This is a genomic window from Streptomyces sp. NPDC059785 (genome assembly GCF_042732375.1).
In the GTDB taxonomy this organism is placed as follows: Bacteria; Actinomycetota; Actinomycetes; order Streptomycetales; family Streptomycetaceae; genus Streptomyces.
On sequence record NZ_JBHWHV010000058.1, the window covers coordinates 1 to 57,181 of the forward strand.

Genomic DNA, 57,181 nt, shown 5'->3' on the forward strand with positions numbered 1-57,181 from the left:
GTTCCGGCCACCCCGGCGGCACGTTTCTGCTGAGTACTGGTGGGGCTCAGCCCTCGTCGTGCGAGACCGCGCGACGCGCGTCGGCGTCCAGGACGCCCCAGCTGATCAGCTGCTCGGTCAAAACCGAGGGGGACTGGTCGTAGATGACGGCGAGTGTGCGCAGGTCGTCCTGGCGGATCGACAGCACCTTGCCGTTGTAGTCGCCGCGCTGGGACTGGATCGTCGCCGCGTAACGCTGCAAGGGACCCGCCTTCTCGGCCGGCACGTGGGCCAGGCGCTCAAGGTCGAGGACCAGCTTCGGCGGCGGCTCGGCGGCCCCGCCCGGCGTGGTGCCCGGCAGCAGCTCCTGCACGGGGACCCCGTAGAAATCCGCCAGCTCGGCGAGGCGCTGCACGGTCACGGCACGGTCGCCGCGCTCGTACGAACCGACCACGACCGCCTTCCAGCGTCCCTGGGACTTCTCCTCGACGCCGTGGAGGGAAAGGCCCTGCTGGGTACGGATGGCACGGAGCTTGGCCCCGAGCTGTTTGGCGTATTCGCTGGACATATAGCTCCCCGGACGCTGTATCAACGTGCGGCTCCGCCGCGCGGCTGGTGACTCACTGTGAGGTTACGCAGCGTTACTCTTCCCCGTCAAGCCGAATGGTCCGTACCGGCCCCTTTACAGGGTCCGCCGAACGGGTGGTGCAGGGGTGGCGATCAGGCGTGTTGGCTTGCTGATAACGTGGGTGGCGCAATTACGACGTCCTTTAATGATCCGTCCCGTGAGGCGGAGAAGGAGGTCCGTTTCGTATGGACACTCAAGCGTACGAGTCCGATGCCAGGCCCGTCCTCGAAGGCCCCGACATCGCGCGGGTGCTGACCCGTATCGCCCACGAGATCGTCGAGCGCGCCAAGGGCGCCGATGACGTGGTGCTTCTCGGCATCCCCACCCGAGGCGTCTTCCTCGGCCGCCGGCTGGCGGAGAAGCTCGAAGAGATCACCGGCCGCACGATTCCCGTCGGCTCCCTCGACATCACCATGTACCGCGACGACCTGCGCATGCACCCACCGCGCGCGCTGGCCCGCACCGAGATCCCCGGTGACGGCATCGACGGCCGTCTGGTCGTCCTCGTCGACGACGTGCTCTTCTCCGGCCGTACCATCCGGGCGGCGCTCGACGCGCTGAACGACATCGGCCGCCCGCGCGCGGTGCAGCTCGCCGTCCTCGTCGACCGCGGCCACCGCGAGCTGCCCATCCGCGCCGACTACGTCGGCAAGAACCTCCCCACGTCGCTGCGGGAGACGGTCAAGGTCCAGCTCGCCGAGGAGGACGGTCGCGACACCGTGCTGCTCGGCGCCAAGCGGACCTCCCCGGCGGGCGAGCAGTAGCCACCCCGAAGGCGTACGTCCCTGCCGTACGTCCCGCAGGTGCGCCTCCGCATGCCCGCGCGCCCGAAATCTCCCGACCTGAACTGCCTTACGGAGCCTGACAGATGCAGCGTCATCTCATCTCGGCCGCCGACCTCACCCGCGACGACGCCGTCCTGATCCTCGACACCGCCGAGGAGATGGCCCGGGTCGCCGACCGGCCGATCAAGAAACTGCCGACCCTGCGCGGCCGTACCGTGGTCAACCTCTTCTTCGAGGACTCGACCCGCACCCGGATCTCCTTCGAGGCGGCCGAGAAGCGCCTGTCCGCGGACGTCATCAACTTCACCGCCAAGGGCTCCAGCGTCTCCAAGGGCGAGTCCCTGAAGGACACCGCGCAGACCCTGGAGGCGATGGGCGTCGATGCCGTCGTCATCCGGCACGGCGCCTCGGGGGCCCCGTACCGGCTCGCCACCTCCGGGTGGATCGACGCCGCCGTGATCAACGCCGGGGACGGCACCCACCAGCACCCGACCCAGGCGCTGCTCGACGCCTTCACCGTGCGGCGGCGGCTCGTCGGGCGGGACGCGGGCCTCGGCCGGGACCTGGCCGGCAAGCGGATCACCCTGGTCGGCGACATCCTGCACAGCCGGGTCGCCCGCTCCAACGTCGACCTGCTGCACACCCTGGGCGCCGAGGTCACCCTCGTCGCGCCGCCCACCCTGCTGCCCGTCGGCGTCGAGTCCTGGCCCTGCGAGGTCGCCTACGACCTCGACGGCACGCTGGCCAAGTCGGACGCCGTGATGATGCTGCGCGTCCAGCGCGAGCGGATGAACGCCGCGTTCTTCCCGACCGAGCGCGAGTACTCGCGCCGCTACGGCCTCAACGGCGAGCGCATGGCGAAGATGCCGGAGCACGCCGTCGTGATGCACCCGGGGCCGATGGTCCGCGGTATGGAGATCACCGCCGAGGTCGCCGACTCCCCGCGCTGCACCGCGATCGAACAGGTCACCAACGGCGTCTCGATCCGGATGGCCGTCCTCTACCTGCTGCTGGGCGGCAACGAGCCCGCCGTCACCCGCCCACCCGTCGCCCACCACCACCCTTCCGACGAGCGCTCCGCGCACACCTCTTCGACCGAGGAGAAGTAAGCAAGATGAGCAAGATTCTGATCCGTGGTGCGAAGGTGCTCGGCGGCGAGGCGCAGGACGTGCTGGTCGAGGGCGGCACGATCGCCCAGATCGGTACCGGGCTGAGTGCCGAGGGCGCCGAGGTCGTCGAGGCCGAGGGCAAGGTCCTCCTGCCTGGCCTCGTCGATCTGCACACCCATCTGCGCGAACCCGGCCGCGAGGACTCCGAGACCGTCCTGACCGGCACCCGTGCCGCCGCGAGCGGCGGGTACACCGCCGTCTTCGCCATGGCCAACACCTTCCCCGTCGCCGACACCGCCGGCGTGGTCGAGCAGGTCTACCGGCTCGGCCAGGAGAGCGGCTACTGCGACGTGCAGCCCATCGGCGCCGTCACCGTCGGCCTGGAGGGCAAGAAGCTCGCCGAGCTGGGCGCCATGCACGAGTCCGCGGCCGGAGTCACGGTTTTCTCGGACGACGGCAAGTGCGTGGACGACGCGGTGATCATGCGCCGGGCCCTGGAGTACGTGAAGGCGTTCGGCGGGGTCGTCGCGCAGCACGCGCAGGAGCCGCGGCTGACCGAGGGCGCCCAGATGAACGAGGGCGTCATCTCCGCCGAGCTGGGCCTCGGCGGCTGGCCCGCGGTGGCCGAGGAGTCGGTCATCGCCCGGGACGTGCTGCTCGCCGAGCACGTCGGCTCCCGCGTGCACATCTGCCACCTGTCGACCGCCGGGTCCGTGGAGATCGTGCGCTGGGCCAAGTCCCGCGGCATCGACGTCACCGCCGAGGTCACCCCGCACCACCTGCTCCTCACCGACGAGCTGGTGCGCACCTACAACCCGGTCTACAAGGTGAACCCGCCGCTGCGCACCGAGCGCGACGTCATGGCGCTGCGCGAGGCGCTGGCCGACGGCACGATCGACATCGTCGCCACCGACCACGCCCCGCACCCGCACGAGGACAAGGACTGCGAGTGGGCCGCCGCCGCCATGGGCATGGTCGGCCTGGAGACGGCGCTGTCCGTCGTCCAGCAGACGATGGTCGAGACCGGGCTCCTCGACTGGGCCGGGGTGGCGGACCGGATGTCCTTCACGCCCGCCCGGATCGGCCGCGCCACCGGCCACGGCCGGCCCGTCTCGGCAGGTGAGCCCGCCAACCTCGTGCTGGTCGATCCGGCATACCGTGGAGCGGTGGACCCCGCGGGCTTCGCGTCGCGCAGCCGCAACACTCCGTACGAAGGTCGTGAGCTGCCGGGCCGTGTCACGTACACCTGGCTGCGGGGCAAGGCCACGCTCGTCGACGGGAAGCTCGCGTGACATCACAACTCATCCACCTCGCCGCCGAACAGAAGTCGGCGGAAGTGACCGACTGGGCCGCCCGGATCGGCTGGCTCGTCGGGCTCGCCCTGTTCGTCGCCCTCGTCTACTGGCTGATGCGCGAGGGCTGGAAATGGCGCGCGACGCTCCAGGGCGACCTGCCCGAGCTGCCCGCCCTCCCGTCTCCCACCACCACCCTCAACGGAGACGGCGAGCCGTCCCGGCCCGGAATGCCCGAGGGGCCGGGCCCGGCGAGACTGGAGCTGACCGGCCGCTACCACGGCTCCACCACCGCCGGGCAGTGGCTCGACCGCATCGTCGCGCGCGGCCTGGGCACCCGCAGCCGGGCCGAGCTGACGCTGACGGACGCGGGCCTCGAGGTCGTACGCCCCGGCGCGGCCGACTTCTTCGTCCCGGTCGCGCAGCTGCGCGAGGCCCGGCTCGACAAGGGCATCGCGGGCAAGGTCCTCACCGAGGGCGGCCTGCTCGTGATCACCTGGGAGCACGGGGGCAAGCTGCTCGACTCCGGCTTCCGCTCCGACCACGCGGCCGAACACAACGAATGGGTCGCCACCCTGAACGACCTGATCGCGAAGAACAACCCGAGCGACAACAAGAACGACCTGATCGACCAGACGGAAGGCGCACGATGACGACCTCCAGCAGGGGAAGCTCCTCGCAGCGCAAGGACGCGCTTCCCGCCGTACTCGTCCTGGAGGACGGCCGGATCTTCCGGGGCCGCGCCTACGGGGCCGTGGGGGAGACCTTCGGCGAAGCCGTGTTCTCCACCGGCATGACCGGCTACCAGGAGACCCTCACCGACCCGTCGTACCACCGGCAGGTGGTCGTCATGACCGCCCCGCACGTGGGCAACACGGGCGTCAACGACGAGGACCCCGAGTCCAAGAAGATCTGGGTCGCGGGCTACGTCGTACGCGACCCCGCGCGCGTGCCGTCCAACTGGCGCTCCCGCCGTTCCCTGGACGACGAGCTGCGCGAGCAGGGCGTCGTCGGGATCTCCGGCATCGACACCCGGGCGCTGACCCGGCACCTGCGCGAGCGCGGCGCCATGCGCGTCGGCATCTTCTCCGGCAACGCGCTGCCCGACGAGGGCGCGATGATCGACCAGGTGCGCCAGGCACCCGAGATGAAGGGCGCCAGCCTCTACGAGGAGGTGGCCACGACCGAGGCGTACGTGGTCCCGGCCGTCGGCGAGAAGCGCTTCACGGTCGCCGCCATAGACCTCGGCATCAAGGGCATGACCCCGCACCGCATGGCCGAGCGCGGCATCGAGGTGCACGTACTGCCCGCCACCGCGACCGTCGAGGAGATCTACGCCACCGGGCCCGACGGCGTCTTCTTCTCCAACGGCCCCGGCGACCCGGAGCAGGCCGAACACCCGGTCGCCCTGATGCGGGCCGTCCTGGAGCGCAGGACCCCGCTGTTCGGCATCTGCTTCGGCAACCAGATCCTCGGCCGCGCGCTCGGCTTCGGCACCTACAAGCTGAAGTACGGCCACCGCGGCATCAACCAGCCGGTGCAGGACCGTACGACCGGCAAGGTCGAGGTCACCGCGCACAACCACGGCTTCGCCGTCGACGCGCCCACCGACCAGGTCTCCGAGACCCCCTACGGCCGCGCCGAGGTCTCCCACGTCTGCCTCAACGACAACGTGGTGGAGGGCCTCCAACTGCTCGACCGGCCGGCCTTCAGCGTCCAGTACCACCCCGAAGCCGCCGCGGGTCCGCACGACGCCGCCTACCTGTTCGACCGCTTCACGTCTTTGATGAACACAGTCCTGATGGAGGGCCAGCGTGCCTAAGCGCACCGATATCCAGTCCGTCCTGGTCATCGGCTCCGGCCCGATCGTCATCGGCCAGGCCGCGGAGTTCGACTACTCGGGCACCCAGGCGTGCCGCGTGCTCAAGGCCGAGGGCCTGCGCGTCATCCTGGTCAACTCCAACCCGGCGACGATCATGACCGACCCGGAGATCGCCGACGCCACCTACGTCGAGCCGATCACCCCCGAGTTCGTCGAGAAGATCATCGCCAAGGAGCGCCCGGACGCGCTGCTGCCCACCCTGGGCGGCCAGACGGCCCTGAACACCGCGATCTCGCTGCACGGCGCGGGCACCCTCGACAAGTACGGCGTCGAACTGATCGGCGCCAACGTCGAGGCCATCAACAAGGGCGAGGACCGCGACCTCTTCAAGGATGTCGTGGAGGAGGTCCGCAAGAAGACCGGCCACGGCGAGTCCGCCCGGTCCGTGATCTGCCACTCCATGGACGACGTGCTGAAGGGCGTGGACACGCTCGGCGGCTACCCGGTCGTCGTCCGCCCCTCCTTCACCATGGGCGGCGCCGGCTCCGGCTTCGCCCACGACGAGGAGGAACTGCGCCGCATCGCGGGCCAGGGCCTCACGCTCTCCCCGACCACCGAGGTGCTCCTGGAGGAGTCCATCCTCGGTTGGAAGGAGTACGAGCTGGAGCTGATGCGCGACAAGAACGACAACGTCGTGGTCGTCTGCTCCATCGAGAACTTCGACCCGATGGGCGTGCACACCGGCGACTCGATCACCGTCGCCCCGGCGATGACGCTGACCGACCGCGAGTACCAGGTACTGCGCGACGTCGGCATCGCGATCATCCGCGAGGTCGGCGTCGACACCGGCGGCTGCAACATCCAGTTCGCGGTGGACCCCGAGGACGGCCGGGTCATCGTCATCGAGATGAACCCGCGCGTCTCGCGGTCCTCGGCGCTCGCCTCCAAGGCGACCGGCTTCCCGATCGCCAAGATCGCCGCGAAGCTGGCCGTCGGCTACACGCTCGACGAGATCCCGAACGACATCACCGAGCAGACCCCGGCGTCCTTCGAGCCGACCCTCGACTACGTGGTGGTCAAGGCCCCGCGCTTCGCCTTCGAGAAGTTCCCGTCCGCCGACTCCACCCTCACCACCACCATGAAGTCGGTGGGCGAGGCCATGGCGATCGGCCGGAACTTCACCGAGGCGCTCCAGAAGGCGCTGCGCTCGCTGGAGAAGAAGGGCAGCCAGTTCACCTTCGTGGGCGAGCCCGGCGACAAGGCCGAGCTGCTGCGCGAGGCCGTCCGCCCGACCGACGGCCGGATCAACGCCGTCATGCAGGCGATCCGCGCGGGCGCCACGCCCGAGGAGGTCTTCGACGCGACAAAGATCGACCCGTGGTTCGTCGACCAGCTCTTCCTGATCAAGGAGATCGCCGACGAGCTGGCGGCGGCCGACAAGCTCGGCCCCGAGCTGCTGGCCGACGCCAAGCGGCACGGCTTCTCCGACGTCCAGATCGCCGAGATCCGGGGCCTGCGCGAGGACGTCGTCCGCGAGGTCCGGCACGCGCTCGGCGTCCGCCCGGTCTACAAGACGGTCGACACCTGCGCCGCCGAGTTCGCGGCCAGGACGCCGTACTTCTACTCCTCCTACGACGAGGAGACGGAAGTCGCGCCCCGCGAGAAGCCGGCCGTCATCATCCTGGGCTCCGGCCCCAACCGCATCGGCCAGGGCATCGAGTTCGACTACTCCTGCGTCCACGCCTCCTTCGCACTGAGCAACGCGGGCTACGAGACCGTGATGGTCAACTGCAACCCCGAGACCGTCTCCACCGACTACGACACCTCCGACCGGCTGTACTTCGAGCCGCTGACGCTGGAGGACGTGCTGGAGATCGTCCACGCGGAGACGCTGGCCGGGCCGGTCGCGGGCGTCGTCGTCCAGCTCGGCGGCCAGACCCCGCTGGGCCTGTCGCAGGCGCTCAAGGACAACGGCGTCCCGGTCGTCGGCACGCCGCCCGAGGCCATCCACGCGGCCGAGGACCGCGGCGCCTTCGGGCAGGTCCTCGCCGAGGCCGGTCTCCCGGCCCCGAAGCACGGCACCGCCACCACCTTCGCCGGCGCCAAGGCCATCGCCGACGAGATCGGCTACCCGGTCCTGGTCCGCCCGTCGTACGTCCTCGGCGGCCGCGGCATGGAGATCGTCTACGACGAGACCCGCCTGGAGTCGTACATCGCCGAGTCCACCGAGATCAGCCCCTCCCGGCCGGTGCTCGTGGACCGCTTCCTCGACGACGCCATCGAGATCGACGTCGACGCGCTGTACGACGGCGAGGAGCTGTACCTCGGCGGCGTCATGGAGCACATCGAGGAGGCCGGCATCCATTCCGGCGACTCGGCGTGCGCCCTGCCGCCGATCACCCTCGGCGGGTTCGACATCAAGCGGCTGCGCTCCTCGACGGAGGCGATCGCCAAGGGCGTCGGCGTCCGCGGCCTGATCAACATCCAGTTCGCGATGGCCGGCGACATCCTCTACGTCCTGGAGGCCAACCCGCGCGCGTCCCGCACCGTCCCCTTCACCTCGAAGGCGACCGCGGTGCCGCTGGCCAAGGCCGCCGCGCGGATCTCGCTCGGCGCGACCGTCGCCGAGCTGCGGGCGGAGGGCCTGCTCCCGGCGAACGGCGACGGCGGCACCCTGCCGCTCGACGCGCCGATCTCCGTCAAGGAGGCCGTCATGCCGTGGTCGCGCTTCCGCGACGTGCACGGCCGGGGCGTCGACACGGTGCTCGGCCCGGAGATGCGCTCCACCGGCGAGGTCATGGGCATCGACGCCGTCTTCGGCACCGCCTACGCCAAGTCCCAGGCGGGCGCCTACGGGCCGCTGCCCACCAAGGGCCGCGCCTTCATCTCGGTCGCCAACCGCGACAAGCGCTCGATGATCTTCCCGGCGCGGGAGCTCGTCGGCCACGGCTTCGAGCTCCTCGCCACCTCCGGCACCGCCGAGGTCCTCAAGCGCAACGGCATCAACGCCACCGTCGTGCGCAAGCAGAGCGAGGGCGAGGGCCCGAACGGCGAGAAGACGATCGTCCAGCTCATCCACGACGGCGAGGTCGACCTCATCGTCAACACCCCGTACGGCACCGGCGGCCGCCTCGACGGCTACGAGATCCGTACGGCGGCCGTGGCGCGGTCCGTGCCGTGCCTGACCACGGTCCAGGCGCTCGCCGCCGCCGTCCAGGGCATCGACGCGCTCAACCGCGGAGACGTGAGCGTGCGCTCGCTCCAGGAACACGCCGGGCAGCTCACAGCGGCCCGCGACTAGCAGCCCCGAGGGGGACACCGGAGATCCGGTGTCCCCCTCCTCATGAGACCGCCGCCTCGCGGGACCTTCCCCGAGGCCGTCAGGCGCTTCGAGGACACGACACGACCATGTACAAGCTGTTCTTCCACCTCGTCTTCAAGCGGATGGACCCCGAGCAGGCCCACCACCTGGCCTTCCGCTGGATCCGGCTCGCCGCCCGCGTGCCCGTGCTGCGCACCTTCCTGGCCGCCGCCCTCGCCCCGCGCTTCGAGGAACTGCGCACCGAGGCCTTCGGGCTGCGGATGCACGGTCCGTTCGGGCTCGCGGCGGGCTTCGACAAGAACGCCGTCGCGGTCGACGGGATGTCGATGCTCGGCTTCGACCACGTCGAGATCGGCACGGTCACCGGCGAGCCGCAGCCCGGCAACCCCAAAAAGCGGCTGTTCCGGCTGCTGAAGGACCGGGCGCTGATCAACCGCATGGGCTTCAACAACGACGGCTCGGCGGCCGTGGCGGAACGCCTCGCGGGGCGCGAGGCCGTCTTCCGCACGGTCGTCGGCGTCAACATCGGCAAGACCAAGGCCGTACCCGAGGAGGAGGCCGCCGGCGACTACGTGAAGTCGGCCGAACGGCTCGCCCGGCACGCCGACTACCTCGTGGTCAACGTCTCCTCGCCGAACACGCCGGGACTGCGCAACCTCCAGGCCACCGAGGCGCTGCGCCCGCTGCTGAGCGCCGTCCGCGAGGCCGCCGACCGCACGGTCACGGGCCGCCGCGTCCCGCTCCTGGTCAAGATCGCGCCCGACCTCGCCGACGAGGACGTGGACGCCGTCGCCGACCTCGCCGTGGAACTCGGCCTGGACGGCATCATCGCCACCAACACCACCATCGCGCGCGAAGGCCTCGGCCTGCGCTCCGACGCGGCCCTGGTCGCGGAGACCGGCGGCCTGTCCGGCGCCCCGCTCAAGGCCCGCTCCCTTCAGGTGCTGCGCCGCCTCTACGCGCGCGTGGGCGACCGCATCACCCTGGTGGGCGTCGGCGGCATCGAGAACGCCGAGGACGCCTGGCAGCGCATCCTGGCCGGCGCCACCCTGGTCCAGGGCTACAGCGCCTTCATCTACGAGGGCCCCTTCTGGGGGCGCGCCATCCACAAGGGACTCGCCGCACGGCTGCGCACGAGCCCGTACGCCACCCTCGCCGACGCGGTCGGCGCCGATGTGAGGAACGCCGCATGACCGACTCCCCGGAGACCCCGGACGCACCGGAGCCGTTCGGCGCGCGGCTGCGCCGTGCCATGGACGACCGGGGCCCGCTGTGCGTCGGCATCGACCCGCACGCCTCGCTGCTCACCGACTGGGGCCTGAACGACGACGTCGCCGGTCTGGAGCGGTTCAGCCGCACGGTCGTCGAGGCGCTGGCCGGCCGGGTCGCCGTCCTGAAGCCGCAGAGCGCGTTCTTCGAGCGCTTCGGCTCGCGCGGCATCGCCGTCCTGGAGAAGTCGGTCCAGGAGGCGCGCGAGGCGGGCGCCCTGGTCGTCATGGACGCCAAGCGCGGCGACATCGGCTCGACCATGGCCGCGTACGCGGAGACCTTCCTGCGCCCCGGTTCCCCGCTCTTCTCCGACGCGCTGACCGTGTCGCCGTACCTCGGCTACGGCTCGCTGAGGCCCGCGGTGGATCTGGCCCGGGAGAGCGGCACGGGCCTGTTCGTGCTCGCGCTCACCTCCAACCCGGAGGGCGGCGAGGTGCAGCACGCGGTCCGCGGGGACGGCCAGGACGTCGCCTCGACCGTCCTCGCGCACCTCGCCGCCGAGAACGGCCGGGAGACGCCCCTGGGGTCCTTCGGCGCCGTCGTCGGTGCGACACTCGGCGATCTCTCGGCGTACGACCTGGAGATCAACGGGCCGCTCCTGGCGCCCGGGATCGGTGCTCAGGGAGCGACTCCCGCCGGTCTCCGGGGCGTTTTCGGCGCGGCGGTGCGCCAGGTCGTGCCCAACGTCAGCCGCGGGGTGCTGCGGCACGGGCCCGACACGACCGCGCTGCGGGCGTCCGCCGACCGCTTCGCGGAGGAGATCCGGGCCGCCGTGGCGGTCGCGTGAGTGTTCGAGGGAGGGTCTCTCGGACAGGTTCCGTCTGAATACTTCCTCAAATCCGGGGTTTAATGTCCCAAATGCCGGGCTCGACGGAGGCTGACCAGGACTTTTCCGCTGTTCTCGCTGACTCTGGCGGACTTGCCCGCTAGTCTCCGACGAGTGGGGGCCCCTCCCGCGCTCTTGAGGCAGTGGGGGACAACGGGCGAGCGTGTTGCTCGTGGCCCCCCAGGTGTGGGGCGACTAGGTTCCTCACCGGTCCGTATCCGACAGTTCGACATCCGAGGTGACGTAGGCGTGGCTCTTCCGCCCCTTACCCCTGAACAGCGCGCAGCCGCGCTCGAAAAGGCCGCCGCGGCTCGCCGGGAGCGGGCCGAGGTCAAGAATCGACTCAAGCACTCCGGCGCCTCCCTGCACGAGGTCATCAAGCAGGGCCAGGAGAACGACGTCATCGGCAAGATGAAGGTCTCCGCTCTCCTCGAGTCCCTGCCGGGCGTGGGCAAGGTCCGCGCCAAGCAGATCATGGAGCGACTCGGCATCTCCGAGAGCCGCCGGGTGAGGGGTCTCGGTTCCAACCAGATCGCCTCCCTGGAGCGCGAGTTCGGCAGCACCGCCGGCTGACGTTCTCGGGCACCCCCGAGAACCTGGATAATCGCTGCATGGCTGTAGCACCCCGGGGGGCGACCCCCGTACCCCCGGACGTACGTTCGCGGCTGACCGTGCTCTCCGGCCCCTCGGGGGTCGGCAAGAGCACGGTCGTCGCTCATATGCGCAAGGAACACCCCGATGTCTGGCTCTCGGTGTCGGCGACGACCCGCAAGCCGCGCCCCGGGGAGAAGCACGGTGTCCACTACTTCTTCGTCTCCGACGACGAGATGGACAAACTGATCGCCAACGGTGAACTGCTGGAGTGGGCCGAATTCGCCGGCAACCGCTACGGCACGCCGCGCGACGCCGTCATGGAGAAGCTGGAATCCGGCGAGCCCGTCCTGCTCGAGATCGACCTCCAGGGCGCCCGTCAGGTCCGCGAGTCCATGCGGGAAGCCCAGCTGGTGTTCCTGGCCCCGCCCTCCTGGGAGGAGCTGGTACGCAGGCTCACCGGACGCGGCACCGAGCCGCCCGAGGTCATCGAACGGCGCCTCGAAGCGGCCAAGGTCGAGCTCGCCGCCGAGGCCGAGTTCGACACCACCCTGGTCAACACCTCCGTCGAGGACGTGGCGAGCGAGCTGCTAGCCTTGATGAAGGTTGTGTGATCTGCGCTGATTCAACTGGGATTCGTCCGCGTGACCCGCATGGGGCGCGGGACGAGTCGTGAATGAGTCGCACGATCCGCACTGAAGACATAGATACATTCATCCATCGGAAGGCAGAGCGTGTCCTCTTCCATCACCGCGCCCGAGGGCATCATCAACCCTCCGATCGACGAGCTCCTCGAGGCCACCGACTCGAAGTACAGCCTGGTGATCTACGCGGCCAAGCGCGCCCGTCAGATCAACGCGTACTACTCGCAGCTCGGCGAGGGCCTCCTCGAGTACGTCGGTCCGCTCGTCGACACCCACGTGCACGAGAAGCCGCTGTCGATCGCGCTGCGCGAGATCAACGCGGGCCTGCTGACGTCCGAGGCCGTCGAGGGCCCGGCGCAGTAATCGTTCGTTGTTCACTTCGGGCCCGGCAGCGCGGCTGCCGGGCCCGTGGTGTGTCATGGAGCCGTAGTCGTCGTAGTCGTCGTAGTCACCGAACAGGTTCGAGCGGGGAGATCCGGTGGACAAGCCGAGGGTCGTGCTGGGGGTCAGCGGCGGCATCGCCGCGTACAAGGCCTGTGAGCTGCTGCGCAGGCTGACGGAGTCCGGCCACGACGTACGGGTGGTGCCGACCGCGTCCGCGCTGCACTTCGTCGGCGCCGCCACCTGGTCCGCGCTCTCCGGGCACCCCGTCTCCACCGAGGTCTGGTCCGACGTCCACGAGGTCCCGCACGTGCGCATCGGGCAGCACGCGGACCTGGTGGTGGTGGCCCCCGCCACGGCCGACACGCTCGCGAAGGCGGCCCACGGCCTGGCCGACGACCTCCTGACGAACACCCTGCTCACCGCGCGCTGCCCGGTCGTCTTCGCCCCCGCCATGCACACCGAGATGTGGGAGCACCCGGCCACCCAGGAGAACGTCGCCACGCTGCGCCGCCGCGGCGCCGTCGTGATCGAGCCCGCGGTCGGCCGGCTGACCGGCGTCGACACCGGCAAGGGCCGGCTGCCCGACCCCGGGGAGATCTTCGAGGTCTGCCGCCGGGTGCTCGCCCGCGGCGTGACCGAGCCGGACCTCGCGGGCCGGCACGTCGTGGTCAGCGCGGGCGGCACCCGCGAACCGCTCGACCCGGTGCGCTTCCTCGGCAACCGCTCCTCCGGCAAGCAGGGCTACGCCCTGGCCCGTACGGCCGCGGCGCGCGGGGCCCGGGTCACGCTGCTCGCCGCGAACACCTCGCTGCCCGACCCGGCGGGCGTGGACGTGGTGCGGGTGGGGACCGCGGTGCAGTTGCGCGACGCCGTGCTGAAGGCCGCCGCGGACGCCGACGCCGTGGTGATGGCGGCCGCCGTGGCCGACTTCCGTCCGGCGGAGTACGCCGCCGGAAAGATCAAGAAGAAGGACGGCCAGGACCCGGAACCGGTCGTTCTGGTCCGTAATCCGGACATCCTCGCCGGGATCTCGGCCGAGCGGGCCCGCCCGGGCCAGGTGGTCGTCGGCTTCGCCGCCGAGACCGACGACGTACTGGCCAACGGCCGTACGAAGCTGGAGCGCAAGGGCTGTGACCTGCTCGTGGTGAACGAGGTCGGGGAGGCGAGGACCTTCGGCGCCGAGGAGAACGAGGCCGTGGTGCTCGGCGCCGACGGCAGCGAGACGCCCGTGCCGTACGGGCCGAAGGAAGCGCTGGCCGACACCGTATGGGACCTGGTCGCGGCCAGGCTGACCTGACTCCTCCTGCGCCGCAGTGACCTCGCGGACCCCGTGCGTCGGCCCTCCGGAGCCCGTGCGGCGGCCTCGGGAAGCCCCGTGATTTCGGGCGTGGCGACCCTGGCGGAGAGGGATAAGGACCGTGCAGAATGCCCGTGCCGCAGGTCACAGCGGATCCGAGGCGCGAGACAGGATGACCGGTGGCCGAGTGCGACCGATAAACTGTTCTCGGACGACGCCGGGCGCAGCCCCCGTCCCGTCCGCCAATGATCAGCCAGCAGCCGCTGCAACCACAGGGAGCGTTGTGTCCCGTCGCCTGTTCACCTCGGAGTCCGTGACCGAGGGTCATCCCGACAAGATCGCTGACCAGATCAGCGACACCATTCTCGATGCGCTCCTGCGCGAGGACCCGACGTCCCGGGTCGCCGTGGAGACGCTGATCACGACCGGCCTGGTGCACGTGGCCGGCGAGGTCACGACCAAGGCCTACGCGCCGATCGCGCAGCTCGTGCGCGAGAAGATCCTCGAGATCGGTTACGACTCCTCCAAGAAGGGCTTCGACGGCGCCTCCTGCGGCGTCTCGGTGTCCATCGGCTCGCAGTCCCCGGACATCGCGCAGGGCGTCGACACGGCGTACGAGAGCCGGGTCGAGGGTGCCGCCGCAGGTGGAGAAGGCGACGAGCTGGACCGGCAGGGCGCGGGCGACCAGGGCCTGATGTTCGGGTACGCGACCGACGAGACGCCGAACCTGATGCCGCTGCCCATCCACCTGGCGCACCGCCTCTCGCGGCGCCTGTCCGAGGTGCGCAAGAACGGGACGATCCCCTACCTGCGTCCCGACGGCAAGACCCAGGTCACCATCGAGTACGACGGTGACAAGGCGGTCCGTCTGGACACGGTCGTGGTCTCCTCGCAGCACGCGTCCGACATCGACCTGGACTCGCTGCTCGCCCCCGACATCCGCGAGTTCGTCGTGGAGCCGGAGCTGAAGGCCCTGCTGGACGACGGCATCAAGCTCGACACCGACGGCTACCGGCTGCTGGTCAACCCCACGGGCCGGTTCGAGATCGGCGGCCCGATGGGCGACGCGGGCCTCACCGGCCGCAAGATCATCATCGACACGTACGGCGGCATGGCCCGCCACGGCGGCGGCGCCTTCTCCGGCAAGGACCCCTCCAAGGTCGACCGCTCCGCCGCCTACGCGATGCGCTGGGTCGCCAAGAACGTCGTCGCCGCGGGCCTCGCCTCCCGCTGCGAGGTCCAGGTCGCGTACGCCATCGGCAAGGCCGAGCCGGTCGGCCTGTTCGTCGAGACCTTCGGCACCGCCAAGGTCGACGCCGAGAAGATCGAGGCCGCCATCACCGAGGTCTTCGACCTCCGCCCGGCGGCCATCATCCGCGACCTCGACCTCCTCCGACCGATCTACGCCCAGACCGCGGCGTACGGCCACTTCGGCCGCGAACTCCCCGACTTCACGTGGGAGCGCACGGACCGGGTGGAGGCGCTTCGGGGGGCTGTGGGGCTTTAAGGTTCCGTTCGGTCGCTGGGCCCGGTGCTCCTTCGGGAGCGCCGGGCCTTCGCCGTGCCGGGATCCGTCCGGCCGCTCGCGGGCGGCAGCCGGACGGATCCCGGCCCCGGTCTCCTGTCAGTGCCGTCTGGGAGAATGCAAGCGTGAGCAGCGAGGACAGGCCGGAGGGGGCGGGGGGCGGTGGGGCGCCGCCGGAGCAGCTTGCGCTGGTTCGGGAGGCGGTTCGGCGGGCCAAGGTGCCGAAGGCGAAGCCGCGGACGTGGCGGGGGGCCGCGCTCGCCAAGGAGCTGCCCGTGGCGCGCGTGGTGGTCGACAAGGGTGTGCTGCACCTCGACCGGTACTTCGACTACGCCGTGCCCGAGGAGCTGGACGAGGCGGCGCAGCCCGGGGTGCGGGTGCGGGTGCGGTTCGGGGCCGGCGGGCGCACCGTGCGGGACGGGCGGCGCGAGGGCGGCGGCCTGATCGACGGGTTCGTCGTGGAGCGGGTCGCCGAGTCGGACTACTCGGGGCCGCTGGCCGCGCTCGCCCAGGTCGTCTCGCCCGAACCGGTGCTCGGGCCCGAGCTGCTGGGCCTCGCCCGCGCCGTCGCCGACCGCTACGCGGGAAGCCTCGCGGACGTGCTGCAACTGGCGGTGCCGCCCCGGCACGCCCGTGCCGAGGCGGCCGCGACGGCCGAGCCGCCCCCGCGGCCCCCGGCACCGGACCCGGGCAGTTGGCAGCGGTACGGACGGGGTGCGGAGTTCATCGGCGCCCTGGCCTCGGGCGGAGCCCCGCGTGCCGTGTGGACCGCGCTGCCGGGGCCGCAGTGGGCCGACGAGATCGCCCGGGCCGTGGCCGCCACTCTCGCCTCCGGACGCGGCGCCCTGGTCGTCGTACCTGCCGGGCGGCCCGTGGCGCGCGTCGACGCCGCGCTCAGGGCCCTGCTGGGAGAGGGCCTGCACGCCGTGCTCACCGCCGATGCCGGACAGGAGCGGCGCTACCGGGAATGGCTCGCCGTCCACCGGGGATCGGTCCGGGCCGTGGTGGGCACCCGCGCCGCCATGTTCGCCCCCGTACGCGACCTCGGGCTCGTGGTCGTCTGGGACGACGGCGACTCCGCCCACAGCGACGACAACGCCCCCTTCCCGCACGTCCGCGAAGTGCTCGAGCTGCGCGCCGCCCGCGACAAGTGTGCCTTCCTGCTGGGCAGTTGGGGCTGCACCGTGGAGGCCGCGCAGCTCGTCGAGACCGGCTGGGCGCTGCCGCTGGCCGCCGACCGGGACCAGGTCCGCGCGGCCGCGCCGCTCGTACGGACCGTCGGCGACGGCGACCTCGCCCGCGACGAGGCCGCCCGCGCCGCGCGGCTGCCCACCCTCGCCTGGCAGATCGCCAGGGAGGGACTGCGGCGCGGCCCCGTCCTGGTCCAGGTGCCCCGCCGGGGTTACGTGCCGCGGATGGCCTGCGCCCAGTGCCGGGCGCCCGCGCGCTGCCGCCACTGCGCCGGGCCGCTCCAGGCACAGGACGCCGGCGCGCTGCGGTGCGGCTGGTGCGGACGGGACGAGCACGACTGGCACTGCCCGGAGTGCGGGGCGTTCCGGCTGCGGGCCCAGGTCGTGGGGGCCCGGCGGACCGCCGAGGAGCTGGGACGGGCGTTCCCGTCCGTGCCGGTGCGCACGTCGGGGCGCGAGCAGGTGCTCGACACGGTGTCGGGGGAGCCCGCGCTCGTCGTGAGCACGCCGGGCGCCGAGCCCGTCGCGGAGGGCGGTTACGCGGCCGCCCTGCTGCTCGACGGCTGGGCCATGCTCGGCCGCCCCGACCTGCGGGCCGGCGAGGACGCGCTGCGGCACTGGCTGGACGCGGCCGCGCTCGTCCGCTCCCAGAGCGCCGGCGGCACGGTAGTGGTCGTCGCGGAACCGACGCTGCGGCCCGTCCAGGCGCTCGTCCGCTGGGACCCCGTCGGACACGCCGTGCGCGAGCTCGCCGACCGTGCCGAGCTGGGCTTTCCCCCGGTGTCCCGGATGGCCGCCGTGTCCGGACCTCCCGAGGGCCTCGCGGATTTCCTCGCCCAGGCCGAACTTCCGCCCGACGCCGAGGTGCTGGGACCCGTACCGGTGCCGGTCACGGAGCCGGGGCGGCCCCGGCGGGTGGGCGGGCCGCCGCCCGGCGAGCAGTGGGAGCGGGCCCTCGTCCGGGTGCCTCCGGGCAGCGGCGCCGCGCTGGCCACCGCCCTGAAGAAGGCGCAGGCGGCCCGGATGGCGCGGGGCGGGAGCCAGGCGCCGCGGGGCGGCAGCGGCAGAGCGGCGCGGGGTGGTGGCGGGCAGGCGGTGCGGATTCGGATCGATCCGCTGGACATCGGGTGAGGTTCCCGCCGGATACGGGGTGACGGGGTGAGGTCCCGGTGGGGGCGTGTGACTCAGGGGCGGCTGACGGGGGTGCCGGGCCGGCGGGCCGAGGGGCCGACGGTCCGGAGGAAGGCGGCGGTCCGGAGGAAGGCGGCGGTCCGGCGGCGGGTGCCGGACATGGGTCTGCCTCCCGGCCGGGGGGCCGGGAGGCAGACGCGGTGCGGGCGGGTCAGCCGTTGCGTGGACTCGGAAAGGTCGTCGGCCTGGCCTCGTCGCGCAGGACGGGGCTGCCCGCGGCGTCGCGCAGGACGGGGCTGCCCGCGGTCGGCTGGGTCGGCATGGAACGGGCCGCGGGGACCGTCGGGACGCTGGGCAGCGTGGTGTTCACGGAGGCGGTGTTCACGGAGACCGTGCGGGTGCTCGCGGCCTCTGTCGCCCGCTCCGCGTCCGCGGCTGCCTGGGCGGCGGCGCGCCGGGCACCGTACCGGCGGTGCACCGCCTGTTTGGTGACCCCGAGCGCGGAGCCCACCGCGTCCCACGAGAAACCCAGGGACCGGTCGAAGTCGACGGCGGCCGTGACCAGGGTCTCGACGCTGTCTCGCAGCTCCTGCGCGAGGCGGACGGTCGGGGCGGGGGCGCGTCCGTAGACGACGAAGCCCGTAGCGGGGCCGGAGCGGCGGGGGCGGTAGACGTTGCCCAGTTGGGCGGTGAGGGTGCGCAGTGCGTCCACCTGCCGGCGGACCCGCTCGATGTCCCGCACCAGCAAGTGCAGGCTGGCCCGAGCCTGGGCGTCGTGGGTTGCGTGGTCGGCCATGAACAAGCCTCTCGAACCGGCGTTGAAAAGGATTGGGCCGCGCTCGCGGCCCGTTTTGGTCAACTCTCTCTTGACAACGCGTGTGCCGGAGAGTGGTCACGCTGCGGGGGCGTAAGGACATATGCACGGGGCGCGCACCTCGACGTACGCCCCTGAACAGGCCGTGGTGAGCCCCCTCGGCCCCGACGGTCGAGCCCTCGGCGCCGATGCTCGAGCCCTTGGGGTCGACGGTCGAGCCCTTGGTGTCGACGGTCGAGCCCTGGGCGTCGGTCGAGCCCTTGGCGCCCACGGTCGCGGCCGGGTACGGGCCGGTACGGGGCGCGGCCGTGTGCCGGGCCGCCGGGCTCATAGACTGGTGCGCTGCCCCGCACGCGCACCGCCACGCGGCGAACGTGCGGCTCCGACGAGTTCCCGCCCGAGAGGCCAGCCGCTACCCATGAAGCTTGTCTTCGCCGGCACCCCCGAGGTCGCCGTTCCCGCTCTGGACGCCCTGCTCGCCTCCGGGCGACACGAGGTCGCCGCCGTCGTGACGCGGCCCGACGCGCCGGCCGGCCGGGGGCGAAGGCTCGTCGCGAGCCCCGTCGCCGAGCGCGCGGCGGAGGCCGGGATCGAGGTGCTCAAGCCCGCGAAGCCGCGCGACGAGGAGTTCCTGGCGCGGTTGCGGGAGATCGGGCCGGACTGCTGCCCCGTGGTCGCCTACGGCGCGCTGCTGCCCCGGGTCGCCCTCGACGTCCCGGCGCACGGCTGGGTCAATCTGCACTTCTCGCTGCTGCCCGCCTGGCGCGGTGCCGCGCCGGTGCAGCACTCGATCATGGCCGGTGACGAGATCACCGGCGCGTCCACCTTCCTGATCGAGGAGGGGCTCGACTCCGGGCCGGTCTACGGCACCGTCACCGAGGAGATCCGGCCCACCGACACCAGCGGGGACCTGCTGACGCGGCTGGCCCTCGCGGGCGCCGGGCTGCTCTCCGCGACCATGGACGGGATCGAGGACGGCACCGTCAAGGCGGTGCCGCAGCCCGCCGAGGGCGTCACCCTCGCGCCGAAGATCACCGTCGAGGACGCCCGGATCGACTGGGCCGCGCCCGCGCTGCGCGTGGACCGGGTCGTCCGGGGCTGTACGCCCGCGCCGGGCGCGTGGACGGTGTTCCGCGGGGAGCGGCTCAAGCTGATCCAGGCGGCGCCGGTGCCCGACCGCACCGAGCTCGCCCCGGGCGAGCTCGCGGTCGGCAAGAACAGCGTGCACGTCGGGACCGGCTCGTACGCCGTCGAGCTGCTGTGGGTGCAGGCGCAGGGCAAGAAGCCGATGCGGGCGGCGGACTGGGCGCGGGGTGTCCGGATTTCCTCCGGGGAGCGGGTGGACGGCTGACGGACGCGGCTCGCGTCCCGGGTGCCGGGTGCCAGGCCTCGCTTCCCGGGCCTCGCGTCCCGGGTGCCGGGTCCCGCGTCCCGGGTCCCGCGTCCCGAGTCCCGGGTCCGGCGTCCCGCGTGCCGCGTCCGGCGTCCGGCGTGCCGCGTCCGGCGTCCGGCGTGCCGCGTCCGGCGTCCGGCGTGCCGCGTCCGGCGTGCCGCGTCCGGCGTGCCGCGTCCGGCGTGGCGCGTGCCGCGTGGCGCGTGCCGCGTGCCGCGTGCCGCGTGCCGCGTCCCGCGCTTTCCTGCGGTTCGCCGTTGTTCGCTCTGTCGCCGGCCGGCCGGCCGCGGCGCCGTCGTGGCCGGCCGCGCAGTTCCCCGCGCCCCTTCGGGCACTGCCGTGCCCGAAGGGGCGCAGACTGACCGGACGGCCCGGAACCCCGTCCTCCCCGTCGGCGTACGCTGAGAAGCGCACCTTTTCCCGGATCCGGAGCACCTTTTCCCGTGAGTGAGCAGTCCCGTCGGCCGCGCAGGCCGGGCAAGCCCTACCGCCGTCCCCAGAAGGACCCCGTCCGCATCCTTGCCTTCGAGGCGCTGCGGGCCGTCGACGAGCGGGACGCGTACGCGAACCTCGTGCTGCCGCCGCTGCTGCGCAAGGCGCGCGAGAAGGGCGACTTCGACGGCCGGGACGCGGCGCTGGCGACCGAGCTGGTGTACGGGACGCTGCGCAGGCAGGGCACGTACGACGCCGTCATCGCGGCCTGTGTGGACCGGCCGCTGCGCGAGGTCGACCCGCCCGTCCTCGACGTGCTGAGCCTCGGCGCGCACCAGCTCCTCGGTACCCGGATCCCGACGCACGCCGCCGTCTCGGCCTCGGTCGAGCTGGCCCGGGTGGTGCTCGGCGACGGCCGGGCCAAGTTCGTCAACGCCGTGCTGCGCAAGGTCGCGCAGGACGACCTCGACGGCTGGCTGGAGCGGGTGGCGCCGCCGTACGACGAGGACCCGGAGGACCATCTCGCGGTCGTGCACTCGCACCCGCGCTGGGTCGTCTCCGCGCTGTGGGACTCGCTGGGCGGCGGGCGCGCGGGCATCGAGGACCTGCTGGAGGCGGACAACGAGCGGCCCGAGGTGACGCTCGTCGCCCGGCCGGGACGCGGCGACGCGGAGGAACTCCTCGACGCGCTCGGCGAGGACGCCGCGCTGCCGGGCCGCTGGTCGCCGTACGCCGTGCGGCTGACCGAGGGCGGCGAGCCGGGCGCCATCGAGGCCGTGCGGGAGGGCCGCGCGGGCGTCCAGGACGAGGGCAGCCAGCTGGTGGCGCTCGCGCTGGCGAACGCGCCCGTCGAGGGCCCCGACCGGGCCTGGCTGGACGGCTGCGCGGGACCGGGCGGCAAGGCGGCCATGCTGGCCGGGCTCGCCGCCGGGCGCGGTGCCGTACTGCTCGCCTCGGAGAAGCAGCCGCACCGGGCCGGTCTCGTCGCCAAGGCGCTGGCCGGCAACCCGGGCCCGTACCAGGTGATCGCCGCCGACGGCACCCGCCCGCCGTGGCGGCCAGGCAGCTTCGACCGGGTGCTCATGGACGTGCCCTGTACGGGACTCGGCGCCCTGCGCCGCCGCCCCGAGGCCCGCTGGCGGCGCCGCCCCGAGGACCTGGAGGGCTTCGCGCCGCTCCAGCGCGCTCTGCTGCGTACGGCGCTGGAGTCGGTGCGGGTCGGCGGCGTCGTCGGCTACGCGACCTGCTCGCCGCACCTCGCCGAGACCCGCGCGGTCGTCGACGACGTGCTCAAGCAGTACGCCGACAAGCAGTACGCCGGCAAACAGGGCGCCGACGGCCGGGACGGCGGGGCCGCCGAGCTGATCGACGCCCGCCCGCTGCTCCCGGGCGTACCGGCCCTGGGTGACGGCCCCGACATCCAGCTGTGGCCGCACCTGCACGGCACGGACGCGATGTATCTGGCCTTGATCCGCCGGACGGCGTGACACCCCCGGCGGCGTGAGGACGGGCGCTGGGGACGGGCCTCAGTCCGGTCGTGCCGCCGGTTCCGCGGTCGCCGGGGACGGTGGTGTCTTCGGCGGGCGGTCGGCGGCGGTCCCGTCCTCACGAGCCAGCCGATGCGGCCACCAGACCCCCGGCCCGACGTCCAGGAAAAGGGCCGTGACCAGGACCGAGCGGACGATGAAGGTGTCCAGCAGGACGCCCAGGGCGACCGCGAAGCCGATTTCGGCGAAGGCGACCATCGGCAGGGTGCCCAGCGCGGCGAAGGTGCCCGCGAGGACCAGGCCCGCCGAGGTGATGACCGCGCCGGTCGCGGCCAGGCCCGTCACCACGCCCGCGCGGGTGCCCCGGCGGGCGGCCTCCTCGCGGATGCGGGTGGACAGGAAAATGTTGTAGTCGATGCCCAGGGCCACCAGGAAGACGAAGACGAAGAGCGGGAAGTCCGTCGACTCGCCCGCGTAGCCGAAGAGATGGCGGAAGGCGAACGCGCTCGCGCCCAGCGCCGCCGCGAACGACAGCACCACCGTGGCGATCAGCAGCAGCGGGGCCACCAGCGCCCGCAGCAGCAGCCCCAGGATCAGCAGGACGACCAGCAGGACCGCCGGGATGATCACGACGTTGTCGTGCGTGGTCGCCACGTCCATGTCGAGCAGCGCGGCGGTGCCGCCGCCCACCCGCGCGTCCGCGTCCGGCACGGTGTGCACGGCGTCCCGCACCCGCTCGACCGTCGCCTTGGCGGCCTCGCTGTCGGCCGGGTCGGTGAGGGTGGCCTCGTACAGCACCCTGCCGTCGTACGACGGCGCGGTACCGGTGGGTACGACGACACTGCCGGGGGCCACACCGGGCGTGCCGGCGACCGTGCTCCGTACCCGCGCGCCCTGCGCCTCGGCGCAGACGATCACCAGCGGGTCGCCGCTGCCGGCCGGGAAGTAGCGCGCCGACACCTCCTGGCCGGCGATCGAGTCCGGCCTGCCGGTGAAGGCGTCCGCGTTGCCGATGCCCTCCGCGCGCAGCTGGGTCAGGCCGAGGGACAGCACCGCGAGGGCGAGCGCGGTGGCTCCCCACACCACACGCGGGCGCCGGGCGATACGGCGGCCCACGCGCGCGGAGAGGCCGTTCGCGCTCGGGTCCGGGGAGCCGAAGTGCGGTACGGCGGGCCAGAAGATCCAGCGGCCGAAGACCAGCAGCAGCGCCGGGAAGAGGGACAGCATGGCGAGCAGGGCGACGGCCACGCCGATCGCGGCGACCGGGCCGAGCCCCCGCGTCGAGTTCATCTCGGCGGCCAGCAGCACCAGCATGCTGACGACCACGGTGGCGCCCGAGGCCAGAACAGCAGGGCCCGCCCGGTTCAGGGCCAGGGCCATCGCCTCGTGGCGGTCCTCGTGCCGGCGCAGCTCCTCGCGGTAGCGGGCGACGAGCAGCAGCCCGTAGTCCGTGCCCGCGCCGAAGACGAGCACCGTCAGGATGCCCGCGCTCTGCCCGTTGACCGTCAGATCGGCGTGCGTGGCCAGCAGGTAGACGACCGCCTGCGCGGCGAACAGGGCGACGACCACCGAGATCAGCGGTACGAAGAGCAGGGTCACGCTGCGGTAGGTGAGCAGCAGCATCACGATCACGACGCCCATCGCGGCGAACAGCAGCGTGGAGTCGATGCCCTCGAACGCCTCGGAGAAGTCCGCCGAGATGCCGCCGGGACCCGTGATGTGCACCGCCAGACCGCCGGAGCCGCCGCCCACCACCTCGCGCAGGGCGTCCACCGCCGGCGCGATCTCCTCCCAGCCCTTCTCGTCCATGGTGACCGGCACCAGCAGCTCGGCCGCCTCGGGCCCCTGCCGCCGGTCGTAGACGGGGCCGCGCGTCTCGGCACCGCGCAGCCCGTGCGCGGTCAGCTTCCTGGCCTCCCGGGCGTCCTCGGCGATGCGGGCACGGTCGGCCGCGGTGAGCCCGCCCACGCGCGCGTAGACGACGACCGCGGGGATCTGTTCGGGCCGGAACCCGGCGGACGTCCGCTGCACCTCGGTGGACTCCGCCGAACCGGGCAGCCAGGACGCCGCGTCGTTGTCCTGGGCGTCCGTGAGCCTCGACGCGAGCGGCGCCGCGATCACGAGCAGGACCAGCCACAGACCGACGATGAGCCATTTGCCGCGCCGCCCGCACACGAGCCCGATGAGCCCCTGGCGCACACGGCGTTCCCTGCCGTCCGTCATGGCCGTCCCCCGTAGCCGTCCCCCGTGGCCGCCCCGGCAGCCGTCCCTTCTGGCCGTCGCCGAAGCCGGTGGGCCGCCCAGCATGGCACGGCGGTGCCCGGCACCCCATACGCAGAAGGGACCAGGTCCGTGCCGGGACGGCGGGAGGAGCGTCCAGGTCCGTACCGGGGAGAGCAACCGGCGCCGGGCATGGCAGGCTTGGGGCATGGCCGTGCAGATCAACCCCAGCATCCTGTCCGCCGACTTCTCCCGTCTTGCCGAGGAGGCAAAGGCGGTCGAGGGAGCCGACTGGCTCCACGTCGACGTCATGGACAACCACTTCGTCCCGAACCTGACCCTCGGCGTACCGGTCGTAGAGTCACTGGCCCGGGCGACGGAGACGCCGCTGGACTGCCATCTGATGATCGAGGACCCCGATCGGTGGGCGCCCCAGTACGTCGAAGCGGGGGCCGGTTCCGTCACCTTCCACGCCGAGGCCGCCGCGGCGCCGGTGCGGCTCGCGCGCGAGATCCGCGCCAAGGGCGCCCGCGCCTCCATGGCGCTGAAGCCCGCGACGCCCGTCGAGCCGTACGAGGATCTGCTGCCCGAGCTGGACATGCTGCTGATCATGACGGTCGAGCCGGGCTTCGGCGGGCAGGCGTTCCTCGACATCATGCTGCCGAAGATCCGCCGTACCAGGGAGCTGATCAGCAAGCACGGCCTCGAGCTGTGGCTCCAGGTCGACGGTGGGGTTTCGGCCTCCACCATCGAGCGGTGCGCGGAGGCCGGCGCCGACGTCTTCGTCGCCGGATCCGCCGTATACGGCGCATCGGACCCGGCAGAGGCGGTACGTGCACTGCGCACCCGGGCGACGGCGGCGACGGCCGGCGCGTCCTGGGCGTGCGACCACTGAGCCAAGGGAACGTGAACGCCGCCCATCGGGGCGGATCAAGTGCGCCGGATCTGCAAGGATGAACGGCGAATCCAGAGTGTGAACAGCAGTGAGGAGAGCGCCGTGTCGGGTATGTCGGCGGGCCGCGCAGCCATGCGGATGGGACCCGCTGAGCTGGTCCAGGCGGCGGCCATGGCCCGCCGCTTCTACCTCGAGGGCAAGTCCAAGATCCAGATCGCCGAGGAGTTCGGCGTCAGCCGCTTCAAGGTGGCCCGGGTCCTGGAGACCGCCCTCGAACGGGACCTCGTACGGATCGAGATCCGCGTGCCGGCCGAGCTGGACGCGGAGCGCTCCGACGCGCTGCGCGCCCGCTACGGTCTCCGGCACGCCGTGGTCGTCGAGTCCCCGGCCGAAGCGGACGAGTCCCCCGACCCCGAGAACCTCGGCGAAGTCGCCGCCGACCTGCTCGGCGAGCTGGTCAACGAGGGCGATGTGCTCGGCCTCGCCTGGGGCCGCTCCACCATCCACATGGCGGCCGCGCTCGACCGGCTGCCGCCCTGCACGGTGGTCCAGCTGACGGGTGTCTACGACGCCGGTACCGCCGAGCGCGGTTCGGTGGAGGCGGTACGCCGCGCCGCGCAGGTGTCGGGCGGGGACGCCCACCCCATCTATGCGCCGATGCTGCTGCCCGACGCGGCCACCGCGGCCGCGCTGCGCAACCAGACCGGCATCGCCCGCGCCTTCGAGTACTTCGACAAGGTCACCGTGGCCTGCGTGTCCATCGGTTCCTGGGAGGCCGGGATCTCGACGGTGCACGACATGCTGAGCGACGAGGAGCGGTCGCACTACGCCTCGCTCGGCGTCGCCGCCGAGATGTCCGCGCACCTCTTCGACGCCGAGGGGCGCCGGGTCGGGCGCGACCTGGGGGAGCGGTGCATCACGGTCAAGGCCGACCAGCTCCGCCGGGTGCCGGAGGTCGTCGCGATCGCGGGCGGGCAGCGCAAGGCCGCCGCCATCGACGCGGTGCTGCGCTCCGGGCTCGTCACCAGCCTGGTGACGGACACCTCGGCCGCGGACAGCCTGATGACGGCGGGACCCACGCCGCGGCCCGCCCTGAACCGGGCGGACCCGGACGGGCTGGGCTGAGATGACGAGCGCCCCCCTGGGCGAGGCGCTGCGCGCGGTGGACGCGGCCGGCTGGCGGGTCACCGTCCTCGACCTCACCGGCGTCACCGACCGGGCCGGCCTCATGGATCGCTGCGTGAGCGCCCTGGGCCTGCCGGACTGGTTCGGCCGGAACTGGGACGCGCTCGCCGACTGCCTGGGCGACCCCGAGTGGGGCCCCGCGGACCCGGGCCGGCTGCTGGTGGTCGGCGGCTGGCAGGGGTACGCGGCGGCCCGCCCCGACGAGTGGCGGACCGCCCAGGAGATCCTGACGGGGGCGGCGGGGCGCCGCGGGAGCGGCGCCGCCCTGTCGGTGGTCCTGGCCCTCGAAGCGCCTCCCGGCGCCGACACGGCCCTTGGATGATCCGACAAGCCCTCCGCTGATCAGCCTGGATGATCTGCCGGGCCCGTTCCGGCCACCGGCCGTGGGAGAATGAAGTACGTGCTTTCCCCCTGGCTGACCTGTCCGGGGGCCACCTCTGATCGACTGGGATGAGCAGCACGTGCGTTTCCTCAACGACATCCAGCCCCCGTACGACCTGACGTACGACGACGTCTTCATGGTCCCGAGCCGCTCCTCGGTCGGCTCCCGGCAGGGCGTGGACCTCTCCTCCCCGGACGGTACGGGCACCACCGTGCCGCTCGTCGTCGCGAACATGACGGCGATCGCCGGGCGCCGGATGGCCGAGACCGTCGCCCGTCGCGGTGGTCTCGTCGTCATCCCGCAGGACATCCCGATCGATGTCGTCACCGAGGTCGTCTCCTGGGTCAAGGGCCGCCACCTGGTCCTCGACACCCCGATCACCCTCACCCCGCACCAGACCGTCGCCGACGCCCTGGCCCTGCTCCCGAAGCGCGCGCACAACGCCGCCGTCGTGGTCGACGAGGACGGCCGCCCGGTCGGCGTGGTCACCGACACCGACCTCTCCGGCGTCGACCGCTTCACCCAGCTCTCCGAGGTCATGTCCCGGGACCTGCTGCTGCTCGACGCGGACATCGACCCGCGGGAGGCGTTCAACCGGCTCGACGGCGCCAACCGCCGCTACGCCCCTGCCGTCGACGCCGACGGCAGGCTCGCGGGCATCCTCACCCGCAAGGGCGCCCTGCGCGCCACGCTCTACACGCCCGCCACCGACGCCCGCGGCCGGCTGCGCATCGCCGCCGCCGTCGGTATCAACGGCGACGTCGAGGGCAAGGCCAAGCAGCTCCTCGACGCGGGCGTCGACACCCTCGTCATCGACACGGCGCACGGCCACCAGGAGTCGATGATCAGCGCGATAAGGACCGTGCGCGCGCTGGACCCGGAGGTCCCGATCGTCGCGGGCAACATCGTCGCCGCCGAGGGCGTCAGGGACCTCATCGAGGCCGGCGCCGACATCATCAAGGTCGGCGTGGGCCCCGGCGCCATGTGCACCACCCGCATGATGACCGGCGTGGGACGGCCGCAGTTCTCGGCCGTCCTGGAGTGCGCCGCCGAGGCGAAGAAGTACGGCAAGCACGTGTGGGCCGACGGCGGCGTCCGGCACCCGCGCGACGTCGCCATGGCGCTGGCCGCGGGCGCGTCCAACGTGATGATCGGCTCCTGGTTCGCGGGCACCTACGAGTCGCCCGGCGACCTCCAGCAGGCCGCCGACGGACGGCTCTACAAGGAGTCGTTCGGCATGGCCTCGGCCCGCGCCGTCAAGAACCGCACCAGCGACGAGTCGGCCTACGACCGCGCCCGCAAGGGGCTGTTCGAGGAGGGCATCTCCCACTCGCGGATGTTCCTCGACCCGGACCGTCCGGGCGTCGAGGACCTGATCGACTCGATCATCGCGGGCGTCCGCTCGTCCTGCACCTACGCGGGCGCGGGCTCCCTGGAGGAGTTCGCCGAGAAGGCCGTCGTGGGCATCCAGAGCGCCGCCGGTTACGCGGAGGGCAAGCCGCTGCACGCGAGCTGGAGCTGACACCCGGCCGGCCTTCCGACGCCGGCCGACGTCCGTACGGCCCCTGTTGCCCCCCGGCGGGACGGCGGGGGCCGTAACGGTGGCGGCTCCCTCCCCGGGGACCGCCACCGCCGGTGCCGGACGCGGAGGCCCGCGCCCCGTCCCGTACCCCGGGCTCGTGTTCTACTTCAGCTACGGCGGCCGCCGCTCCCCGCGCCGGCGCTGTCCTTCACGTCCTCGCACAGAAGTGAACCCCCCGCCTTGCTGAACGATCTCGACGAACGAATCGTGCACGCCCTCGCCGAGGACGCCCGCCGTTCCTACGCCGACATCGGAGACCTCGTCGGCCTGTCCGCGCCCGCCGTGAAGCGGCGCGTGGACCGGCTGCGCGCCACCGGGGCCATCACCGGGTTCACCGTACGGGTGGACCCGGCGGCGCTCGGCTGGCGGACCGAGGGGTTCGTCGAGATCTACTGCCGCCGCAACACCTCGCCCGAGACCATCCAGCGCGGCCTGGAGCGCTATCAGGAGGTGGTCGCCGCCTCCACCGTCACCGGCGACGCGGACGCGGTCGTGCAGGTCTTCGCCTCCGACATGCGCCACTTCGAACGGGTCCTGGAGCGCATCGCGGGCGAGCCGTTCGTGGAACGGACCAAGTCGGTGCTGGTGCTCTCGCCCCTGCTGCGGCGGTTCTCGGCGGGTCCGGCGGCCTGAGAGCCTGTGTCTGAACCCCGGCCGGGCGCGCGACGCCTGGCACGCACTCCCCCTAGCTCTGCGAGCAGGGGGGACCCCCAGCCGCGTTGCCGAAACGCCCTGGTAGCTCCTCCCCCAAGGTCTTAAGGACCAGGGGGGACCCCCATGACGCCGCACGCTGATCCGACCGGGGTTTAGACACAGGCTCTGAGAGGTCCGCGCCCCGTCACGCGGCGCCGGCCGGGGCGCGCAACGAATCGCCGTCCGGGGTCCTGCGAACGCAATGAATCGGCCACCCGTGCGCAACGGCTGCCGCTTGTCCGGGTCAGGGCGCCGACCGTAGCGTCTTCATGGCCCCCCCGACCCCCCGTAGCGGTGAGGAACACGCATGCGCACAGCCCTGCTCCAGAGCTCCGGCCGCCCCGGCTCGGTCGACGGGAACCTGCGGGTTCTCGACGAGGCCGCGGGCCGTGCCGCCGCCGTGGGCGCCGGGCTGCTGGTCGCGCCGGAGATGTTCCTGACCGGGTACGCGATCGGCGACGGCGTCGCCCGGCTCGCCGAGCCGGCGGACGGCGCCTCGGCCGACGCGGTCGCCCGGATCGCCGCCCGGCACGGCGTGGCCGTCGCCTACGGCTACCCGGAGCGCGACGGCGCGGCCGTCTTCAACTCCGCCCAGCTCGTCGCCGCCGACGGCACCCGCGCGGCGAACTACCGCAAGACCCACCTCTACGGCCCCTTCGAGGGCGAGCACTTCCGCCCGGGCGACCGGCCGGTGGTCCAGGCCGAGCTGGGCGGGCTCCGCGTCGGCCTGCTGATCTGCTACGACGTCGAGTTCCCGGAGAACGTCAGGGCGCACGCCCTGGCCGGTACCGACCTGCTGCTGGTCCCCACGGCGCAGATGCACCCCTTCCAGTTCGTCGCCGAGTCCGTCGTCCCGGTGCGGGCCTTCGAGAACCAGATGTACGTCGCGTACGTCAACCGCACCGGGCCGGAGGGCGAGTTCGAGTTCGTCGGCCTCTCCGTGCTGGCCGGGCCCGACGGCATCGCCCGGACCCGGGCGGGACGCGGCGAGGAACTCGTCGTCGCCGACGCCGACCCGGCCTTCCTCGCGGCCTCGCGCGCGGCGAACCCGTATCTGCGGGACCGCCGTCCGGGCCTGTACGGGTCCCTGGTCTGAATCCCCCCGAGCCGCACCCGAGTTCTTCTTCTCACGCGCAAGGAGTCCGCACCCCATGACGTCCACGGTGCCCAACGCCATCGAGCACGCCGCCGCGGAGCAGCCGCCGATCACCATGTCCGGACCGGACTTCCCCTACGCCTACGACGACTTCCTCGCGCACCCCGCGGGGATCGGCCAGGTGCCCGCGACCGAGCACGGCACCGAGGTAGCCGTCATCGGCGGCGGGCTGTCCGGCATCGTGACCGCGTACGAGCTGATGAAGATGGGCCTGAAGCCGGTCGTGTACGAGGCGGACCGGATCGGCGGGCGGCTGCGCACCGTCGGCTTCGACGGCTGCGATCCCGCGCTCACCGCCGAGCTGGGCGCGATGCGCTTCCCGCCGTCCTCCACCGCGCTCCAGCACTACATCGACCTGGTGGGCCTGGAGACCCGGCCGTTCCCCAACCCGCTCGCCGAGGCCACACCGTCCACGGTGGTCGACCTCAAGGGCGAGTCGCACTACGCGCGGACCGCCGAGGACCTGCCCGAGGTCTACCGGCAGGTCGCGGCGGCCTGGAACGCCTGCCTGGAGGACGGCGCGGACTTCTCCGCCATGAACCGCGCCCTGCGCGAGCGCGACGTCCCGCGCATCCGCGAGATCTGGTCACGGCTGGTCGAGAAGCTCGACAACCAGACCTTCTACGGGTTCCTCTGCGACTCGGACGCCTTCACGTCCTTCCGGCACCGTGAGATATTCGGCCAGGTCGGCTTCGGCACCGGCGGCTGGGACACCGACTTCCCGAACTCCGTCCTGGAGATCCTGCGGGTCGTCTACACCGAGGCGGACGACCACCACCGCGGCATCGTCGGCGGCTCCCAGCAACTGCCGCTGCGGCTGTGGGAGCGCGCGCCGGAGAAGATCGTGCACTGGCCGTACGGCACCTCGCTCGCCACGCTGCACACCGGCGGCGAGCCGCGCCCGGCCGTGACCCGGCTGACCCGCACGGCGGGCAACGGGATCACGGTCACCGACGCGCACGGCGACATCCGTACGTACCGGGCGGCGGTCTTCACCGCGCAGTCCTGGATGCTGCTCTCCAAGATCGCCTGTGACGACGCGCTCTTCCCGATCGACCACTGGACCGCCATCGAGCGCACCCACTACATGGAGAGCTCCAAGCTTTTCGTGCCGGTGGACCGGCCCTTCTGGCTCGACAAGGACGCGCGCACGGGGCGGGACGTCATGTCGATGACGCTGACGGACCGGATGACGCGGGGTACGTATCTGCTGGACGACGGGCCGGACAAGCCCGCGGTCATGTGCCTCTCGTACACCTGGTGCGACGACAGTCTGAAGTGGCTGCCGCTGTCCGCGAACGAGCGGCTGGAGGTCATGCTGAAGTCGCTCGGCGAGATCTACCCGGACGTCGACATCCGCGGCCACGTCATCGGCAGCCCGGTGACCGTCTCCTGGGAGAACGAGCCCTGCTTCATGGGCGCGTTCAAGGCCAACCTGCCGGGCCACTACCGCTACCAGCGGCGCCTGTTCACCCACTTCATGCAGGACGCGCTGCCCGCGGACCGGCGCGGCCTCTTCCTCGCGGGCGACGACATCTCCTGGACGGCGGGCTGGGCCGAGGGCGCCGTCCAGACCGCGCTGAACGCGGTCTGGGGCGTCATGCACCAACTGGGCGGCGCCACCGACCCGGCCAACCCCGGCCCCGGCGACGTGTACGACGAGATCGCACCGGTTCTGCTGCCCGAGGACTAGGGAACGGCGGTCGCTCAGACCCCGGCCGCCCGCGCCGCCGTGAAGACCTGCGCGGCCACGTCCACGAGTTCGCCCGCGTCGCGCGTCGTGCTCTGGAGGTCGATCAGGATTTCGTCGAGGCCGACCTCGGCGTGGGCGGCCAGGTCCGTGACGATCTGCTCGACGCTGCCCTGGAAGGGCCTGCGGTCCGCCCCCTCGTACGGAGCGGGGGAGTACTCGGCGTTGGCCCGTACCACCGTCCGCAGCGGGCCGGTCCGTCCGCGCTCGTCTGCCAGGTCCCGCAACTGCCGCCATTGCCCGGCGAGTTGAGCGGCACCCGTGCCCACAGGCAGCCAGCCGTCCGCGTGGTCGACGAGCCGCCGCCGGGCCCGCCCGGTGTTCGCGGCCAGCAGGATCGGGATCGGCCGGGCGGGCTTGGGCCCGACCGCGGCCGACGGGACGTGGGTGAGCTTGCCGTCGTAGACCACCGGGTCGGGGCCCCAGACCGCGCGGCACACCTCGATCACCTCGTCGAGCACCTGGCCGCGCTCCTCGAAGGGCCGCACCGAGGCCGCCGCGTACTCGTCGTGCGACCAGCCGGTGCCGAGGCCCGCGACGACCCGGCCGCCGCTCGCCGCGTCGAGCGTGGCGAGGGACTTGGCGAGCTGGAAGGGCACGTGCAGCGGGGCGATCAGCACACTGGTGCCGAGCAGGGCGCCGCGGGTGGCGGCCGCCGCGAGCGTCAGGGTGACCAGCGGTTCGGCGACGCCCCGGTACCGCTCCGGCCAGGGCAGCCCCTCGATGCCGTACAGACCCTGGGTCGCGGGGTCCGGGAACAGGGCCCGTTCGAACACCCACAGACTCCCGTAGCCGATGTCCTCGGCGGCGCGGGCCACGTGGGGCACGTCCCGTCCGAGGTCGTACTGCCGCATCTGAGGGAGGCCGAGGCCGAGCCGGATCGCCATACGGGGGTGCTCCTTCGCGTCGCGCCGGATGTGCCTGCAACGTACATCCGTTGTACGGGAGGTGTGGGTGGCACGGCGCGAGGTGGCCGGTAATCGTCCAACGGTCAACCAGCACGGCCGAACGGGTACCCGTGCCGCCCGGGTACCCGTGCCGACCGGGTTCCGGCGCCGGTTCAGTCCGGCAGCGGTGTCAGCAGCATCCGGCCGACCAGGCCCACCGCGGAGTCGAGCCGGTGCACGGTCTCCGCGGCCAGTTCGGGCAGTGCGCGCAGCGCCCACAGCGCCCGCGCGGCCGACCAGGTGGCCTCGCGCGCCCGCTCCAGGCTCCACGAGCCGAGCAGATGGGTGAGCGGATCGGCGATCTGGAGCAGATCGGGCCCCGGCATCAGGTCCTCGCGGATGTGCTCCTCAAGCGTGACCAGGAGGTCGCCCACGCGGTCGAACTCGTCCTCCAGATCGGCGGGTTCGCAGCCGAGGCCGCGGCAGGTGTCCACGACGGCCAGCGCCAGGTCGTGCCCGATGTGCGCGTTGATGCCGGCCAGCGCGAACTGGAGCGGCCGTACGCCGGGATGGCGGCGGAACTGGAGCAGCGGCCGCCAGCAGGCGGGCGGCGGCCCGGCCTCCGCCACCGTGAGGAAGCGCTGCGCGAACCGCACGTCCAGCGTGGCCGCGGCCTCCGCGTCCGGGAAGTGACCCATCTCCAGCCGCCGGGCGACCTCCTCCGTGACGGTCAGATAGACGCGGTTGAAGACGGCGACACCGTCCCGCGCGGGCAGCCTTGCGTCGAGGGCCCGCATCCGGTGGAGGACGGTGTCCACGGGGGTGGAGAACTGCTGCGACTGCGCCATGGGGGCAGCGTCCCAGCCCCGGCCCGGCCGGCGCGCCGCCGGGCCGGGCGCTTCCCCGGAACGGGGGAACGGGAGAACGGGGGGCGTGGACCGACGGGGACGCCGTACGCCGGGGAAGCCGGGGACGCCGGGGACGCCGTAAGCCGGAGAAGCCGGGGCCGCCGTACGTCGTACGCCGTACTTCTAGGAACCGGTGTGCCGGTTCCGGCCCCGCGCACCGCCGCAGGCGGGGGCACCGTCCCCGCCGTCCCCGCCCTCCCCGTCGTCGTACGAGGACGTGCCCGAGTCGAGCAGCGGCTCCTGGGTCTTGAGGTGGGCCGGGGCCATCGCGCGCAGGGCGTGGTAGCCGGTGATCACGACGAGGGTGCCGAGCGCGATGCCGCTCAGCGAGAAGTTGTCGGTGAACTCAAGGGAGACGCCGCCGACGCCGATGATGATGCCCGCGGCGGCCGGCACCAGGTTGAGCGGGTTGCGCAGGTCGACCCGGGCGTTGAGCCAGATCTGCGCGCCGAGCAGGCCGATCATGCCGTACAGGATGACGGTGATGCCGCCGAGCACGCCGCCCGGGATGGCGGCCACGACCGCGCCGAACTTCGGGCAGACGCCGAAGAGCAGCGCGAAACAGGCGGCGGCCCAGTACGCGGCGGTCGAGTAGACCCGGGTCGCGGCCATCACGCCGATGTTCTCCGAGTACGTGGTGTTGGGCGTGCCGCCGACCGCGGTGGAGAGGATCGAGGCGGCGCCGTCGGCCGCGATCGCGGTGCCCAGTTTGTCGTCGAGCGGGTCGCCGGTCATCTCGCCGACCGCCTTCACGTGGCCGGCGTTCTCGGCGACCAGCGCGATCACCACGGGCAGTGCGACGAGGATCGCCGACCACTGGAAGCTCGGGGCGTGGAACGACGGCAGCCCGACCCAGTCCGCCTGCGAGACGCCCGACAGGTCCAGACGCCAATGGTCGGTGAGCTTCCCGCTCGCGTCCACCGAGTGGATCTTGCCGAAGACGCGGTCGAGGACCCAGGAGAGCAGGTAGCCGAGGACCAGGCCCATGAAGATCGCGATCCGGGACCAGAAACCGCGCAGGCACACCACGGCCAAACCGGTGAACAGCATCACGATCAGCGCCGTCCACTGGTCCTGCGGCCAGTAGGTGGAGGCCGTCACCGGCGCGAGGTTGAAGCCGATCAGCATGACGACCGCGCCGGTCACGATCGGCGGCATCGCGGCGTGGATGATCCGCGCGCCGAACCGCTGCACGGCGAGGCCCACCAGGAACAGCGCCACGCCGACCACGAGCACCGCGCCGGTCACGGTCGCGCTGGTGCCGCCCTGCGCGCGGATCACCGCGGCGACGCCCACGAAGGACAGGGAGCAGCCGAGGTAGCTGGGCACCCGGCCGCGGGTGGCGAGCAGGAAGATCACCGTCGCGACGCCGGACATCATGATCGCGAGGTTGGGGTCGAGCCCCATCAGGACGGGCGCGACGAAGGACGCTCCGAACATGGCGACCACGTGCTGGGCGCCGAGTCCGATCGTGCGGGGCCACGACAGCCGTTCGTCGGGGCGGACAACCGCTCCGGGCGCGGGCGTCCGCCCGTCGCCGTGCAGCTTCCAGCGCACGCCGAGATCCATGGTGAAATTTCGCTTTCCTAGTGTCTGAAGATCAGCGTCATGGTAGTGCGGTGTGTCTGTGAGCCGCTGTCCGAGGCGTTCCCCCGGCTCTCTCCGCAGGGGCCGGGCGAACACCCAGGTCAGCCGCTGCTGAGCGGTTGCTTAGGATAAAGGCGAACCAACGCTTCGCCCCGCAGCCAGGAGCCCCGCCCGTGACCGTCACCGCATCGCCCGCCGTCCCCGCCCCCGCGTACGGGCGGCTCGTCCCCGTCACCGTCCACTTCGACGACCTGGACGCGCTCGGACTGCTGCACAACGCCCGCTACCCGGTCATGGTCGAGCGCGCCTGGACCGCGCTGTGGCAGGAGCACGGCTTCGGCTTCGCGGGTGACTGGGCGGCGGCGGGCGACTTCTGCAACGCGGTCAAGGAGCTGCGGATCAGCTACGACGCGCCGGTGAACCGGCCGGGGGAGTACGCCGTGCACCTCTGGCTGGAGCGGCTCGGCACCACCGGCCTGACCTACGGCTTCCGCTTCTGCTCCGCCGACGGCACGGTGACGTACGCCGGGGGCAGCCGGGTCCTTGTCAGGCTCGACGCCGGGACGCTGCGGCCGGTGCCGTGGAGCGAGCGGTTCAGGGCCGTGGGCCGGGAACTGCTGCGTCCGGCGCGGTGACCTCGGCGGCGGGCCTGCGGTCGCCCGCGCGCAGCACCCCGGCGAACATGACGAGGCCGCAGGCCAGGAAGGTGACCAGGCCGAACGAGACCATCAGGCTGGTCGCCTGGGCCAGCGTGCCGATCGCGCTCGGGGCCACGAGGCCCGAGGTGTAGGTGATGGTGGCGACGCCCGCGATGGCCTGGCTGGGGTTCGGGCCGCTGCGGCCCGCCGCCGCGAACGCCAGCGGTACGACGATCGCGATGCCGAGGCCCATCAGCGCGAAGCCGGCCATCGCCGGGGCGGGATGCCGGGCGAGAACCACGAGCAGCCCGCCGAGCGTCGCCGCGAGGCCGCCCGCCCGTACGGTCCGTACGGCGCCGAAGCGGTCCACGAGCCGGTCGCCCGCGAACCGGGCGATCGCCATGGTGAGCGTGAACCCGGTGGTGCACGCGGCGGCCAGCCCCGCCGAGGCCGCGAGCCGGTCCCGCAGGTAGACCGCAGACCAGTCCAGGCTCGCGCCCTCGGCGAACACCGCGCAGAACCCGACCGCGCCGATCAGCAGCGCCGACACGGGCGGCAGCGCGAAGTGCGGCGGCGGTTCCTCGCCCTCGGCGGGGCCCAGGTCGAGCACCCACCGACAGGCGACCAGACCGGCCGCGGTCAGCACCGCGGCCGCCAGCGCGTGGTGCAGCCGCGCGTCCGCGCCCAGGTGCGCGGCCAGGGTGCCGGCCGCCGAACCGGTCAGCGTGCCCGCGCTCCACATGCCGTGCAGCCCCGACATGATCGACTTGTTGAGCCGGTTCTCGACCTCGACGCCCAGCGCGTTCATCACCACGTCCGCCATTCCGGCCGAGGCGCCGTACGTGAAGAGCGCCAGGCAGAGCGTGGGCAGGTTCGGGGCCAGGGACGGCAGGGTCAGGGAGAGGGTCCACATCGCGAGCAGCCCGCGCAGTGCCGTACGGCTGCCGAAGGTGTGGGTGATGCGGCTGGCGAGCGGCATCGCGACGGAGGCGCCGATCGCCGGGAAGGCGAGCGCGATGCCGAGCTGGCCCGCGCTGACCGAGGCGTGCTCCTGGATCCACGGCACGCGGGTGGCGAAGGAGCCGGTGACCGCGCCGTGCACCGCGAAGACGGCCGACACGGCGTACCGCGCCCGCCGCAGCCCGGCTCTGTCGAGTGCCACTTCCGCCATGGTGTCGCCGCCCTCCCGGCCCTGCCTCCCCGCTGGCCGGAGTAGGCCGCCGTAAATTATCAGGAACCCTGCCTGATAAATAGACGGCACAGGGCCCCGGGGAGCGCGGCGCCGTACCCCGGTGATCTGGAAGGATCCCGGCATGCCAGCATCCCCGCGCACCGCACGGGCCATCAACGACCGGCTCGCCCTGCGGCTGCTGCAACAGCAGGGCCCACTGACCGCGGGGCAGTTGAAGCAGCTCACCGGGTTGTCCCGGCCCACGGTCGCCGACCTGGTGGAACGCCTCGCGGCCGGCGGCCTGATCACGGTGGTGGGGGAGTCGGGGGAGCAGCGCCGCGGCCCGAACGCCCGGCTGTACGGCATCGTCGCCGACCGCGCGCAGCTGGCCGCGCTGGACGTCCGTACCGAGGGGGTCACCGTCGTCGTGACGGACCTGCTCGGGGCCGAGCTCGCCCGGGCCTCGGTCCCGATCGCGGGCGACGCCCAGACGGCGGGCGCCGTCGAGCAGGCGGTCGCCCTCGTCCAGCGCACGGCCGGGGAGGCGGGTGCGGACCGGCTCCACACGGTGGGCGTCGGGGCGCCCGGCCTCATCGACCCGGTGACCGGGGAGCTGCGCGACTCCTCGGGGCTGCCCGAGTGGCACCGCCGGCTGGCCGCGGCCCTCCACGCGCGCACCGGCGCCCGCGTCCTGCTGGAGAACGAGACCAACCTCGCCGCCCTCGCCGAACAGCGCGAGGGCGCCGCCCGCGACCGCGACACCTTCGTGCTGCTCTGGCTCGGCCACGGCACGGGCGCCGCCGTCGTCCTCGACGGCACCCTGCGCCGCGGCTCCTCCGGCGGCACGGGCGAGATCGGCTTCCTGCCGGTCCCGGGCCCGCCCGCCCTGCCGTCGGCGACGGACTGCGAGGGCGGCTTCCACTCCCTCGCGTGCGGCGCGGCCGTCGCCCGCCTCGCGGCCGAGCACGGCGTCGAGGCGCGGCCGGCGCCCCACGAACTCCCGGCGGCGGCGCTGGTCCGGACGGCGGTGGCGGCACTCCGGGGCGACGACGAGGCGGGCGCGGTCGTCCCCGGCGGTCCCGGCTCCGCGTACGACGGTTTCCTCGACGTCCTGGCGGACCGGCTCGCCATCGGTGCCGCGTCCGTCATCGCGGTGCTCGACCCCGGGTGCGTGGTGCTCGGCGGTGAGCTCGGCCGGGCCGGGGGAGAGGTGCTGGCGTCCCGGGTCGCCCGGCGCCTCGCGCGGATGTCGCCGCTGCCGACCGAGGTGCGGGCGAGCGGACTCGGCGGCGGCGCGGTGCTCAGGGGCGCCCTGCTGACGGCGCGCGACGGCGCCCAGGACGAGCTGTTCGCGCCGGGCATCTGACCGGGGACCGTTGCGGTGACTGACCGGGGACCGTTCCGGTGACCGGCCGGTGACCGGTCCGGCGACTGGCCGGGGACCGTTCCGCGGGCCCGGGGAGAAAGACCCGGCGGCGGGGCAAGGGCCGTCGTCACCGCCGCCGGGCCGCTGGTGGGGTCGGGCGCTGCCGGACAGTGATCGCCGACCCTAAAAGGACTAGACCACGACGTCAATAGGTACGGACCTGCCCTCGGGCGTGCGCCCGGCGCAGGCCAAGGGCGCTGTGCCGGACGGCAGTTGGGCGAGCGGCCCCCGGGCACGGACCCCGTACGGCGTCCTGTGAGCCAGCCCACAGGTCCCCCCTCCCCTCCTGCCGATCGGGCGTGGCACACTGGCCCTGTACCAGAAGCAGCGCACTCCGGGGTCGGTGAAATTCCGAACCGGCGGTTACAGTCCGCGACCCGGCCGCATCCAGTGGCCGGTTGACCAGGTGAAATTCCTGGACCGACGGTTAAAGTCCGGATGGGAGGCAGTGCGCGGCGGGCGGGCATCGAGCACGCCGCCGCAGTGGGTCTGTTCCGTGTGGACAGTTCCCCCGTCCGGCGTAGCCCCCGGTGTCGCAGTCCGCTCACTCTGTCGTCATCGACAGGCCCCGGAGTCCGTGCCCGAAGAGGCAGGAGGACCCGGGAAGTGTTCACCGGAATCGTCGAAGAGCTGGGCGAAGTCACCGCTGTCGAGAATCTCGGCGACGCCTGTCGCTTCCGGCTGCGCGGCCCCGCAGTCACCGAAGGCGCCCGCCACGGAGACTCCATCGCCGTCAACGGCGTGTGCCTGACGGTCGTGGACCTGGAGGGCGACGAGTTCACCGCCGATGTCATGGCCGAGACGCTCAACCGCTCCAGCCTCGGCGTCCTGGCCACCGGCTCCCGCGTCAACCTCGAACGCCCCACCGCGGTGGGCGCGCGCCTCGGCGGCCACATCGTGCAGGGCCACGTCGACGGCACGGGCGCGGTCATCGAGCGCAAGCCGTCCGAGCACTGGGAGATCGTGAAGATCTCGCTGCCCGTGGACCTCGCCCGCTACGTGGTCGAGAAGGGCTCCGTCACGGTCGACGGCATCAGCCTCACCGTGGTCGACGTCGGCCCCGACCACTTCACCGTCAGCCTCATCCCGACCACCCTCGCGCTGACCACCCTGGGCCTGAAGCAGCCCGGCGACCCGGTCAACCTCGAGGTGGACGTCATCGCCAAGTACGTCGAGCGGTTGCTCGGCACCCGCGCGGAGCAGCCGGCCGGGCTGCCCGGCACCCGGGGGGACGCACAGTGAACTGGCTCAACTCCGAGGCCTTCGCGCTCTTCGGGCAGCACATCAAGTGGTCCGACATGGTCGGCAACACGATGGGTCTGATCGCCCTCGCGCTCGGCTGGCGCCGCTCGATATGGACCTGGCCGGCCCAGCTGCTGTCCGGCCTCATCCTGCTCGGCGCCTTCGCCACGGCCCACCTCTCCGGCAGCGCCGGGAAGCAGCTCGTGGTGATCGTCGTCGCCGTCTGGGGCTGGTACCAGTGGACCCGCGGCGCCCGCAGCGCCCAGGACGGCTCCATCGCCGTACGGTTCGCCACCTGGCGCGAGCGCGCGTACCTCGCGGGCGGCGCCCTCGTGGGCACCCTGGCCGTCGGCGGCCTGTTCACCGCCTACCCGACGCTGTCCTGGGACCCCTGGCCGGACGCGTACGTGTTCGTCGGCACGATCGTCGCCATGTACGCGCAGGCGCGCGGCATGGTCGAGTTCTGGTTCGCCTGGCTGCTGGTCGACCTGGTGGGTGTCCCGCTCAACTTCGCCAACGGCTTCGCCTTCTCCGGCTTCGTCTACGTCGTCTACGGCGCGCTCGTCCTGTGGGGCATGCGCGACTGGTGGCAGCGCTCCCGCCGGACCCCCCGCCCCACCCTGGAAGGAGCCCCGGCATGACCACGGCACCGGTCTGGTACAGCACTGGGCACGAGCAGGACACCTCCGACCTGGCCCTCGACCCCGTCGAGCAGGCGATCGCCGACATCGCGGCGGGCCGCCCCGTCGTGGTCGTCGACGACGAGGACCGCGAGAACGAGGGCGACCTCGTCCTCGCCGCCGAGAAGGCGACCCCCGAGATCGTCGCCTTCATGATGAGCGAGTGCCGCGGCCTGATCTGCGCGCCCATGGAGGGCGACGAGCTGGACCGGCTCCGGCTCCCGCAGATGGTCGAGAACAACACCGAGTCCATGCGGACGGCCTTCACCGTCTCCGTCGACGCGAGCGCCGCGCACGGCGTGACCACCGGCATCTCGGCGGCCGACCGGGCCGCCACCCTCCAGCTCCTGGCCGGCGGCCGGGCGGCGGCCGGCGACTTCGTCCGGCCCGGCCACATCTTCCCGCTGCGCGCCAAGCCGGGCGGCGTCCTGGTCCGCAACGGCCACACCGAGGCCGCCGTCGACCTGGCCCGCCTCGCCGGACTGCGCCCGGCCGGCGCGATCGTCGAGATCGCCGGCGAGGACGGCCGGATGCTGCGGCTGCCCGAGCTGATCCCGTTCGCCCGCAGGCACGGCCTGTCGATCATCTCCATCGAGGACCTGATCGCCTACCGCAGGACCGCCGAGCCCACCGTCCGCCGCGAGGCCGCCGTGCAGCTCCCCACCGAGTTCGGCGAGTTCACGGCCTACGGCTACCGCTCCACCGTCGACGGCGTGGAGCACGTCGCCCTGGTACACGGCGACCTCGGCGACGGCACGGACGTCCTGGTCCGTGTGCACTCCGAATGCCTCACCGGGGACGTCCTGCACTCCCTGCGCTGCGACTGCGGCCCCCAGCTCCAGACGTCGCTGCGCGCCATCCGTGACGAGGGCCGCGGCATCGTCGTCTACCTGCGCGGACACGAGGGCCGAGGCATCGGCCTGCTCTCCAAGCTCCGCGCGTACGAACTCCAGGAGCGCGGCCGGGACACCCTCGACGCCAACCTGGAACTGGGCCTGCCCGCCGACGCCCGGGACTACGCGGCCGGCGCCCGGATCCTGGCCGACCTCGGCGTGCGCAGCGTCCGGCTGATGACCAACAACCCCGAGAAGAGCGACGCGCTCCTGCGGCACGGCATCGAGGTCAACAGCCGGGAGCCGATGCCCGTGCAGGCGGGCGAGCACAACCTGCGCTACCTGCGGACCAAGCGCGACCGCATGGGGCACGACCTGCCCTGGCTGGACACGGCCCCCGTGTCCGCCTGCGGCAATCAGTAGAACCACTCAGCGACGTAGAACAGAGCACGAGGAGAGACGTGAGCGGCAAGGGTGCACCCGAACTGTCCGTACGCAACTGCGGCGACCTGCGGGTCGCGGTGATCGCGGCACAGTGGCACGAGAAAGTGATGGACGGCCTCGTGGACGGCGCCCTGCGCGCCCTCGGCGAGCTGGGGATCGACGAGCCGACCCTGCTGCGGGTGCCCGGCAGCTTCGAGCTCCCGGTCGTCGCCAAGGTCCTCGCGGGCCGCGGCTACGACGCGATCGTCGCGCTCGGCGTGGTGATCCGCGGCGGCACCCCGCACTTCGACTACGTCTGCCAGGGCGTCACCCAGGGCCTCACCCAGGTCTCCGTCGAGACCGGCGTCCCCGTCGGCTTCGGCGTGCTGACCTGCGACACCGAGGAGCAGGCCCTCGACCGTGCGGGCATCGAGGGCTCCCGCGAGGACAAGGGCCACGAAGCGGTCACCGCCGCCGTGGCGACCGCGGCCACACTGCGGTCGGTATCCGAACCCTGGCGCTGAGGCACCGGCCGTTGCGCGTAGGCTAGGCACACCATGTCCAAGAAGACTTTCGAGGAGCTCTTCACCGAGCTCCAGCACAAGGCCGCCGACGGCGACCCGGCCACCTCCCGCACCGCAGAACTGGTCGGCAAGGGGGTCCATGCCATCGGCAAGAAGGTCGTCGAAGAGGCCGCCGAAGTCTGGATGGCCGCCGAGTACGAGGGCAAGGAAGCCGCCGCCGAGGAGATCTCGCAGCTGCTCTACCACGTCCAGGTGATGATGGTCGCCCGCGGCATCACCCTCGACGACGTCTACGCCCACCTCTGAGCCACCGCTCCTGATCCCACCCTCCCCAGCGAACGAAGGAAGCCGACCTCATGCTGCGCATCGCCGTCCCCAACAAGGGTTCCCTGTCAGGCCCTGCGGCGGAGATGCTGCATGAGGCCGGCTACCAGCAGCGCCGGGAGTCCAAGGAACTGCGCATCGTCGACCCGGTCAACGAGGTCGAGTTCTTCTACCTGCGCCCCCGGGACATCGCCATCTACGTGTCCTCCGGGCGGCTCGACATCGGCATCACCGGACGTGACCTGCTGATCGACTCCGGGGCCAGCGCCGAGGAGATCCTGCCGCTCGGCTTCGCCCGGTCCACCTTCCGCTTCGCCGCCAAGCCCGGCACGGCCGAGGGCATTAAAGACCTCGCGGGCCGGACCGTCGCCACCTCCTACGAGGGCATCGTCGACAAGCACCTCGCCGACCAGGGCGTCGACGCCTCCGTCGTCCACCTGGACGGAGCCGTGGAGACCGCCATCGAGCTGGGCGTCGCCGAGGTCATCGCGGACGTCGTGGAGACCGGCACCTCGCTGCGCAACGCGGGCCTGGAGGTCTTCGGCGAGCCGATCATGAAGTCCGAGGCCGTGGTCGTGCGCCGGGTCGGCGCCGGGACCGAGGAGCCCAAGGTCCAGCAGTTCCTGCGCCGCCTCCAGGGCGTCCTGGTCGCCCGGACGTACGTGATGATGGACTACGACTGCCGCGCCGAGCACCTGGAGCGGGCCGTCGCCCTCACCCCGGGCCTGGAGTCGCCGACCATCTCGCCGCTGCACAACGAGGGCTGGGTCGCCGTCCGCGCGATGGTCCCCACCAAGGAGGCCCAGCGGATCATGGACGACCTGTACGAGCTGGGCGCGCGGGCCATCCTGACCACCGCCATCCACGCCTGCCGCCTCTGACCGGGACACAGGACACCAGGACACCCACCATGTCGGACCTCCCCGCGCTCCCCGTCACCTTCCGGCCGGCCCGCACCCGGGCCGTGCTGCTCACCGCGGGCCTCGTCATCTTCGTGGTCATCACGGCGGTGGCGCTCCTCCTCGAGCAGCTCAGCCCGGCGGAGCGCACCAGCTTCGTCTTCACCGCGGCGCTGCTCTTCGCCGTGCTCGTGCTGCTCGCCCGGCCCAAGGTCGTCGCGGCGGAGAGCGGGATCACCGTCGTCAACATCGCCACTACGCGGCGCCTCGACTGGGCCGAGGTGCTGCGGGTCAACCTGCGCCCCGGCGACCCCTGGGTCTTCCTCGACCTGAGCGACGGCACCAGCCTGGCCGCCCTCGGCATCCAGCCCGGCATCGCCAAGCGGCGCGCCATCGACGACGCCCGCGCGCTGCGCGCCCTCGTCGAGGCCCGCTCGGCCGAGGGTCCTGCCAAAGACGCGTAAGCGGATTCACAGGCAACGGCGCGTAAGCGGTTTCACAGACAATCAGGGACGGCTCAGGGGATTCTCCCCTGCCGCCCTGGCCCCTGTCTTGATTAATCTGGTGACGGCAGACGTTCTCGTTGCGTCTCCGCCTCTGAGTGCCGACCGGTGCCAGGGGCTCCTGCTACCCGAGGAGTGACTCCCTCCAGCGATGGACGGATCGTCCTGTAGTACCTGCGCCGCCCCCTCCGGTTCTGCCGAGGCGGCGGCATGACCATCTCCCTGCTGCTTCTCGCGGCGGCGTTCCTGTTGATCCTCGCCAACGGCTTCTTCGTCGCGGCGGAATTCGGCCTCGTCACGGTCGAGCGCCCCGACGCCGAGCAGGCCGCCGCCCAGGGCGACCGCCGTGCCCGTACGGTCGTGAACTCCCTGCGGGAACTGTCCTTCCAGCTCTCCGGCACCCAGCTCGGCATCACCATCACCTCGCTGGTCGTCGGCATGCTCGCCGAGCCCGCGCTCGCCGATCTGCTGCACGGCCCGTTCACCGCGCTCGGCATCCCCGAGGGCGCGGTCTCCGGGGTGGCCGTCGTGGTCGGCATGCTGCTCGCCTCGGCCGTCCAGATGGTGATCGGCGAGCTGGTCCCGAAGAACTGGGCGGTCTCCCGGCCGCTCCAGGTCGCGCGCTTCGTCGCCGGCCCCCAGCACGTCTTCGCCCGGCTCTTCCGCCCGGTGATCGCCGCGCTGAACACGGTGGCCAACCGGCTCGTGCGCACCCTGGGCGTCGAGCCCGCCGAGGAGCTGGCCTCCGCGCGCACCCCCGGCGAGCTGGTCTCCCTGGCGCGGCACTCCGCCCAGGCCGGTGCCCTGGAGCAGGACACGGCCGACCTTTTCGTACGGACGCTCTCCCTCGGCGAGCTGACCGCACAGCACGTCATGACCCCCCGGGTGAAGGTCAGCGCGCTCCAGTCCTCGGCCACCGCCGAGGACGTGGTGAACCTGACCCGGGCCACCGGCCTGTCCCGCTTCCCCGTCTACCGGGAGCGGATCGACGAGATCGTGGGCATGGTCCACCTCAAGGACGCCCTCGCGGTGCCCGCGCACGACCGGCTGCGCACCCCCGTCGGCCGGATCGCCCAGACCCCGCTGCTCGTGCCGGAGACCCTGCCCGTGCAGCCGCTTCTGGAGCAGCTGCGCAGCCAGCAGCCGATCGCCGTCGTCGTCGACGAGTACGGCGGCACGGCAGGCGTGGTCACCCTGGAGGACATCGTCGAGGAGATCGTCGGCGAGGTGCGTGACGAGCACGACGGGCAGGACCTGCCCGAGCTCGCGGCCGCACCGCCCGAGGACGGGCGGCCCGCCTGGGACGCCGACGGCAGCTGCCGTGTCGACGCCCTGCGCCGCATCGGCCTGGAGGCGCCCGAGGGCCCGTACGAGACGGTCGCCGGACTCGTCGCCGATCTGCTCGGCCGGATCCCGGCGCCGGGGGACCGGGCCGAGCTGCCCGGCTGGCGGCTGACCGTGCGCCAGGTCGGGCACTACCGGGCCGAGCGGGTCCGGGTGGTCAGGCTGGCGGACGTACCCGCCGTGGCGGAGGCGGTCCGATGACTCTCCTCCAGCTCCTCTTCGCCGCCCTGCTCGTGCTGGCCAACGGCTTCTTCGTCGGCGCCGAGTTCGCTCTGGTCTCGGTCCGCCGCAGCCAGATCGAACCGCTCGGCACGGCCCGCTCCCGGCAGGTGCTGTACGGCCTGGAGCGGCTGCCGCAGATGATGGCCGCCGCCCAGTTCGGCATCACGGTCTGCTCGCTGACGCTGGGCGCGGTCGCCGAGCCCACCGTCGCCCATCTGCTGGAGCCGGTCTTCGAGGCGGTCCGGCTGCCCGAGGGCATGATCCACCCCCTCGGCTACATCATCGCGCTGGCCGTCGTCGTCTTCCTCCACCTCGTCATCGGCGAGATGGTCCCGAAGAACCTGGCGATGGCCGCGCCCGAGAAGACCGCGCTGTGGCTCAGCCCCGGCCTGGTCGCCTTCGCGCGCCTGTGCCGCCCGGTCACGGTCGCCCTCGGCGCCTGCGCCCGGGTGATCCTGAAGCTGTTCGGCGTCGAGCCCAGGGACGAGGTGGAGGCCGTCTTCACCAGCGAGCAGCTCAACCGCCTGGTCGAGGACTCGGGCCAGGCGGGCCTGCTCGACCCCGAGGAGCAGGAGCGCCTGGAGGACGCGCTCGAACTGGGCTCTCACCCGGTCACCGACGTGCTCCTCGACCGCGCCTCGCTGGTGACCGTCGACCCGTCGGTCACCCCCGGCCGGATCGTCGAGCTGACCGCCCGCACCGGCTACTCGCGGTTCCCGGTGGCCGCGGAGACCGGCGCCTTCATGGGCTATCTGCACGTCAAGGACGTACTCGATCTGGAGGAGTCGGACCGGGCGGTCCCGCAGCAGCTGTGGCGGCCCATGACGACCCTGCGGGCCGAGCTGCCCCTCGATGACGCCCTGACGGTGATGCGCCGGGCCGCGACCCATCTGGCCCAGGTCGCCGACGCCTCGGGCAGGGTGCTCGGCCTGGTCGCCCTGGAGGACGTCCTGGAGCTGCTGGTCGGCGAGGTCCGCGACCCCGCCCACCGGGACGCGCGGCCCGTACGGGTCTCGGAGCCGCGGATCAGCGCGGCCCCGGCGACGCCGGAGGAGGCGCTGGCGAGCTGACCGTGCGCTGCGGGTCGGCGGATGTCCCATCCGCTGACCCGCTCCCGGTCCGCACAGCCGCTGACGGGTCCCGCGGTTCTCGGCCGTCGGTCAGAGCGCTGACGGGTCCCGCGGTTCTCGGCCGTCGGTCGGAGCGCTGACGGGTCCCGCGGTTCTCGGCCGTCGGTCGGAGCGCTGACGGGTCCCGCGGTTCTCGGCCGTCGGTCAGAGCGCCGACGGATCCTGCGGTCCGCGCCCGGACAGGACCTCCCCGTACGCCTGCATCAGGTCCGGCAGGCGCAGGGTGGACAGGTCGTCCCGGGACGGGGTGCCGGGGTAGCCCGAGAGCCGCAGGTCGCGGTAGGCGCAGCTCTTCTCGTACAGGGTGCGCAGGAACCGGCCGTTTCCCAGCTCGTCGATCCAGCCCTGGTCGACCACGTGGCCGCTGATGGAGCGCAGCTCGTCCAAAGCCTCTTCGTCCCAGACGTCGCCGTTCTCGGCGGCCAGCACCTCGCCGATGGAGGTCAGCTCCAGCGGGCGGTACGAGGGGAAGTCGACGCGCGTGGTGAAGCGGGAGGACAGGCCCGGGTTGGCGGCCAGCAGCCGGTCCATGCCCTCGGGGTAGCCAGCCAGGATGACGACCAGGTGGTCGCGGTTGTCCTCGGCGCGCTTGAGCAGCACTTGCAGCGCCTCGTCGCCGTAGGCGTCGCCCTTGCCGTAGCCGGAGTTGGACAGCGAGTAGGCCTCGTCCACGAAGAGGACGCCGCCGATGGCGGAGTCGATCAGCTCGTTGGCCTTGACCGCCGTCTGGCCCAGGTACTCGCCCACCAGGTCGGCGCGCTGGGCCTCCACCAGATGGTCGCCGCCGAGCAGCCCGAGCGCGTAGAAGACCCGGCCCAGGATGCGGGCCACGGTGGTCTTGCCGGTGCCCGAGGGGCCGGAGAAGACGAAGTGGCGCTTGGGCGGCTGCACCGGCAGGCCCTGGCCGGCCCGCAGACGCGCCATGTTGAGCTGTGCGGAGAGCGCCTTGACCTGCCGTTTCACCGGTTCGAGCCCGACCATGCCCTCCAGTTCGGCGAGCGCCTCCTCCAGTAAAGCCGGGTCGGTGGGCCCGGTCGGCGGCGACTGCACCGGCAGCACGGTCTTCTCCCGCACCGCGTCCGCGGCGGACGGCAGCCCGCCGGACGGGGTCAGGTCGGGCTCGGAGAGCTTCAGCTCCCGTCCCTCGGCGCCGAAGAGCGGATCGATGCCGTCGGGGCCCTCCATCATGTCCTGGCCGACCCCGGTGAGCGCGATCGCCGCGAAGTCGGCCGCGTCGTCGTACCCGTCGCCCTCGGCGATGGCGGCGAGCCGGGCGGAGGTGTCCATGAACGCCGGGTCCACCCGGTGCACCGCGCGGTACAGCGGCAGCGCCGCCGCCGAGCGTCCGGTGCCCTCGTGCGCCCGCGCCAGCCAGTACCGCAGCTCCTTGCGCTGCGGCTGCTCGCTGCGGCAGCGCATCAGCGCGGACGAGAGCAGCGGCTCGGCCTGCCCGTACATCTCCAGGCGCACCCGGGCCATGCCGCCGAAGAGTCCGGCCTCGATGCCGAGCATGGCGTCGTCGGTCAACGGATCGGTGTGCCGGACCAGTTGCTCCCAGTCCTTGACCAGATAGGCGCGGCACGCGTGCAGGAAGCGCACCTGAGGGTCGGTGTCCACGGGTGGCAGCCCCGCCAGGGCCCGGTCCAGCTCCGGTACGTGGCGGCCGTCGAGCCAGTGCGAGGCGTGGGCGAGCAGCAGATCGCGCGGGCTCTCCAGGACCGGCTGGACCCACCAGCCGAGCCAGTACCAGGAGTTGAGCGTGCGGCGGTGGCGGGAGCGCTGTTCGCCGAAGCGCTCGCGGTGGCGGAACATGCGGAGCAGGGCCGTGGTCGTGTCCACCCGCAGCGCGTGCAGGCCCAGCCAGCCGTCCGCCATGCCCGGATCCATCCGTACCGCGGCGCGGAACTCCTCCTCCGCCTGCGGATAGGCCCCCATGGTGTAGGCGTCCACACCTCGCAGCCAGGCGAGGTCGGCCGGGGCCTCGGGGCCCTGCGTGCCGAAGTCCATCACGTCCCCCACAAACCGTGCCCCCGCTGGTGTGCCGCCGGGCCGGTGCTGGTCGGCAGCCTTCGTCGAACCGCTGTGCCGCGGACGGGAGTTGCGCCGGTGCGCAGAGCAGCCGTCCGAAGGGCGCACCGAGAGGCATCGTACCTGCGCAGCGGGTGTCCACCGAAGGGTGCCGCACAGCCCGTTGCGCGCGATGGGCACGGAACGGGCGAAGGCCGGACGGTCACCGAACGTGAGCGGACGGCGGCTCGGAGCGTCCGAAATGAGAGGCAAGCGCAGAACGAAGCCCCCGGTCACGGGGGAACAACCGGGGGCTTCGCGTCTGCGGGGCGGCCCCGAGGGACCGCACATTGAGAACGTAAGACCTGTACGGCCCCCCGGTCAAGCCGAGTTGAGGCACTGGGACAACTTCGCGCGCAAGGGTCTTCACAAGTTCAGCACACAGCGGACGGTCCGTCACGGTGCGTCACGAACTGGTCCGGTCCAGGAGTCCCACGAGGCCCAGTAAGCACCTCATATCCCTTGCGGCACTCCCGTACCAAGCGATCGGCGAACGGTCGCGAGGGATCCTCGGTGAAATGCCTGTGTTCCGCCGCGACCCACCCGCCCCAGAAGTCGCGTTGCGCCTCACCGTCCCGTTCCCGCCCGCGCGCCCAGGCGTCCTCGCGCCCCAGCTCCATCCACAGCAGCTCCGCCAGGAACGGGCGCACCGCGCGGCGTCCCGCGCCGACGCCCTCGATCAGGACGACCGGCGCGCAGGGCAGGGTCCTGGCCGGGCCGAAGCGGCGGGTCCGCCAGTCGTAGGGGAGGTAGCGGGCCGGCTCGCCCCGGCGCAGCGGTTCGATCACCTCGCGCAGCAGCCGGTCCGTCCAGGAGAAGAGCTCCTCGTGGCTGGCGATGTCGTCGAGGTGCAGCACGGGGGCGTCGCCGAGCGCCGCCGCCAGCCGGCCGGCGAAGGTCGTCTTGCCCGAGCCCGCGTGCCCGTCGACGCCGATCAGGCGCACGGAGCCGCAGGACGGCGGCAGCCGCCGCAGCCGGGCGGCGAGATCGTGGGCGGAGGTTCCTGGGGGAGTGTGGATGGCGCGTCCTGGAGGGGTGTCGACGACGGTGCCCGAAATGTACGGGCGGCGGCCCCGGAAGTGTACGGTCCGGACCACGCCCCGGCCGTCCCGGGACCGTCGCCCGGATCGTCGGGCCGGTTGGCGCTGTCCCGGCCGTCCGGGAACCTCGCCCGGACCGTCGGCCGGTTGCCGCTGTCCCGGCCGTCCGCGGAGCGTTGTCCGGACTGTAGGCCGGGTTGGTGCTGCCCTGGCTGTCCGGGGCCCGTCCCCCGGATCGTCGGGCCGGTTGGCGCTGTCCCGGTCGTCCGGGAACCTCGCCCGGACCGTCGACCGGTTGCCGCTGTCCCGGCCGTCCGCGGAGCGTTGTCCGGACTGTAGGCCGGGTTGGTGCTGCCCTGGCTGTCCGGGGACCGTCGCCCGGATCGTCGGGCCGGTTGGCGCTGTCCCGGCCGTCCGGGACCGTCGACCGGTCTGTCGGCCGGGTTGGCGCCGCCCCGGCCGTCCGGGAACGTCGACCGGTTTGTCGGCCGGGTTGGCGCTGCCCCGGCCGTCCGGGAACGTCGCCCCGACCGTCGACCGTTCGGCGCCGCCCAGCCGCCCAGCCGCCCAGCCGCCCAGCCGCTCCGCCGCCCAGCCGCTCCGCCGCCCAGCCGCTCCGCCGAGGTCGCCGCGACCGGCCTCGCCCGTCGCGGTCCGACGCGGTCCGTCGCCCGGCGGGCCGTTCCGGCGGCGTCCGGTCCCGGCGGGCGGCGTCCCCGTGTCGCCGGGCCCGTGGCGCGCCCGCCGGACGCCTCCCGTCCCGTGCGCGGACACCGCAGGTCATGCCAGTGGTCCCGACCAATATTCGTGGGCGCCGCGAGCGTCGAAGTGCTGGCAGAAGCCGGTTCGGGGCATCCATAGTGTGAGCCAACCCTGCTTCTGAACCGCCCCTTCCGGACACCTGGGGGTCACCCACCCATGACCAGAGCCTCGGCACCGTCCCTACCGCTCCGACCCTCCCGCAGAACCGTCCTCGCCGCGGCCGTCGCCACGGCGGCCGCGGGTACCGTCCCGGCCGCGGGACCGGCGACCGCCGCCCCGGCCCGCCCGGCGCAGGCGAACGGCCTCGTCGGCAACCACGCATGGACCTCGTACGCCGACTGGCGCGGCGGCACCGCCCAGGGCACCCGTGCCGTCCCGGGCGTCCGCCCCGGCCTGGTGCTCGACACCCCGGCCGGCACCACCGACTACACCGACCCGCACACGCAGCAGACCGCGGCCTGGGAGTACGCGACCTGGACCTCCCCCGTCCACCGGCTCGCCGTCCCCGCCACCGAGGCCATCGCCTCCTGGAACGCGCACACACCGGCCGGCACCTGGCTCCAGATCGAGCTGCGGGGCACCTACTCCGACGGCACGCAGACGCCGTGGTACGTGATGGGCCGCTGGGCGGCCGGCGACGAAGACATCCGGCGCACCTCGGTCGACGACCAGCGCGACGGCCGCAGCAGCGTCTGGACCGACACCTTCGCCGTGGACGACCCCGCCTCCGGGCTGCGCCTGGCCGCCTGCCTGCTGCGGCTGACGCTGTACCGCAGGCCCGGCACCACGCTCACCCCCACCGTCTGGCGGCTCGGCGTGATGGGCTCCGACGTCCCCGACCGCTTCACCGTCCCCGCCTCCACACCCGGCCCCGCCCGCGAACTGGACGTCCCGCGCTACTCGCAGGAGATCCACGCGGGCCAGTACCCCGAGTACGACAACGGCGGCGAGGCGTGGTGCAGCCCCACCTCCTCGCAGATGATCATCGAGTACTGGGGCCGCAGGCCCACCGCCGAGCAGCTCTCCTGGGTGGACCCCTCCTACGCGGACCCGCAGGTGTGCCACGCGGCCCGCTCCACCTACGACTACCAGTACGCGGGCTGCGGGAACTGGCCGTTCAACGCCGCGTACGCCGCGACGTACCAGGACCTGCAAGGGGTGGTGACCCGGCTCGGCTCGCTCTCCGACCTGGAGAGGCTGGTCGACGCGGGGATTCCGGCCATAACGTCGCAGTCGTTCCTGAAGACCGAGCTGACCGGGGCGGGGTACGGGACCGCCGGGCACCTCATGACCGTCATCGGGTTCACGGACGGCGGAGATGTGATCGCCAACGACCCGGCGTCCCCGAGCGACGCCGCGGTGCGCCGCGTCTACCAGCGGCGCGAGTGGGAGAACATCTGGCTCCGCACCAAGCGGTACAACGCCTCCGGCAACGTCGTCTCCGGCACCGGCGGCGTCTGCTACCTGTACTTCCCGGCGCGTCCGACGGCCCGCCAGCGCAGGGCGCTCGCGGCCGTCGGCATCGCCTGCTGAGGCCCGGCTGCCGGCGGGCGGCCCCCACCCCCGTGGAGGGCCGCCCGCGCGGTCAGCCGGTGACCGGCGTGACCACCCAGTCCGGGTGGTTCGGCATCGGCGGTGTCTTCGCGCCGTACAGCCACGGGTGCAGGAAGCCGTCCAGGTCCTCGCCCGCCACCTTGGACGCGAGATCGACGAAGTCCTGGGTGCTCGCCGTCCGGCCGCGGTAGGTGGCGGTCCAGGCCCGCTCGATCTTTCCGAAGGTCTCCGCGCCGACCTTCTCGCGCAGCGCGTACAGCACGAGCGCCGAGCCGTCGTAGCGCATCCGCTTGAACAGGTTCGGCTCGGTGGGCTCGGCCGGGGCGCCGTAGTCGTGCCGCCACTGGTCGTGGGCTTCGTACGCCGTCTTCATCGCGGCCTCGAAGCTGTCCCCGCCGTGCTCCTCGGAGTACTGCCGTTCCCAGAACCGCGCGTGGCCCTCGCTCAGCCACAGGTCGGACCAGCCCTCGATGCCGACGCTGTCGCCGGTCCACTGGTGGACCAGCTCGTGCACCAGGTTCCGTTCGGCGGTGACCCGGTCGCCGAGCAGGTCGGCCTTCGGCACCAGGGACAGGGTCTGGGTCTCCAGGGCCACGCCCAGATCGGTGTCGCCGACCAGGACGCCGTACCGATGGAACGGGTACGGGCCGAGCCTGTCCTCGAGCCAGGCGAGGTGGTCGTCGGTCAGCGCGCGGTACCGGTCGGTCGGCGCCACCAGGTCGTCCGGCACCACGTCGCGGATCGGCAGGCCGCCGGGCCCGGTGTGCTCGTCGAAGGTGAACCTGCCGATCGCGAGCTGGGCGAGCTGCGCGGCGACCGGCTGCTCCGAGTCGTAGGTCCAGGTCACCCGCCCGTCGGGCCGTTCGGTGCGGCCGGTGAGCTTGCCGTTGGCGGCGGCGCTCAGGCCCGGCGGCGTGGTGATGTGGAAGGTGATCGGTGCCCGCCGGCTCGGGTGGTCGTTCGACGGGAAGATCATTTTTGCGCCGTTGGGCTGCGGGTACAGCACGGTGCCGTCGGGCGTGGGTATCCAGCCGTAGTCTTCGATGGCGTCGTCGCGGTGGCGTATCTGGGTCGGGTCGGCGGTGTAGTGGACCACGACGGTGAAGGGCTTGCCCTTGGCGAGGGCCTTCGCCGGGGTGACGACCAGTTCGTCGCCGTCGCGGACGGCGGCGGCGGGCTTCCCGTTCACCGTCACGGCGCCCAGGGTGTTGCCCGCGAAGTCCAGGTCGAAGCGTGACAGGGCCTGCGTCGCGACCGCTCTGACCGTCGTGGACGCCGCGAAGGGCGTCCGCGGCGCCTGCCAGTCGAAGTCCAGGGTGTAGCGGCTGACCCGGTAACCGCCGTTGCCGTCGAGCGGGAAGACCGGGTCGCCGAGCCCGGCCGCGCCGGGGGACGGCGCCTCGGTGCGGACGGCGGACGGAGCGGAAGCGGCCTGCGGGACCGGACCCGTCAGGGCGGCCGCCACGGTGATCGCCGCCGCCAGAGCGAGGCGGGCGGTGCGGCGGGACGTCCGGCACGTGCTCATCGGGAACCTTTCCGTTGGCTGACCAACTGCTGTGTGATGAGACGCACAGCCCCTGGGGATCGTTGTGGAATTCCGGCCGTATTCCCGGGGTTTTGAACCTGGTCGAAGTGTGGGCGTGACCCAGCTCTCTACCGGTAGGGCGGCTTCCGGTGGCAAGGTGGTCGGGTCGGTGGGGAGCCGGCAGCAGGCGGGGGGCCACCGCACCAGCACGCCTACGTCAGCGAGAAGCCCATGACCGCGACCACCGCCTCCGCCGCACGTGCCCGTACCGGCGGCCCGCAGGACGACGGACCGAAGATCCTCGAGCACGTCCTCGGCTGGACGCTCGTCGTGGTCCTGGCGATGCTCGTCACCCAGCTCGGCCTGCTCTGAACCGGGGCCCGTGAGCGGGGGAGCGGACGCCCCCGAAAGCGGGGGAGCGGACGCCTGGCCGGCCGGTGACGCGGGTCTGCCATACTGCGGATGTTTTTTCGTCGGCAGCGTCGGAGACCGGGGCCGAGTTTGCGTATGAGTCAACAGCACGGCGTCGACCGCCCGCGGCCGCGCGGCACCGATCGCTCGGCGGCCCGCCGCGCCGAACTCATCGCCGTCGGCAAGAAGTTGTTCGCCGACCGGTCCTACGACGCGCTGTCGATGGACGACATCGCCCGGCACGCCCAGGTCGCCAAGGGCCTGATCTACTACTACTTCCAGTCCAAGCGCGGCTACTACCTGGCCATCGTCGAGGACTCGGTCGACGAACTGATCTCCCGCGCCGCCGGCGGCGTCGACCTATCGCCCAAGGACCGGGTGCACCGCACCATCGACGGCTATCTCCGCTACGCCGAGCAGCACCAGGCCGCGTACCGCACGATCATCAGCGGCGGTGTCGGCTTCGACGCCGAGGTGCTGGCGATAAGGGACGGCGTGCGCGAGGCGATCATCGCCACGATCGCCGAGGGGGCCTACGGGCACAGCCGGATCGGACCGCTGCCGCGGACGGCGCTGCTGGCCTGGCTGTGCAGCGTCGAGGGCGCGACCCTCGACTGGATCGGCCGCCGGGACCTGCCCCGGGACACCATGCGGCAGTTGCTCGCCAAGATGCTGGGCGGCGCCCTGCGCACCATCGAGGAGCTGGACCCCGCGTACGCGGCCCCCGAGGCGGCCCGCCCGGCCGTATGACGAAGGGGCGGGAGCCGTCCGGCCCCGCCCCTCGACCGCCTGTCCGCAAGGGCCAGTGCCCCGGCAGGCAACGTTTGCCCGTCAAGGAGCGGCGTTCGGTGCGTGCTCTCGGCGTGCCGGGCGCAAGCCCTCGTACTGGACGTACTTGGGTTTGTGCCCGGTGCGGCGAGAGTGCGTGCCGGGCGTCGCGACGGGGCGAACGTTGCCTGTTGGGGCACTAGTCGACGGCCTTGATCAGCTCGCCGTCCGAGGTGTCACCGCTCAGTTCCCAGAGGAAGGTGCCGCCCAGGCCCTGCTCGTCCTTGTAGCTCATCTTGCCCGCGATGGTGGCCGGGGTGTCGTAACTCCACCAGTCGCTGCCGCACTTGGCGTACGCCGTGCCGGCGACGGTGCCGGTCGCCGGGCACTTGGTCTTGAGCACCTTGTAGTCGTCGATGCCCTGCTCGTACGTGCCCGCCGCGGGACCGGTGGCCGTGCCGCCGGGCGCGTCCTGCGTGACACCGGTCCAGCCGCGCCCGTAGAAGCCGATGCCGAGCAGCAGCTTCGAGGCCGGGATGCCCAGGCCCTTGAGCTTCGCGATGGTGGCGGAGGTGTAGTAGTCCGCCTTTGGTATCCCGTCGTAGGAGGTCAGGGGCGAGTGCGGGGCGGTCGGCCCCTGCGCGTCCCAGGCCCCGAAGAAGTCGTACGTCATCGGGTTGTACCAGTCGACGTACTGCGCGGCGCCCGCGTAGTCGGCCGCGTCGAGCTTGCCGCCGTCGGTGGCGTCGGCCGCGATCGCGGAGGTGACCAGCGCGCCGCTGCCGAACTTCGAACGCAGCGCCGCCATCAGGTTCTTGTACGCGGCGGGCTCGCTGGTGTCGCAGGTCAGACCGCAGGCGCCCGGGTACTCCCAGTCGATGTCGATGCCGTCGAAGACGTCGGCCCACTTGGAGTTCTCGACCAGGTCGTAGCAGGACTGGGCGAACGCGGCCGGGTCCTTGGCGGCGTCGGTGAACCCGCCGGACCAGGTCCAGCCGCCGAAGGACCACAGCACCTTCAGATCGGGATGCAGCTTCTTGAGCTTGCGCAGCTGGTTGAAGTTGCCGCGCAGGTCCTGGTCCCAGGTGTCGGCGACGCCGTCGACGGACTGGTCGGCGGTGTACGCCTTGTCCGTGGCCGCGTAGCTGTCGCCCATGGCGCACTTGCCGCCGGTGACGTTGCCGAACGAGTAGTTGATGTGCGTCAGCTTGTTGGCCGAGCCGGAGGTCTCGATGTTCTTGACGTGGTAGTTCCGGTCGTAGACACCCCATTCGGTGAAGTAGCCGACGACCTTCGAACCCGCCGCGGCGGCGGTGGTCTGCGAGGCGGCCTGGGCGGCGGCCGGCTCCGCGGCGCCTGCGGCGCTCGCGCCGGCCAGCAGTCCGGCGCCGAGAACGGCGCAACACGCGGTCGCCACAAGGGCCTTGAGACGGGTGCGGCCGGTCCGGGCGGACTCGGGGCGCGGGCGGTGCGGTACGAGCATCCTGTCTCCTCGTGGGGGAGGGGAACGGGTGGGGGTGTGCTGCGTGGACCTGCCGGAGGTGCGTGGGGGCACCAGGGGGCGACGGTCCTCACCCCTTGCCGTGCTTGGCATGAACGCGGTGAGGCGTCGCAGGGAACAGTAGGGAGGACTAGACCACAGCGTCAATGGTTCGGACCAATTTCCCTATCTTTTAGTAAGCGGTCGTTAACTGGTGACTCGGTGCCGCCGATCGGGCATACTCACAGCGCCACAGCCGCTGATCAGCAGCTTCCGTGACCCGGAGGAGCAGCATCGGCTGGGCACTGTGAGACCGGCGGGGCCGCCCCAACCCTGGTGTGCGTCCGCCGACTGCCCGACAGGGAGGAGAGCGTCGCCATGCCCGACCGCGCCCCGCAGCCGGTGGACCGTCAACTGCCCACGGACGAGGCCCGGGACCTGATCTCGCTCGTCCGCGACATCGCGCAGCGCGAGATCGCGCCGAAGGCGGCGGGCGAGGAGGACGACGGCCTCTTCCCGCGCGAAGTCTTCGGCCTGCTCTCGAAGTCGGGCCTGCTGGGCCTGCCCTACGACTCCGAGTACGGCGGCGGCGACCAGCCGTACGAGGTCTACCTCCAGGCCCTCGAAGAACTCGCCGCGGCCCGGCTCACCGTCGGCCTCGGCGTCAGCGTGCACTCGCTGGCCTGCCACGCCCTCGCCAACTACGGCACCAAGCAGCAGCAGGTCGAGCACCTGCCCGCGATGCTCGGCGGCGGCCTCCTCGGCGCGTACTGCCTCTCCGAGCCCTCCTCCGGGTCGGACGCCGCGTCGCTGCGCACCAAGGCGGTCCGGGACGGCGACGACTGGGTGATCACGGGCACCAAGGCGTGGATCACGCACGGCGGGGTCGCCGACTTCTACACCGTGCTCGCGCGCACCGGCGGCGAGGGCGCCCGGGGGATCACCGCGTTCCTGGTGCCCGGCGACGCCGAGGGGCTCAGCGGCGCGCAGCCCGAGAAGAAGATGGGGATGAAGGGATCGCCCACCGCGCAGGTCCACTTCGACGGCGTG

General features: G+C 72.5%; 49 protein-coding genes and 1 riboswitch (1 of these 50 cut by a window edge). Of the genes, 38 read left to right on the plus strand and 11 right to left on the minus strand.

Features of this window, described 5'->3' with window-relative positions:
- Positions 1-46: 46 nt before the first annotated feature.
- Positions 47-547, minus strand: coding sequence for a transcriptional regulator BldD (gene bldD / locus ACFV6E_RS33395; protein ID WP_067366005.1), 501 nt, complete (start codon positions 545-547; stop codon positions 47-49).
- Positions 548-792: 245 nt separating this feature from the next.
- Here bldD and pyrR point away from each other — a divergent pair, with 245 nt between their 5' ends.
- From pyrR to ACFV6E_RS33465, 14 genes are all read left to right on the plus strand, one after another.
- Positions 793-1,371, plus strand: coding sequence for a bifunctional pyr operon transcriptional regulator/uracil phosphoribosyltransferase PyrR (gene pyrR / locus ACFV6E_RS33400; RefSeq protein WP_385174934.1), 579 nt, complete (start codon positions 793-795; stop codon positions 1,369-1,371).
- A gap of 104 nt (positions 1,372-1,475) precedes the next feature.
- Positions 1,476-2,501, plus strand: a complete 1,026-nt coding sequence (locus tag ACFV6E_RS33405; protein WP_385466856.1) for an aspartate carbamoyltransferase catalytic subunit — start codon at positions 1,476-1,478, stop codon at positions 2,499-2,501.
- A gap of 5 nt (positions 2,502-2,506) precedes the next feature.
- Positions 2,507-3,793 carry a dihydroorotase gene (locus ACFV6E_RS33410; protein ID WP_385466859.1) on the plus strand — a complete coding sequence of 429 codons (1,287 nt, stop codon included), beginning with the start codon at positions 2,507-2,509 and terminating at the stop codon, positions 3,791-3,793.
- Positions 3,790-4,446, plus strand: coding sequence for a hypothetical protein (locus tag ACFV6E_RS33415; protein WP_385466861.1), 657 nt, complete (start codon positions 3,790-3,792; stop codon positions 4,444-4,446). The genes ACFV6E_RS33410 and ACFV6E_RS33415 overlap by 4 nt, the downstream gene beginning before the upstream one ends.
- Complete coding sequence (gene carA, locus ACFV6E_RS33420; RefSeq protein WP_385174946.1) at positions 4,443-5,615, plus strand: glutamine-hydrolyzing carbamoyl-phosphate synthase small subunit; 1,173 nt, start codon at positions 4,443-4,445, stop codon at positions 5,613-5,615. The genes ACFV6E_RS33415 and carA overlap by 4 nt, the downstream gene beginning before the upstream one ends.
- Entirely contained in the window at positions 5,608-8,916 is a 3,309-nt protein-coding gene (gene carB, locus ACFV6E_RS33425) for a carbamoyl-phosphate synthase large subunit (RefSeq protein ID WP_385466864.1), read from the plus strand. Before carA ends, carB begins: the two co-directional genes overlap by 8 nt.
- A 107-nt stretch (positions 8,917-9,023) precedes the next feature.
- A complete protein-coding gene (locus ACFV6E_RS33430) occupies positions 9,024-10,130 on the plus strand; it encodes a quinone-dependent dihydroorotate dehydrogenase (RefSeq protein ID WP_385174952.1) in 1,107 nt (368 codons plus the stop codon).
- The gene (gene pyrF / locus ACFV6E_RS33435) at positions 10,127-10,993 is read left to right on the plus strand and encodes an orotidine-5'-phosphate decarboxylase (RefSeq protein ID WP_385466867.1); all 867 of its coding nucleotides are present in this window, start codon (positions 10,127-10,129) and stop codon (positions 10,991-10,993) included. Before ACFV6E_RS33430 ends, pyrF begins: the two co-directional genes overlap by 4 nt.
- Positions 10,994-11,281: 288 nt before the next feature.
- Positions 11,282-11,605, plus strand: a complete 324-nt coding sequence (locus ACFV6E_RS33440; protein ID WP_010988268.1) for an integration host factor — start codon at positions 11,282-11,284, stop codon at positions 11,603-11,605.
- A gap of 38 nt (positions 11,606-11,643) precedes the next feature.
- Entirely contained in the window at positions 11,644-12,237 is a 594-nt protein-coding gene (gmk, locus tag ACFV6E_RS33445) for a guanylate kinase (RefSeq protein ID WP_385174958.1), read from the plus strand.
- Positions 12,238-12,357: 120 nt separating this feature from the next.
- Positions 12,358-12,630 (plus strand): DNA-directed RNA polymerase subunit omega, encoded by a 273-nt coding sequence (gene rpoZ / locus ACFV6E_RS33450; RefSeq protein WP_003982715.1) that lies wholly within the window; start codon positions 12,358-12,360, stop codon positions 12,628-12,630.
- Between the two features lie 115 nt (positions 12,631-12,745).
- A complete protein-coding gene (coaBC, locus tag ACFV6E_RS33455) occupies positions 12,746-13,948 on the plus strand; it encodes a bifunctional phosphopantothenoylcysteine decarboxylase/phosphopantothenate--cysteine ligase CoaBC (RefSeq protein ID WP_385466870.1) in 1,203 nt (400 codons plus the stop codon).
- A 283-nt stretch (positions 13,949-14,231) separates the two neighbouring features.
- Complete coding sequence (gene metK / locus ACFV6E_RS33460; RefSeq protein WP_385174965.1) at positions 14,232-15,455, plus strand: methionine adenosyltransferase; 1,224 nt, start codon at positions 14,232-14,234, stop codon at positions 15,453-15,455.
- Between the two features lie 143 nt (positions 15,456-15,598).
- Complete coding sequence (locus ACFV6E_RS33465; protein WP_385466873.1) at positions 15,599-17,794, plus strand: primosomal protein N'; 2,196 nt, start codon at positions 15,599-15,601, stop codon at positions 17,792-17,794.
- 211 nt (positions 17,795-18,005) lie between these two features.
- Here the strand turns inward: ACFV6E_RS33465 and ACFV6E_RS33470 are convergent, their stop codons facing one another.
- Positions 18,006-18,590, minus strand: coding sequence for a hypothetical protein (locus ACFV6E_RS33470; protein WP_385177752.1), 585 nt, complete (start codon positions 18,588-18,590; stop codon positions 18,006-18,008).
- 436 nt (positions 18,591-19,026) lie between these two features.
- On the opposite strand from ACFV6E_RS33470, the gene fmt reads away from it, so the two are divergent.
- Both fmt and ACFV6E_RS33480 read left to right on the plus strand, forming a co-directional pair.
- Positions 19,027-19,959: a methionyl-tRNA formyltransferase gene (gene fmt / locus ACFV6E_RS33475; protein WP_385177754.1), complete on the plus strand. Its 933-nt coding sequence runs from the start codon at positions 19,027-19,029 to the stop codon at positions 19,957-19,959.
- A 485-nt stretch (positions 19,960-20,444) separates the two neighbouring features.
- Positions 20,445-21,920 carry an RsmB/NOP family class I SAM-dependent RNA methyltransferase gene (locus tag ACFV6E_RS33480; RefSeq protein ID WP_385466876.1) on the plus strand — a complete coding sequence of 492 codons (1,476 nt, stop codon included), beginning with the start codon at positions 20,445-20,447 and terminating at the stop codon, positions 21,918-21,920.
- Positions 21,921-21,959: 39 nt separating this feature from the next.
- Here ACFV6E_RS33480 and ACFV6E_RS33485 read toward each other — a convergent pair whose 3' ends face one another.
- Entirely contained in the window at positions 21,960-24,143 is a 2,184-nt protein-coding gene (locus ACFV6E_RS33485) for an MMPL family transporter (RefSeq protein ID WP_385175971.1), read from the minus strand.
- 205 nt (positions 24,144-24,348) lie between these two features.
- Here ACFV6E_RS33485 and rpe point away from each other — a divergent pair, with 205 nt between their 5' ends.
- From rpe to ACFV6E_RS33520, 7 genes are all read left to right on the plus strand, one after another.
- On the plus strand, positions 24,349-25,035 hold the full coding sequence (gene rpe / locus ACFV6E_RS33490) for a ribulose-phosphate 3-epimerase (RefSeq protein WP_385175974.1): 687 nt from the start codon (positions 24,349-24,351) through the stop codon (positions 25,033-25,035).
- Between the two features lie 78 nt (positions 25,036-25,113).
- Positions 25,114-26,160, plus strand: a complete 1,047-nt coding sequence (locus ACFV6E_RS33495; protein WP_385175977.1) for a sugar-binding transcriptional regulator — start codon at positions 25,114-25,116, stop codon at positions 26,158-26,160.
- A gap of 1 nt (position 26,161) precedes the next feature.
- Positions 26,162-26,542 (plus strand): barstar family protein, encoded by a 381-nt coding sequence (locus ACFV6E_RS33500; RefSeq protein WP_385466879.1) that lies wholly within the window; start codon positions 26,162-26,164, stop codon positions 26,540-26,542.
- A gap of 139 nt (positions 26,543-26,681) precedes the next feature.
- Positions 26,682-28,124, plus strand: a complete 1,443-nt coding sequence (locus tag ACFV6E_RS33505) for a GuaB1 family IMP dehydrogenase-related protein (protein ID WP_385175983.1) — start codon at positions 26,682-26,684, stop codon at positions 28,122-28,124.
- A 240-nt stretch (positions 28,125-28,364) separates the two neighbouring features.
- Positions 28,365-28,817 carry an Lrp/AsnC family transcriptional regulator gene (locus tag ACFV6E_RS33510; protein WP_385175986.1) on the plus strand — a complete coding sequence of 151 codons (453 nt, stop codon included), beginning with the start codon at positions 28,365-28,367 and terminating at the stop codon, positions 28,815-28,817.
- Positions 28,818-29,184: 367 nt separating this feature from the next.
- Positions 29,185-29,973, plus strand: a complete 789-nt coding sequence (locus ACFV6E_RS33515) for a carbon-nitrogen hydrolase family protein (protein ID WP_385175989.1) — start codon at positions 29,185-29,187, stop codon at positions 29,971-29,973.
- Between the two features lie 55 nt (positions 29,974-30,028).
- Complete coding sequence (locus ACFV6E_RS33520; RefSeq protein ID WP_385466882.1) at positions 30,029-31,726, plus strand: flavin monoamine oxidase family protein; 1,698 nt, start codon at positions 30,029-30,031, stop codon at positions 31,724-31,726.
- Positions 31,727-31,740: 14 nt separating this feature from the next.
- Here the strand turns inward: ACFV6E_RS33520 and ACFV6E_RS33525 are convergent, their stop codons facing one another.
- The 3 genes from ACFV6E_RS33525 to ACFV6E_RS33535 form a co-directional block, all read right to left on the minus strand.
- Positions 31,741-32,670: an LLM class F420-dependent oxidoreductase gene (locus ACFV6E_RS33525; RefSeq protein ID WP_385175995.1), complete on the minus strand. Its 930-nt coding sequence runs from the start codon at positions 32,668-32,670 to the stop codon at positions 31,741-31,743.
- 173 nt (positions 32,671-32,843) lie between these two features.
- On the minus strand, positions 32,844-33,518 hold the full coding sequence (locus tag ACFV6E_RS33530) for a DUF5995 family protein (protein ID WP_385466885.1): 675 nt from the start codon (positions 33,516-33,518) through the stop codon (positions 32,844-32,846).
- A gap of 183 nt (positions 33,519-33,701) precedes the next feature.
- Positions 33,702-35,147: a uracil-xanthine permease family protein gene (locus tag ACFV6E_RS33535; RefSeq protein WP_385174542.1), complete on the minus strand. Its 1,446-nt coding sequence runs from the start codon at positions 35,145-35,147 to the stop codon at positions 33,702-33,704.
- A 191-nt stretch (positions 35,148-35,338) separates the two neighbouring features.
- Here ACFV6E_RS33535 and ACFV6E_RS33540 point away from each other — a divergent pair, with 191 nt between their 5' ends.
- Entirely contained in the window at positions 35,339-35,800 is a 462-nt protein-coding gene (locus ACFV6E_RS33540; protein WP_385174539.1) for an acyl-CoA thioesterase, read from the plus strand.
- On the opposite strand, the gene ACFV6E_RS33545 is transcribed toward ACFV6E_RS33540, so the two are convergent.
- Positions 35,760-36,974 (minus strand): MFS transporter, encoded by a 1,215-nt coding sequence (locus ACFV6E_RS33545; RefSeq protein ID WP_385174536.1) that lies wholly within the window; start codon positions 36,972-36,974, stop codon positions 35,760-35,762. The two genes, ACFV6E_RS33540 and ACFV6E_RS33545, sit on opposite strands and share 41 nt — an antisense overlap.
- Before the next feature lie 142 nt (positions 36,975-37,116).
- Between ACFV6E_RS33545 and ACFV6E_RS33550 the strand changes: the two genes are divergently transcribed.
- The 10 genes from ACFV6E_RS33550 (at position 37,117) to ACFV6E_RS33595 (ending at position 46,464) form a co-directional block, all read left to right on the plus strand.
- Positions 37,117-38,340: an ROK family transcriptional regulator gene (locus ACFV6E_RS33550; protein ID WP_385174533.1), complete on the plus strand. Its 1,224-nt coding sequence runs from the start codon at positions 37,117-37,119 to the stop codon at positions 38,338-38,340.
- Between the two features lie 385 nt (positions 38,341-38,725).
- Positions 38,726-38,856: riboswitch (FMN riboswitch) on the plus strand.
- Positions 38,857-39,006: 150 nt separating this feature from the next.
- Entirely contained in the window at positions 39,007-39,642 is a 636-nt protein-coding gene (locus ACFV6E_RS33555) for a riboflavin synthase (protein WP_385174531.1), read from the plus strand.
- Positions 39,639-40,283: a nicotinamide riboside transporter PnuC gene (locus tag ACFV6E_RS33560; protein ID WP_385174528.1), complete on the plus strand. Its 645-nt coding sequence runs from the start codon at positions 39,639-39,641 to the stop codon at positions 40,281-40,283. Before ACFV6E_RS33555 ends, ACFV6E_RS33560 begins: the two co-directional genes overlap by 4 nt.
- Positions 40,280-41,578: a bifunctional 3,4-dihydroxy-2-butanone-4-phosphate synthase/GTP cyclohydrolase II gene (locus ACFV6E_RS33565; protein ID WP_385174525.1), complete on the plus strand. Its 1,299-nt coding sequence runs from the start codon at positions 40,280-40,282 to the stop codon at positions 41,576-41,578. The genes ACFV6E_RS33560 and ACFV6E_RS33565 overlap by 4 nt, the downstream gene beginning before the upstream one ends.
- Positions 41,579-41,616: 38 nt before the next feature.
- Positions 41,617-42,102: a 6,7-dimethyl-8-ribityllumazine synthase gene (gene ribH, locus ACFV6E_RS33570; protein WP_385174522.1), complete on the plus strand. Its 486-nt coding sequence runs from the start codon at positions 41,617-41,619 to the stop codon at positions 42,100-42,102.
- A gap of 33 nt (positions 42,103-42,135) precedes the next feature.
- Positions 42,136-42,408, plus strand: coding sequence for a phosphoribosyl-ATP diphosphatase (locus ACFV6E_RS33575; RefSeq protein ID WP_385174519.1), 273 nt, complete (start codon positions 42,136-42,138; stop codon positions 42,406-42,408).
- Positions 42,409-42,458: 50 nt separating this feature from the next.
- Entirely contained in the window at positions 42,459-43,307 is an 849-nt protein-coding gene (gene hisG, locus ACFV6E_RS33580; RefSeq protein WP_385466887.1) for an ATP phosphoribosyltransferase, read from the plus strand.
- A 29-nt stretch (positions 43,308-43,336) separates the two neighbouring features.
- Positions 43,337-43,789 (plus strand): PH domain-containing protein, encoded by a 453-nt coding sequence (locus ACFV6E_RS33585; RefSeq protein WP_385174513.1) that lies wholly within the window; start codon positions 43,337-43,339, stop codon positions 43,787-43,789.
- A gap of 249 nt (positions 43,790-44,038) precedes the next feature.
- Entirely contained in the window at positions 44,039-45,373 is a 1,335-nt protein-coding gene (locus ACFV6E_RS33590) for a hemolysin family protein (protein ID WP_385174510.1), read from the plus strand.
- On the plus strand, positions 45,370-46,464 hold the full coding sequence (locus ACFV6E_RS33595; RefSeq protein ID WP_385174507.1) for a hemolysin family protein: 1,095 nt from the start codon (positions 45,370-45,372) through the stop codon (positions 46,462-46,464). Before ACFV6E_RS33590 ends, ACFV6E_RS33595 begins: the two co-directional genes overlap by 4 nt.
- A 204-nt stretch (positions 46,465-46,668) precedes the next feature.
- On the opposite strand, the gene ACFV6E_RS33600 is transcribed toward ACFV6E_RS33595, so the two are convergent.
- Together ACFV6E_RS33600 and ACFV6E_RS33605 are read right to left on the minus strand one after the other, a co-directional pair.
- The gene (locus ACFV6E_RS33600) at positions 46,669-48,531 is read right to left on the minus strand and encodes an AAA family ATPase (protein ID WP_385466890.1); all 1,863 of its coding nucleotides are present in this window, start codon (positions 48,529-48,531) and stop codon (positions 46,669-46,671) included.
- Positions 48,532-48,965: 434 nt separating this feature from the next.
- Complete coding sequence (locus ACFV6E_RS33605) at positions 48,966-49,610, minus strand: uridine kinase (RefSeq protein ID WP_385466905.1); 645 nt, start codon at positions 49,608-49,610, stop codon at positions 48,966-48,968.
- A 939-nt stretch (positions 49,611-50,549) separates the two neighbouring features.
- Here ACFV6E_RS33605 and ACFV6E_RS33610 point away from each other — a divergent pair.
- Positions 50,550-51,926, plus strand: coding sequence for a peptidase C39 family protein (locus ACFV6E_RS33610; protein ID WP_385466893.1), 1,377 nt, complete (start codon positions 50,550-50,552; stop codon positions 51,924-51,926).
- A 52-nt stretch (positions 51,927-51,978) separates the two neighbouring features.
- Here the strand turns inward: ACFV6E_RS33610 and ACFV6E_RS33615 are convergent, their stop codons facing one another.
- Complete coding sequence (locus tag ACFV6E_RS33615) at positions 51,979-53,472, minus strand: M1 family metallopeptidase (RefSeq protein ID WP_385466896.1); 1,494 nt, start codon at positions 53,470-53,472, stop codon at positions 51,979-51,981.
- 231 nt (positions 53,473-53,703) lie between these two features.
- Between ACFV6E_RS33615 and ACFV6E_RS33620 the strand changes: the two genes are divergently transcribed.
- Together ACFV6E_RS33620 and ACFV6E_RS33625 are read left to right on the plus strand one after the other, a co-directional pair.
- Positions 53,704-53,844, plus strand: coding sequence for an SCO1431 family membrane protein (locus tag ACFV6E_RS33620; protein WP_385176695.1), 141 nt, complete (start codon positions 53,704-53,706; stop codon positions 53,842-53,844).
- 135 nt (positions 53,845-53,979) lie between these two features.
- A complete protein-coding gene (locus tag ACFV6E_RS33625) occupies positions 53,980-54,633 on the plus strand; it encodes a TetR/AcrR family transcriptional regulator (protein WP_385176703.1) in 654 nt (217 codons plus the stop codon).
- A 217-nt stretch (positions 54,634-54,850) separates the two neighbouring features.
- Here ACFV6E_RS33625 and ACFV6E_RS33630 read toward each other — a convergent pair whose 3' ends face one another.
- Positions 54,851-56,134 carry a glycoside hydrolase family 18 protein gene (locus tag ACFV6E_RS33630; RefSeq protein ID WP_385466899.1) on the minus strand — a complete coding sequence of 428 codons (1,284 nt, stop codon included), beginning with the start codon at positions 56,132-56,134 and terminating at the stop codon, positions 54,851-54,853.
- Positions 56,135-56,509: 375 nt separating this feature from the next.
- Between ACFV6E_RS33630 and ACFV6E_RS33635 the strand changes: the two genes are divergently transcribed.
- Positions 56,510-57,181, plus strand: the 5' portion of a protein-coding gene (locus ACFV6E_RS33635) for an acyl-CoA dehydrogenase family protein (RefSeq protein ID WP_385176712.1). The gene runs 501 nt beyond the window's last position; only the first 672 of its 1,173 coding nucleotides appear in the window; its start codon is at positions 56,510-56,512; its stop codon lies beyond the right edge, outside the window.

What these genes read in the sequence shown, in the direction of transcription:
- bldD (WP_067366005.1), bottom strand. Translation starts at nt 547, where the DNA reads ATGTCCAGCGAATACGCCAAACAGCTCGGGGCCAAGCTCCGTGCCATC.
- pyrR (WP_385174934.1), top strand. Translation starts at nt 793, where the DNA reads ATGGACACTCAAGCGTACGAGTCCGATGCCAGGCCCGTCCTCGAAGGC.
- ACFV6E_RS33405 (WP_385466856.1), top strand. Translation starts at nt 1,476, where the DNA reads ATGCAGCGTCATCTCATCTCGGCCGCCGACCTCACCCGCGACGACGCC.
- ACFV6E_RS33410 (WP_385466859.1), top strand. Translation starts at nt 2,507, where the DNA reads ATGAGCAAGATTCTGATCCGTGGTGCGAAGGTGCTCGGCGGCGAGGCG.
- carA (WP_385174946.1), top strand. Translation starts at nt 4,443, where the DNA reads ATGACGACCTCCAGCAGGGGAAGCTCCTCGCAGCGCAAGGACGCGCTT.
- ACFV6E_RS33430 (WP_385174952.1), top strand. Translation starts at nt 9,024, where the DNA reads ATGTACAAGCTGTTCTTCCACCTCGTCTTCAAGCGGATGGACCCCGAG.
- pyrF (WP_385466867.1), top strand. Translation starts at nt 10,127, where the DNA reads ATGACCGACTCCCCGGAGACCCCGGACGCACCGGAGCCGTTCGGCGCG.
- gmk (WP_385174958.1), top strand. Translation starts at nt 11,644, where the DNA reads ATGGCTGTAGCACCCCGGGGGGCGACCCCCGTACCCCCGGACGTACGT.
- ACFV6E_RS33470 (WP_385177752.1), bottom strand. Translation starts at nt 18,590, where the DNA reads ATGGCCGACCACGCAACCCACGACGCCCAGGCTCGGGCCAGCCTGCAC.
- fmt (WP_385177754.1), top strand. Translation starts at nt 19,027, where the DNA reads ATGAAGCTTGTCTTCGCCGGCACCCCCGAGGTCGCCGTTCCCGCTCTG.
- ACFV6E_RS33485 (WP_385175971.1), bottom strand. Translation starts at nt 24,143, where the DNA reads ATGACGGACGGCAGGGAACGCCGTGTGCGCCAGGGGCTCATCGGGCTC.
- rpe (WP_385175974.1), top strand. Translation starts at nt 24,349, where the DNA reads ATGGCCGTGCAGATCAACCCCAGCATCCTGTCCGCCGACTTCTCCCGT.
- ACFV6E_RS33500 (WP_385466879.1), top strand. Translation starts at nt 26,162, where the DNA reads ATGACGAGCGCCCCCCTGGGCGAGGCGCTGCGCGCGGTGGACGCGGCC.
- ACFV6E_RS33515 (WP_385175989.1), top strand. Translation starts at nt 29,185, where the DNA reads ATGCGCACAGCCCTGCTCCAGAGCTCCGGCCGCCCCGGCTCGGTCGAC.
- ACFV6E_RS33520 (WP_385466882.1), top strand. Translation starts at nt 30,029, where the DNA reads ATGACGTCCACGGTGCCCAACGCCATCGAGCACGCCGCCGCGGAGCAG.
- ACFV6E_RS33525 (WP_385175995.1), bottom strand. Translation starts at nt 32,670, where the DNA reads ATGGCGATCCGGCTCGGCCTCGGCCTCCCTCAGATGCGGCAGTACGAC.
- ACFV6E_RS33530 (WP_385466885.1), bottom strand. Translation starts at nt 33,518, where the DNA reads ATGGCGCAGTCGCAGCAGTTCTCCACCCCCGTGGACACCGTCCTCCAC.
- ACFV6E_RS33535 (WP_385174542.1), bottom strand. Translation starts at nt 35,147, where the DNA reads ATGGATCTCGGCGTGCGCTGGAAGCTGCACGGCGACGGGCGGACGCCC.
- ACFV6E_RS33545 (WP_385174536.1), bottom strand. Translation starts at nt 36,974, where the DNA reads ATGGCGGAAGTGGCACTCGACAGAGCCGGGCTGCGGCGGGCGCGGTAC.
- ACFV6E_RS33550 (WP_385174533.1), top strand. Translation starts at nt 37,117, where the DNA reads ATGCCAGCATCCCCGCGCACCGCACGGGCCATCAACGACCGGCTCGCC.
- ACFV6E_RS33565 (WP_385174525.1), top strand. Translation starts at nt 40,280, where the DNA reads ATGACCACGGCACCGGTCTGGTACAGCACTGGGCACGAGCAGGACACC.
- ACFV6E_RS33575 (WP_385174519.1), top strand. Translation starts at nt 42,136, where the DNA reads ATGTCCAAGAAGACTTTCGAGGAGCTCTTCACCGAGCTCCAGCACAAG.
- hisG (WP_385466887.1), top strand. Translation starts at nt 42,459, where the DNA reads ATGCTGCGCATCGCCGTCCCCAACAAGGGTTCCCTGTCAGGCCCTGCG.
- ACFV6E_RS33585 (WP_385174513.1), top strand. Translation starts at nt 43,337, where the DNA reads ATGTCGGACCTCCCCGCGCTCCCCGTCACCTTCCGGCCGGCCCGCACC.
- ACFV6E_RS33590 (WP_385174510.1), top strand. Translation starts at nt 44,039, where the DNA reads ATGACCATCTCCCTGCTGCTTCTCGCGGCGGCGTTCCTGTTGATCCTC.
- ACFV6E_RS33595 (WP_385174507.1), top strand. Translation starts at nt 45,370, where the DNA reads ATGACTCTCCTCCAGCTCCTCTTCGCCGCCCTGCTCGTGCTGGCCAAC.
- ACFV6E_RS33600 (WP_385466890.1), bottom strand. Translation starts at nt 48,531, where the DNA reads ATGGACTTCGGCACGCAGGGCCCCGAGGCCCCGGCCGACCTCGCCTGG.
- ACFV6E_RS33610 (WP_385466893.1), top strand. Translation starts at nt 50,550, where the DNA reads ATGACCAGAGCCTCGGCACCGTCCCTACCGCTCCGACCCTCCCGCAGA.
- ACFV6E_RS33615 (WP_385466896.1), bottom strand. Translation starts at nt 53,472, where the DNA reads ATGAGCACGTGCCGGACGTCCCGCCGCACCGCCCGCCTCGCTCTGGCG.
- ACFV6E_RS33620 (WP_385176695.1), top strand. Translation starts at nt 53,704, where the DNA reads ATGACCGCGACCACCGCCTCCGCCGCACGTGCCCGTACCGGCGGCCCG.
- ACFV6E_RS33625 (WP_385176703.1), top strand. Translation starts at nt 53,980, where the DNA reads ATGAGTCAACAGCACGGCGTCGACCGCCCGCGGCCGCGCGGCACCGAT.
- ACFV6E_RS33630 (WP_385466899.1), bottom strand. Translation starts at nt 56,134, where the DNA reads ATGCTCGTACCGCACCGCCCGCGCCCCGAGTCCGCCCGGACCGGCCGC.